This is a genomic window from Gardnerella vaginalis (genome assembly GCF_001563665.1).
In the GTDB taxonomy this organism is placed as follows: Bacteria; Actinomycetota; Actinomycetes; order Actinomycetales; family Bifidobacteriaceae; genus Bifidobacterium; species Bifidobacterium vaginale_A.
Window position 1 is genome coordinate 1 of the sequence record NZ_KQ961850.1, and the last position, 57,671, is coordinate 57,671.

45 protein-coding genes and 3 tRNA genes (1 of these 48 running past the window's edge) are annotated in these 57,671 nt (G+C 38.1%); 38 read left to right on the forward strand and 10 right to left on the reverse strand.

Annotated elements, in window-relative coordinates:
• Window positions 1-115: 115 nt before the first annotated feature.
• Window positions 116-1,366, reverse strand: a complete 1,251-nt coding sequence (locus HMPREF3230_RS00335; protein ID WP_075523022.1) for a glycosyltransferase — start codon at window positions 1,364-1,366, stop codon at window positions 116-118.
• A 112-nt stretch (window positions 1,367-1,478) separates the two neighbouring features.
• Window positions 1,479-1,898 carry an OsmC family protein gene (locus HMPREF3230_RS00340; RefSeq protein WP_075523023.1) on the reverse strand — a complete coding sequence of 140 codons (420 nt, stop codon included), beginning with the start codon at window positions 1,896-1,898 and terminating at the stop codon, window positions 1,479-1,481.
• 192 nt (window positions 1,899-2,090) lie between these two features.
• Here HMPREF3230_RS00340 and HMPREF3230_RS00345 point away from each other — a divergent pair, with 192 nt between their 5' ends.
• From HMPREF3230_RS00345 to HMPREF3230_RS00365, 5 genes are all read left to right on the forward strand, one after another.
• On the forward strand, window positions 2,091-4,061 hold the full coding sequence (locus HMPREF3230_RS00345) for a DEAD/DEAH box helicase (RefSeq protein WP_075523024.1): 1,971 nt from the start codon (window positions 2,091-2,093) through the stop codon (window positions 4,059-4,061).
• A 115-nt stretch (window positions 4,062-4,176) separates the two neighbouring features.
• Window positions 4,177-4,248: transfer RNA gene (locus HMPREF3230_RS00350), tRNA-Glu, on the forward strand.
• A 258-nt stretch (window positions 4,249-4,506) separates the two neighbouring features.
• Window positions 4,507-5,739 (forward strand): DUF4190 domain-containing protein, encoded by a 1,233-nt coding sequence (locus HMPREF3230_RS00355; RefSeq protein WP_075523025.1) that lies wholly within the window; start codon window positions 4,507-4,509, stop codon window positions 5,737-5,739.
• A gap of 227 nt (window positions 5,740-5,966) precedes the next feature.
• Window positions 5,967-6,040: transfer RNA gene (locus HMPREF3230_RS00360), tRNA-Asp, on the forward strand.
• A gap of 42 nt (window positions 6,041-6,082) precedes the next feature.
• Window positions 6,083-6,155: transfer RNA gene (locus tag HMPREF3230_RS00365), tRNA-Phe, on the forward strand.
• Window positions 6,156-6,385: 230 nt separating this feature from the next.
• Here HMPREF3230_RS00365 and galE read toward each other — a convergent pair.
• A complete protein-coding gene (gene galE, locus HMPREF3230_RS00370; RefSeq protein ID WP_075523026.1) occupies window positions 6,386-7,396 on the reverse strand; it encodes a UDP-glucose 4-epimerase GalE in 1,011 nt (336 codons plus the stop codon).
• A 173-nt stretch (window positions 7,397-7,569) separates the two neighbouring features.
• On the opposite strand from galE, the gene trmB reads away from it, so the two are divergent.
• Both trmB and rsmD read left to right on the forward strand, forming a co-directional pair.
• A complete protein-coding gene (gene trmB, locus HMPREF3230_RS06565; protein WP_075523103.1) occupies window positions 7,570-8,526 on the forward strand; it encodes a tRNA (guanine(46)-N(7))-methyltransferase TrmB in 957 nt (318 codons plus the stop codon).
• Window positions 8,527-8,653: 127 nt separating this feature from the next.
• Window positions 8,654-9,241 carry a 16S rRNA (guanine(966)-N(2))-methyltransferase RsmD gene (gene rsmD / locus HMPREF3230_RS00380; RefSeq protein WP_075523027.1) on the forward strand — a complete coding sequence of 196 codons (588 nt, stop codon included), beginning with the start codon at window positions 8,654-8,656 and terminating at the stop codon, window positions 9,239-9,241.
• 81 nt (window positions 9,242-9,322) lie between these two features.
• On the opposite strand, the gene trmD is transcribed toward rsmD, so the two are convergent.
• The 7 genes from trmD to HMPREF3230_RS00415 form a co-directional block, all read right to left on the reverse strand.
• A complete protein-coding gene (gene trmD / locus HMPREF3230_RS00385) occupies window positions 9,323-10,168 on the reverse strand; it encodes a tRNA (guanosine(37)-N1)-methyltransferase TrmD (RefSeq protein WP_075523104.1) in 846 nt (281 codons plus the stop codon).
• Window positions 10,169-10,386: 218 nt separating this feature from the next.
• The gene (gene rimM / locus HMPREF3230_RS00390; protein WP_075523028.1) at window positions 10,387-10,977 is read right to left on the reverse strand and encodes a ribosome maturation factor RimM; all 591 of its coding nucleotides are present in this window, start codon (window positions 10,975-10,977) and stop codon (window positions 10,387-10,389) included.
• Window positions 10,978-11,004: 27 nt separating this feature from the next.
• On the reverse strand, window positions 11,005-11,238 hold the full coding sequence (locus tag HMPREF3230_RS00395; protein ID WP_075523029.1) for an RNA-binding protein: 234 nt from the start codon (window positions 11,236-11,238) through the stop codon (window positions 11,005-11,007).
• A gap of 2 nt (window positions 11,239-11,240) precedes the next feature.
• A complete protein-coding gene (gene rpsP / locus HMPREF3230_RS00400) occupies window positions 11,241-11,687 on the reverse strand; it encodes a 30S ribosomal protein S16 (protein ID WP_075523030.1) in 447 nt (148 codons plus the stop codon).
• 124 nt (window positions 11,688-11,811) lie between these two features.
• Window positions 11,812-12,864 (reverse strand): endonuclease/exonuclease/phosphatase family protein, encoded by a 1,053-nt coding sequence (locus HMPREF3230_RS00405; RefSeq protein ID WP_082266200.1) that lies wholly within the window; start codon window positions 12,862-12,864, stop codon window positions 11,812-11,814.
• Between the two features lie 30 nt (window positions 12,865-12,894).
• The gene (locus HMPREF3230_RS00410; RefSeq protein ID WP_082266201.1) at window positions 12,895-13,284 is read right to left on the reverse strand and encodes a DUF3039 domain-containing protein; all 390 of its coding nucleotides are present in this window, start codon (window positions 13,282-13,284) and stop codon (window positions 12,895-12,897) included.
• A 122-nt stretch (window positions 13,285-13,406) separates the two neighbouring features.
• Complete coding sequence (locus HMPREF3230_RS00415) at window positions 13,407-14,744, reverse strand: nicotinate phosphoribosyltransferase (RefSeq protein WP_075523031.1); 1,338 nt, start codon at window positions 14,742-14,744, stop codon at window positions 13,407-13,409.
• Between the two features lie 198 nt (window positions 14,745-14,942).
• On the opposite strand from HMPREF3230_RS00415, the gene cysS reads away from it, so the two are divergent.
• The 31 genes from cysS to HMPREF3230_RS00570 form a co-directional block, all read left to right on the forward strand.
• On the forward strand, window positions 14,943-16,556 hold the full coding sequence (gene cysS / locus HMPREF3230_RS00420) for a cysteine--tRNA ligase (RefSeq protein WP_075523106.1): 1,614 nt from the start codon (window positions 14,943-14,945) through the stop codon (window positions 16,554-16,556).
• 18 nt (window positions 16,557-16,574) lie between these two features.
• A complete protein-coding gene (gene ffh / locus HMPREF3230_RS00425) occupies window positions 16,575-18,269 on the forward strand; it encodes a signal recognition particle protein (protein ID WP_075523032.1) in 1,695 nt (564 codons plus the stop codon).
• A 26-nt stretch (window positions 18,270-18,295) separates the two neighbouring features.
• The gene (gene sohB, locus HMPREF3230_RS00430) at window positions 18,296-19,429 is read left to right on the forward strand and encodes a protease SohB (RefSeq protein ID WP_075523033.1); all 1,134 of its coding nucleotides are present in this window, start codon (window positions 18,296-18,298) and stop codon (window positions 19,427-19,429) included.
• Between the two features lie 133 nt (window positions 19,430-19,562).
• Window positions 19,563-21,212, forward strand: coding sequence for a D-alanyl-D-alanine carboxypeptidase/D-alanyl-D-alanine-endopeptidase (locus tag HMPREF3230_RS00435; RefSeq protein ID WP_230955885.1), 1,650 nt, complete (start codon window positions 19,563-19,565; stop codon window positions 21,210-21,212).
• A gap of 46 nt (window positions 21,213-21,258) precedes the next feature.
• Entirely contained in the window at window positions 21,259-22,494 is a 1,236-nt protein-coding gene (gene tilS / locus HMPREF3230_RS00440) for a tRNA lysidine(34) synthetase TilS (protein WP_075523034.1), read from the forward strand.
• A 1-nt stretch (window position 22,495) separates the two neighbouring features.
• Window positions 22,496-23,050 (forward strand): hypoxanthine phosphoribosyltransferase, encoded by a 555-nt coding sequence (gene hpt, locus HMPREF3230_RS00445; RefSeq protein ID WP_075523035.1) that lies wholly within the window; start codon window positions 22,496-22,498, stop codon window positions 23,048-23,050.
• 81 nt (window positions 23,051-23,131) lie between these two features.
• The gene (gene ftsH / locus HMPREF3230_RS00450) at window positions 23,132-25,255 is read left to right on the forward strand and encodes an ATP-dependent zinc metalloprotease FtsH (RefSeq protein ID WP_075523036.1); all 2,124 of its coding nucleotides are present in this window, start codon (window positions 23,132-23,134) and stop codon (window positions 25,253-25,255) included.
• A gap of 177 nt (window positions 25,256-25,432) precedes the next feature.
• Window positions 25,433-27,013, forward strand: a complete 1,581-nt coding sequence (locus HMPREF3230_RS00455; protein ID WP_075523037.1) for a hypothetical protein — start codon at window positions 25,433-25,435, stop codon at window positions 27,011-27,013.
• Window positions 27,013-27,516: a DUF3180 domain-containing protein gene (locus HMPREF3230_RS00460; RefSeq protein ID WP_075523038.1), complete on the forward strand. Its 504-nt coding sequence runs from the start codon at window positions 27,013-27,015 to the stop codon at window positions 27,514-27,516. Before HMPREF3230_RS00455 ends, HMPREF3230_RS00460 begins: the two co-directional genes overlap by 1 nt.
• A gap of 66 nt (window positions 27,517-27,582) precedes the next feature.
• The gene (locus HMPREF3230_RS00465) at window positions 27,583-28,260 is read left to right on the forward strand and encodes a hypothetical protein (protein WP_155642858.1); all 678 of its coding nucleotides are present in this window, start codon (window positions 27,583-27,585) and stop codon (window positions 28,258-28,260) included.
• Window positions 28,250-30,835, forward strand: coding sequence for an HAD-IC family P-type ATPase (locus tag HMPREF3230_RS00470; RefSeq protein WP_075523040.1), 2,586 nt, complete (start codon window positions 28,250-28,252; stop codon window positions 30,833-30,835). The genes HMPREF3230_RS00465 and HMPREF3230_RS00470 overlap by 11 nt, the downstream gene beginning before the upstream one ends.
• A 52-nt stretch (window positions 30,836-30,887) precedes the next feature.
• Window positions 30,888-32,363 carry an L-serine ammonia-lyase gene (locus tag HMPREF3230_RS00475; RefSeq protein ID WP_269137038.1) on the forward strand — a complete coding sequence of 492 codons (1,476 nt, stop codon included), beginning with the start codon at window positions 30,888-30,890 and terminating at the stop codon, window positions 32,361-32,363.
• 205 nt (window positions 32,364-32,568) lie between these two features.
• Entirely contained in the window at window positions 32,569-32,976 is a 408-nt protein-coding gene (locus tag HMPREF3230_RS00480) for an FKBP-type peptidyl-prolyl cis-trans isomerase (RefSeq protein ID WP_075523041.1), read from the forward strand.
• Window positions 32,977-33,008: 32 nt separating this feature from the next.
• Window positions 33,009-33,488 carry a GreA/GreB family elongation factor gene (locus HMPREF3230_RS00485; protein WP_075523042.1) on the forward strand — a complete coding sequence of 160 codons (480 nt, stop codon included), beginning with the start codon at window positions 33,009-33,011 and terminating at the stop codon, window positions 33,486-33,488.
• 251 nt (window positions 33,489-33,739) lie between these two features.
• Window positions 33,740-34,561: a division/cell wall cluster transcriptional repressor MraZ gene (mraZ, locus tag HMPREF3230_RS00490; RefSeq protein WP_196489625.1), complete on the forward strand. Its 822-nt coding sequence runs from the start codon at window positions 33,740-33,742 to the stop codon at window positions 34,559-34,561.
• On the forward strand, window positions 34,561-35,622 hold the full coding sequence (rsmH, locus tag HMPREF3230_RS00495; protein WP_075523043.1) for a 16S rRNA (cytosine(1402)-N(4))-methyltransferase RsmH: 1,062 nt from the start codon (window positions 34,561-34,563) through the stop codon (window positions 35,620-35,622). The genes mraZ and rsmH overlap by 1 nt, the downstream gene beginning before the upstream one ends.
• Window positions 35,622-36,272: a hypothetical protein gene (locus HMPREF3230_RS00500; protein ID WP_075523044.1), complete on the forward strand. Its 651-nt coding sequence runs from the start codon at window positions 35,622-35,624 to the stop codon at window positions 36,270-36,272. The genes rsmH and HMPREF3230_RS00500 overlap by 1 nt, the downstream gene beginning before the upstream one ends.
• On the forward strand, window positions 36,272-38,116 hold the full coding sequence (locus tag HMPREF3230_RS00505) for a peptidoglycan D,D-transpeptidase FtsI family protein (protein ID WP_075523045.1): 1,845 nt from the start codon (window positions 36,272-36,274) through the stop codon (window positions 38,114-38,116). Before HMPREF3230_RS00500 ends, HMPREF3230_RS00505 begins: the two co-directional genes overlap by 1 nt.
• A 35-nt stretch (window positions 38,117-38,151) precedes the next feature.
• The gene (locus HMPREF3230_RS00510) at window positions 38,152-39,261 is read left to right on the forward strand and encodes a UDP-N-acetylmuramyl peptide synthase (RefSeq protein ID WP_075523046.1); all 1,110 of its coding nucleotides are present in this window, start codon (window positions 38,152-38,154) and stop codon (window positions 39,259-39,261) included.
• 166 nt (window positions 39,262-39,427) lie between these two features.
• Window positions 39,428-41,113 carry a UDP-N-acetylmuramoyl-tripeptide--D-alanyl-D-alanine ligase gene (locus HMPREF3230_RS00515; RefSeq protein ID WP_082266202.1) on the forward strand — a complete coding sequence of 562 codons (1,686 nt, stop codon included), beginning with the start codon at window positions 39,428-39,430 and terminating at the stop codon, window positions 41,111-41,113.
• Window positions 41,110-42,213, forward strand: coding sequence for a phospho-N-acetylmuramoyl-pentapeptide-transferase (gene mraY, locus HMPREF3230_RS00520; RefSeq protein WP_075523047.1), 1,104 nt, complete (start codon window positions 41,110-41,112; stop codon window positions 42,211-42,213). The genes HMPREF3230_RS00515 and mraY overlap by 4 nt, the downstream gene beginning before the upstream one ends.
• Before the next feature lie 87 nt (window positions 42,214-42,300).
• Complete coding sequence (gene murD / locus HMPREF3230_RS00525) at window positions 42,301-43,863, forward strand: UDP-N-acetylmuramoyl-L-alanine--D-glutamate ligase (protein ID WP_075523048.1); 1,563 nt, start codon at window positions 42,301-42,303, stop codon at window positions 43,861-43,863.
• Between the two features lie 106 nt (window positions 43,864-43,969).
• On the forward strand, window positions 43,970-45,436 hold the full coding sequence (locus HMPREF3230_RS00530; protein ID WP_082266211.1) for an FtsW/RodA/SpoVE family cell cycle protein: 1,467 nt from the start codon (window positions 43,970-43,972) through the stop codon (window positions 45,434-45,436).
• Between the two features lie 163 nt (window positions 45,437-45,599).
• Window positions 45,600-46,793: an undecaprenyldiphospho-muramoylpentapeptide beta-N-acetylglucosaminyltransferase gene (gene murG / locus HMPREF3230_RS00535; RefSeq protein ID WP_075523049.1), complete on the forward strand. Its 1,194-nt coding sequence runs from the start codon at window positions 45,600-45,602 to the stop codon at window positions 46,791-46,793.
• 104 nt (window positions 46,794-46,897) lie between these two features.
• Window positions 46,898-48,484 (forward strand): UDP-N-acetylmuramate--L-alanine ligase, encoded by a 1,587-nt coding sequence (locus HMPREF3230_RS00540; RefSeq protein ID WP_075523110.1) that lies wholly within the window; start codon window positions 46,898-46,900, stop codon window positions 48,482-48,484.
• A gap of 162 nt (window positions 48,485-48,646) precedes the next feature.
• Entirely contained in the window at window positions 48,647-49,936 is a 1,290-nt protein-coding gene (locus tag HMPREF3230_RS00545) for a cell division protein FtsQ/DivIB (protein WP_082266203.1), read from the forward strand.
• A 291-nt stretch (window positions 49,937-50,227) separates the two neighbouring features.
• Window positions 50,228-50,599 carry a 30S ribosomal protein S12 gene (gene rpsL, locus HMPREF3230_RS00550; protein WP_003813881.1) on the forward strand — a complete coding sequence of 124 codons (372 nt, stop codon included), beginning with the start codon at window positions 50,228-50,230 and terminating at the stop codon, window positions 50,597-50,599.
• A 3-nt stretch (window positions 50,600-50,602) separates the two neighbouring features.
• Window positions 50,603-51,073 (forward strand): 30S ribosomal protein S7, encoded by a 471-nt coding sequence (gene rpsG / locus HMPREF3230_RS00555; RefSeq protein ID WP_075523050.1) that lies wholly within the window; start codon window positions 50,603-50,605, stop codon window positions 51,071-51,073.
• Window positions 51,074-51,115: 42 nt separating this feature from the next.
• Complete coding sequence (gene fusA / locus HMPREF3230_RS00560) at window positions 51,116-53,245, forward strand: elongation factor G (RefSeq protein ID WP_075523051.1); 2,130 nt, start codon at window positions 51,116-51,118, stop codon at window positions 53,243-53,245.
• Between the two features lie 168 nt (window positions 53,246-53,413).
• Complete coding sequence (gene tuf, locus HMPREF3230_RS00565) at window positions 53,414-54,613, forward strand: elongation factor Tu (protein WP_075523052.1); 1,200 nt, start codon at window positions 53,414-53,416, stop codon at window positions 54,611-54,613.
• 476 nt (window positions 54,614-55,089) lie between these two features.
• Window positions 55,090-57,671 carry part of the coding region annotated (locus HMPREF3230_RS00570) for a S8 family serine peptidase (RefSeq protein WP_155642861.1) on the forward strand (this coding region is incomplete at its 3' end). The annotated region continues 3,303 nt past the right edge of the window, so 2,582 of the 5,885 annotated nt are shown.

The window sequence follows — 57,671 nt, forward strand, 5'->3', positions numbered from 1 at the left end:
TCCCACACCTCACTAGTACACAATCTATACTTAATCTACTTTTAGTGAATAAATTCATAGTTTATGCGTTTATTTTAAATTCAGCAGCAGTCTAGTTGCAAAGTTGTGAGAATTTTCAGCTGTTTTTGAGAATATTAGCTAATCCTAGATTTTTCAGTCGTTCTTCGCGCTTTAACTTTTTATTCTCGAGTTCAGCTTTGTTTATTTCAATAGCTTGCTTATATATTTTGATTAGCTCTTGAGCTTGTTTCTTAAAATCATTGTTTTTCGAATATTCAAGCACATTTGCTTTAAGCTGATCTTGCTCAACTTTATTCATATTTATGACTTTAGTGAAAACAGCTTTGAAATCCTCTTTAGAATCCCATTGATAGCCGTTTTTACCGCTAATAATTTGATTTTCATTAGGCGGATCATGTTTAACAAGTGCAAATAATCCAGAAGCCATTGCTTCAAGCATAGAAAGAGAATGCATTTCTGAAAGAGAAGCTGTTGTGTAATAATCCATTGCGTATAAATATTTAGTAATATCGTCATGCGCAATAGGTCCTAAAAGATAAATTCTATCTTCAAATCCTTTTTCTTTAACGTATTCTCGCAAATATTCCAAATCTGGTCCGCCGCCTATTACGAATAAGCGAGCTTTTTCGCGAGGAAAATCACAATAAATGAAATTATCAATAAGCTCTTGAATATTTTTCTCAGCGCCTATACGTCCAACAAATACAAACGATTTTGTAGAGTCTGAAATATCGTATTTTTTACGGAATTCTTCGCGGAAAGCAAGTCGTTCAGGTGTAGGTAGGAATTTTTTATATTCAACAGCATTGCTTAGAACGACCACTTTTTTATTCACTTTTTGGCGATCAATATAAGCTTGAGCTTTAGAAGACATGCTTGTAATAATTGTGGCATTCTTTGAGAATCGCATGAAATATTTTGAAGAAATATTTTTTGAAAACTCAGTAAAATGTTTTAGTCCAATATAAAACAAGAATTTATCGTATTCTGTGTGAAGAGTATAAACAACAGGTATATGCTCTTTTTTAGCAACTTCCAAACCGATTTCACCAATACCAAATTCATTTTGGATATGTATTACATCAGGTTTGAAATTGATAGGGAATTTTTTGCGCATGTATCCAATTGGGATTGCAACGCGATATTTATAAAGTTTTTTAAGCATAAAACCTGGAACATAAACTACGCCGTCAACTAGCTTAGTTTTATATTGCTTTTCAGATCCAACAGTTACTACTAGTACTTCATGTCCCATTTCTTCATACATTTTTTTCAACATGTATGATTGTGTTGCTACGCCATTTATGTATGGTGGATACGTTTCAGTAAAAATAGCTATTTTCAAAGTTTCCTCCAATTACATAAACAACATATCTAGTATATTATGTTTTTCCAAAATTTTTGTACGAATTTTTGATTTTTTAATAATAATCAATCTTTTTGTATTTTTTATTTTCCTAATGTTTGATTGTTACAGAAATTCTCACAGGAGAAGAGGATTCGAGAGTGTGCTTGACTGTGCATCCTTTGTTAATATGTTTTTCCATTCTATCTTTTAATGCGATAACTTCCTCTTCTGTAAGTTTATGATCCGCGCTTGTTGCATCAACTGTTATATCTTCGTTAAATTGGCTGTAAGCTCCTTCGTCTGCATCGTATGTGCCACTTACTACTACGCGTGCGGAGGAGTCTTCTCCAATAGCATGTTCTATTGCGTATTGAGTGCTTAATGCAGTGCACCCAGCTAATGCTATTTGCATAAGCTCAACCGGATTGAACATTCCTTGCCCTTTGCCAAAAGTTAATCTAGCTCCATCATCGCTTAATGCTTCCCACGTGCCATCGTCTTTACGTTCTACCCATAATCTTCTGGACATTTTATGCTCCTTTGCTTTAGATGTGCATTGTGATTTTTTGTTTGTTTGCAAAATAATTTGTATGTGTATATGTTATCACTTTAATGTTTAATGCGTATTGTGCTCACCGTATGCTAATCTCGTCTAGTTCAAGATTTGTAGTAATTACGTGTAATCACTGAATCACTGTATAAATAATTATGAAAGGCTATTGTGCCACACACTCATTATGCTGCGCATTCAATGCACAGCGGCGCTAAAAATACTAACAAAAGTCGCCGTAATAATAAAAAATATAATTCAAATAATTCTAGAAACTCATCTTTCAATAAGGTTAATGAGTTTGATGCTACTAGCAAAAACGTTGGTAGAAATGCTGCTAAGAATGTTGCTAAGAATGCTAATAGCATCGCAGTCAAGAATGTTAATAAGGAATCTAGAAAGAACGCTAAAAAGCGAAATCCTTTTGAATATAAGGCAAACAATAAGGCAAATAATAAAAATCACGAGCTGAATTCTCGTAAAAGTCGTAATCGTAAAGCAGATAAATTACGTGAAAGATTGCGTGAAAAAGCTTTACAATACGAACAGATGGCTATTCGTGAAGCAGAACAAGATTTTGCAAATAAGTCTTCATTAGAACCATTAGATAGCAGTAAGTCTTCATTGCATAATATTAAGTCTTCATCGGATAGAAATAAGTCTTTATCTCGTAAGTCTTTATCTCGTAAGTCTTCCGATTCAAGTAGGAGATCTTTCGATAACCATAATAATTCTTCTGTTAATCCCAAGAAAAATTCTGTAATAATTCCAGATTGTGCAATTGAATCTCGTGAAAGTTATAAAGATGATGTAACTTTCGAGCAACTTGGAGTTCCATCTTCTATTGTTGATGTTTTGCGTGCAGATGGGAAAATAAATGCGTTTCCAATTCAGCAAGCTACTTTACCTGATTCTTTAAAAGGCAAAAATATTCTCGGGCGTGGTAGAACTGGTAGTGGTAAAACTTTAGCATTTGCGATTCCGCTAGTTTCTCGTTTAGCAGAAAATTTTGTTGATTTAATTAACTCTGATAAAAAATCTAAGAATCGTAAAAATGAGGATTTGCCTTCTCCGCGTGCGCTTATTTTAGCTCCTACTCGTGAGCTTGTTCATCAAATTGACGATGTTGTTGCACCTCTTGCTGCAGCTTATGGTATGCGCACGGTTACTGTTTACGGTGGAGTTAGGTATCAGCGTCAAATATCTCAGCTTAAACAAGGAGCTCAAATTGTGCTTGCTTGCCCTGGGCGTTTGGAGGATTTATTGCGTCAAGGTGCTCTTAGCCTTGAAAAAGTAATAGTCAGTGTGCTTGATGAAGCGGATGAAATGGCAGATATGGGTTTCCTTCCTGCTGTTACTAGACTTTTAGAGCAGGTTAAACCAGATGGTCAGCGTATGTTGTTCTCTGCTACTTTAGATAAACAAGTTGCGACTCTTGTGAATAAATTCTTGCCGAATGCTGTTGTTCATGCGCTTGACGATGCTGATAGTCAAGTTGATACTATGACGCATCATGTTTTTGCAGTATCTTCAGGGGATAAGTATGAAGTTTTGCGAAAGCTTGCGTCTGGTAAAAAGCGCTCAATATTCTTTACTCGTACAAAGTGTCAAGCTAAGAATATGGCGAAGAAATTTGTGCAACAGGGTATTCCAGCAGTGGATTTGCAAGGTAATCTTTCGCAAAGTCAGCGTGATAGACATCTTGCTGTTTTCGCGCAAGGCTTAGTGCGAGTTTTAGTTGCAACTGATGTTGCTGCTAGAGGTATTGACATTAGTGATGTTGCACTTGTTGTACAAACAGAGCCTCCTGAAGATCCTAAATCATTCTTACATCGTTCTGGTCGTACTGCTCGTGCAGGCGAAGAAGGCGATGTTGTAACTCTTGTGCTTCCAAATCAGAAGCGTTCTGCGCATATAATGCTTCGCCGTGCAGGTATTCATGCTCAAACTCAAGATGTGAATCAATCTTCTCCAATTCTTGATGAGATTGTTGGAGATGCAGCGCAGTTGCAAGAAGGTTGGAGTATGCCTGAGCCTAGCCAAAACAAGCGAAAGTCAAGGGGAGGTAGATCTCGCGGACGCGGCAGATATCGCGGACGCATGCATGAGCGTTCGCACAGCAAGAGTGAAGGGAATGAATGATATTTATTAAGTTTACGGAAACTTATTAAAAGCTTTTAAAATTCTAAACTTTGCCGACACGCCGATATTTGCAGATGCATAGTCAAAGTGTTAATATCATATGGTTTGGTTAAAGGCCCCCTTCGTCTAACGGTTAGGACACCAGACTTTCAATCTGACAACAAGAGTTCGACTCTCTTAGGGGGTACAAATTAAAACGTCACTTTTGTAAGTGGCGTTTTTTCATATCTCGCATTATGTGATTTTTGGGGATAGTGCGATTTTCTGGGAAATAACCCGATTTTTGGGAATATAATGATTTGTCATATAGCTCTGATTTTTGTGTTATAACACGATTTTGTGGAATAACCCGAATAACCCGTATTTTACGTATGTTTTATATTGAAGTGTTAATTGTCCTATAAACACAATTAGAATGTAGTTAAAAGTGAGTAAGGAGGCTGAAATGTCTGTGAGAAATGATCAATACGAAAATTCTAGTAGTTCTGATAACAATAATTATCAAAATGCGAATAATGCTCAGAATTTAGCGAATAATGGCAATGCATCGTTTTCTGCAAATCAGAATTCTTATAATCAAAACTCTTATAATCAATCGCAATATAATCAAGGCTCTTATAATCAGCAGCAATACGGTTATGATCAGAATTCTTATAATCAAAACTCTTATAATCAATCGCAATATAATCGATCTTCTCAGCCTAGCCAATATAATCAGCCTTATTTTAGTCAACAAAATCCTCAATATAATCAAAATCAGCAGTATTCGTCTAATCAGACGCAAGCTAACAGGCAGCAATTAAATCAGCAGCAGGTTAATCAGCAGCAAACTAATCAGCAGCAAACTAATCAGCAGCAGGTTAATCAGCAGCAATACGGTTACAATCAATATAATCAGAATCAGCAGGCATGGCAGGCTCCTCAAGCTCAAAGATTCTCCAATCAGCCTTCCGCTACAGAAGCTAAATCTCCTTCTTATCCAAATCATAATCCTCAAGCTGTTTCTCCTGTTTCACGCGCTGTTCCAGGCAGCTATAATGCAAATAATGCGTCTCAATCTTCGTACGCATATAACAATTCTTATAATTCTCAAAAAACAGATGTAAAACAATGGCCTGATCTTTGGGGTGATTCATATTCTTCATCTGCAAGTGACGAAATTACGCATGATGATTCATCTGATAAGCCAGTCGAGAAAAGCGATGAACTTAATAAATGTGCTTTTTGGGGTCTTATTTTTGCATTCTTCTTCCCGGTTGTAGGATTTATTCTATCTGTGATTGCTTTAGTCGAAATAAGAAAGACTGGTGAGCGTGGAAGAGTAAGAGCTTGGATTGCAATTGTAGTTAGTATTTTAATTTTTATACTAGCAGGTACAAGTTTAGCTAATCATCTCGATGCTCAAACTTCAAAGTATTATTACCCTGAGCATGCGTATATTAAAGTTGGAGAAGATGGAAAAGATGATTATTATAACGATTTAGACGATGATGGATACACTGATTATGTTGATCCTGGTACATCGGATTCTTCGTCTGACTCTTCATCTTCGGATTCTTCGTCTTACTCTTCATCTTCGGATTCATCCTCTTCTGACTCCAGCTCGTCAGATAGTCAAGATAATTCCAATTCATCAGATGCTAATTCTGATGCTAATTCAGATAGTTCAAGTGATTAGAACAAAGATTTTTTATGCTGATGTCGATTGATTTTGGATTGACATTGATTGTGTCGATTTAGATCGTTTGATGTCGATATTGATATTATTTTTGACGCAAATAGTAGCTTTTCGACACGCCGTAAATCCTTTAATTGTCACTAAGACACGCCGATTTTCATTTTTGACTTGCATTTGTTCGTTATTCATGTAAGATAGTGACTCGGCTGTTCAAGCGAACAAGCCACGGCCCCGTAGCTCAGTTGGTTAGAGCGCCGCCCTGTCACGGCGGAGGTCACCGGTTCAAGTCCGGCCGGGGTCGCGATGGTGGAAGCCCGGTTATTCCGGGTTTTTTATTCATCATGGCTCTGTAGCTCAGTTGGTAGAGCGAACGACTGAAAATCGTTAGGTCAGCGGATCGATCCCGCTCGGAGCCACGACTTGTGATTTAGCGCAGAAACTTTGTTTCAGCGCTTTTTTTGTTTTATTTATCTGTCTAATTGTTTGTTGATAAGTTAAAAAATGATGTTATAGGCAAAATGGGGGTTATTTTGGGGGTTATTTCCCAAAATGGTTATAGGCAAAAAATTAAGCGATCACTAATTTAATTAGTAATCGCTTAATCGCTCAATTTAGTTAATTTAATTCATTTAGCGTATGAAGAAAATCAATCGGATTGCTTCCAAGATTCAACGTCAATATGATGTGCTGGATTTGCTTGCCAAGCTTTCCATGCAGACTCAACAATATCTTTAACGTTATACTGTGCGTGCCAATTCATCTCTTCGTTAATACGAGTTGGATTTCCAATCAATTGAGGAGGATCTCCAGCGCGGCGTGGCAATACTGCTTCTTTGAATGGTAGTTTTGTCACTCTACGGACTTCTTCAACGATTTCGCGCACTGAAGTTCCAGTTCCTGTTCCAACGTTGAATGCGTCATACTTTCTTTCATCTAGATCCAAATATCTTAATGCAGCAATATGAGCATCTGCTAAATCTGAAACGTGAATGTAATCGCGAATGCAAGTTCCATCTGGCGTTGGATAGTCATCGCCAAAAATAGCAGGTGCTTTGCCGCGCTGCAATCGCTCTAAAAGCATAGGAATAAGATTCAAAACTGCAGGATCTTCTAGTTCAACTGGTCCGCATCCAGCTACGTTGAAGTAACGCAATGCGCAGAAGCGTATTCCATAAGGCTTTTCACAAGCGCGAGCCATCCATTCGCCAATGAGTTTGGTTTGTCCATATGGATTGATTGGGACCATAGGAGATACGTCTTCAGGAACTACTTCTACAGGTGGTTCACCATATGTTGCTGCTGAAGAAGAAAATACGAGTTTTTTAGCATCGCTATGGCGCATTCCTTCTAGAACGTTTAACATGCCATTGAGATTTTGCTCGTAGTACCAAAGTGGCTTTTCCATTGATTCGCCAACTTGTTTGCGTGCTGCAAAGTGTATTACTGCATCTACATGCTCATTACGCATGATTTCTGCAAGTCGCTCTCCTGAACCTTGGGCTGCAATGTCCATTCCGTAAAGTCGAGCACCTTCAATGCGTGTTGGTTTGCCGTAGCTTAAATCGTCCACAACGACGACTTCTTGCTTGGCTTTATGAAGTGCGTGTACAACGTGTGCGCCGATGTATCCGCATCCTCCTGTAACGAGAACAGTCATGATTGACCTTTCTAGATATACTGATGAAACAAAAATGTTCGTTTTTGCTCACATCTGTTATGTTTTGCACTTTTAGTATACATCAATATGTAAAAATATTTTACATATTTTGTAATCTACAATAAAATACAAAAATGGCTAAACAGGTTTGAAGAATACGAGTCTGGATGATTATGAATAATGAAGATGCAGAACAAGAAAATAGTAGCATGATTTCAAAAGATCGTGCTGTGTTGTCTTTTGTTAGAAGATCTGCACGATTAGATGCTAGGTTGCAGCGCGCTAAAGATTCGTATTCTTCTAAATACTTACTAGATGTTTCTGAAGGTAATGGTTCTTTGCGCTTGACAAAGAATCTCATAATTGATCGAGAGTGGATTTCTAAAAATTGGGGGAATAGCAATCCACTTGTCGTAGAAATTGGCTCTGGGCAAGGTGAGAATATTGTTTCTGCAGCATCCGCTAATCCTAATACGAATTTTTTGGCGTTAGAAGTATATGATCCAGGTGTAGCGCATACTATGTTGCTTGCTTCTAAATGTGAAAGTTCGTGCGAATCTGAGTCTTCTAGCGAGTCTTCTAGTTCTTCTAGCGAGTCTTATAAATCATTAAAAGAATCTACTTATGATTCTTTTAACAATTCTTCTCATAACAATGAATCTAAAATCTCTAAAGGTCTAAAGAATTTAAGAATCGCACAAGTTAATGCTCCTGATTTTTTCAAGGCTTGTGACTCTAATGTGATTAGTGAAATATGGACTTTCTTTCCAGATCCTTGGCCGAAAATGAAGCATCATAAGCGTCGTATTGTTCAGAATGAACTAGCTCAAGATATTCACAAAGCATTATCAAAAGGCGGCTTTTGGAGGATTGCAACCGATATTGAAGATTATGCGTTGCATGTGCATGAAGTGATGGATAATAGGCTTGATTTCAAGAACATTGGACATAAATATGTTAGTTTGCCAATTGAACATGTAGGTAAAGGTAATGCAGATGAAGCTGAGGCACTTCCTCATGCTGATTTTTGCGAATCGGAGAGATTTGAAGGTAGAGTTCTTACGAATTTTGAGCGTAAAGGACTAGAAGCATGTCGAGTAATTCATGATATTACTTATATGAGTATTTAAGCTCTTATGAGTGTTGAAGCTCATATTATCGTTAAATGTGATAGTTGTTGAGATTACTGAGATTTCTGAGATTACTGAGATTTCTTATATTGCTGATATTGCTGAGATGTTGAGTAGGAAGTAAAGAATGCGTGTTATTTCTGGGCGATTCAAGTCTATGCCATTAGCGTCTGCTAAATCGTGTACAAGACCTACTACAGATCGTGCGAAAGAGGCTATATTTTCACGTCTTGATGCATGGAATGTGCTTGAAAATGCTACTGTTCTCGATTTGTTTGCAGGAACAGGAGCTTTAGGTATTGAAGCATTATCTCGCGGAAGTTGCAAATTAGTATCTGTAGAAGCAAATTCTGCTGCTGCATCTCTTATTAGTAAAACAGCTAAACTACTACGCGAATCTGCGTTTTGGGATGATTGTCTTTCAATGAAAGTTGACAGTCGAAATGCAGAGCAATTTGTGAGGGATTATAAAGGGGAAGCGTTCCAGCTTATATTTATAGATCCTCCTTATGCTTATGAAACTTCTGATTGCGAAAAATTGTTACAGTGCATAATTGACAATGGAGTAGCAAGTGTTAAATCTGATACTTTAATTGTTCTTGAACGTAGCACAAGAAGTGTTTTGCCTAAGCTTCCTCAAGGATGGGAAATTTTTGACAATCGACATTACGGTGAAACTGCTGTGCTTTTTATACAATCTAGTAGTGTTGAATAAAAGAGTGTTCTAACAGTCGTTAATAAAAGCGCGTTTACGAAAGTGTTGAATAAAAGCGTTTTGTTCAAGTTATAGTAAATCTTAGTCGTTTAACTTACGTGGATGCTTTCCAGATACTTCCCACCCAAGATTTATAAGTGTTTTCCTGTCTGCTTTATCTAAAGAAGTGCAATCTAATTTCTCAATTAAATCTGGACGAATTGCGTCAGTTCTTTCTAAAGCTTCATCTCTTCTAAATCTATCGACTTTCGCATGATTTCCAGATGTAAGAACTTCAGGCACGCTTAACCCTCTCCATGTAGTTGGACGAGTGTATTGACGATGTTCTAGAAGCGCGTCATCTCCCGTGTAGGATTCTTCTACAATTGATTCAGGATTGCCCATAAAACCAGGCATTAAGCGAGTAATAGCCTCAACCATTACACTTACAGCTACTTCGCCTCCGTTAAGTACGTAATCGCCAATAGAATATTCGCGAACGTCTATTCCGCATGACTTGTAATAATCAGGAATTCTTGCATCGTAGCCTTCGTACCTTCCACATCCAAAAATCAAATGATTTGCTCTGCTTAATTCTGTTGCATCTACTTGATTAAAAAGTGGTGCGCAAGGATTTGGGAATATTAGTATAGGATAATTATTTTCTTTAATTGATGTATTAGTAAAGTTTTCATTAGTAATTTTACTAGAGGAATCATTTAAACCTAATAACTCGTCTAAGCATTCAGACCATACTTCTGGTTTCATTACCATTCCAGCTCCGCCGCCAACAGGAGTATCGTCAACTGATTGATGAACATCATGCGTCCAATCGCGTAAGTTATATGCTTTTATGTTTAATAAGCCTTTATCTTGTGCTTTTCCGAGCAAGCTTAAATTGAGCATATTGAAATACTCTGGGAATACGGAAATAATGTCAATGTTCATCATAATTTGCTGTTTTAATTGAGCTTAAGAGTGCTTATATTAGTTTGATTAGAATTTACGGAATTTGTGCTAATTGCTTTGTTCTAATTGTTTTGTGCTGAGTTTGTTCTTACGAGCTTATGTTTAGTTTGTTCTTACGAGCTTTATATGTTGGACTCATTGTTTTGAGTGGTTCAGCTATGCTTTTTATTTGAAGGATTTTATTGGATTATTTTCCATTAAAATCCGGGAATTAGTCCTCCAGGAGGGTTGATAGTTAAGTATTGATCCTTAATATCAATTTCTGGTACAAGCGCTTCAACAAACGGCACAAGAGCAGTTTTATTGTCTTCATCAATAGGATTAACAAGTCGAATTTTTAGCAAAGATTGCGCACCATCTAGAACATCTACAACTTTTCCTATAACTTGTTCAGGTTGCCCTAGCTGGTTATTTTCGCATAATCTAGCTTCTAGTCCAACTAAATCCTTTATATACCAAGCGTTATGCTGTGCAAGATTTTCTGCGTTCTCAGCTGGAATATATAATTCCAACCCATTCAATGCTTCAGCGTCGTTCCTATTTAAGGATTCTTCAAATAGCAGAATCCATCTGTTTTTGAATGTTCTAGCATTTTCAACTACTAGTTCGCGCGATCCGTCTTGAGTATATAGGTGAGTTCCTGGTTTAAATCTTTCATATGGTTCATCTGTGAAAACTTGTACAGTTACTTCACCTTTAAGACCTTGAGCCTTACCAATACGACAAACCCTCAGCAGGTTATTGTAATCCTGTTGAGGGTCGTCATATGCGCGTTGGTTTTCTGCCACGTTCAATCTCACTTATGTATGATTAAATCACTTACGTACATCCATAATATCAACTCGCACATTATGATCGCTTAACGCTTGCATAACAGTACGAATTGCATTAGCTGTACGTCCTGCGCGACCTATTACACGACCGATGTCTTCTGGGTTCACTCGAACTCGCAATAATTCACCGCGAGAATTTTCTAGTGAGCGTACAGAAACATCGTCTGGAAAGTACACGATATTTTTAATGAGATGTTCCACAGCTTGAGCCAACATAACTACTCAGCCTTTTCCTCAGTATTGGCTTCTTCTGCTTCATTTGCAGCAGCTTCAATTGCAGCTTGAGCCTTAGCAGCTGCTTCAGACTTTGCAGCCTTAAGCTTTTGTGCTTCAGCTTCAACAGCTTCAACTCGAGCTTGCGCATCTGGGCCAGCTTCAGAGGTCTTTAATGTGCCTTCTGCACCTTCAAGACCTTTGAACTTCTGCCAGTCACCGGTAATCTTCAGAAGCTTTAATACTGGTTCGCTTGGTTGTGCGCCAACGCCAAGCCAGTACTGTGCGCGCTCAGAGTCAATCTGAATCAACGATGGCTGCTTATTTGGATCATATACGCCTATTTCTTCAATAGACTTGCCGTTACGCTTGTTGCGTGAATCGGAAATCACAATGCGGTAGTAGGCGTAGAATTTCTTGCCCAGTCGCTTAAGACGAATCTTGGTTGCCAAAATGGCTCTCCTTGTATCTAAAGTCGTGAAATTTCGTTAGGGTGTGGGGCACTCCTTACGAGAATTCACTATGTTCCTCACGTAGTTGTGAAGAGGGCTACAACATACGCAAATAACTTTTCTATTATGCATATCGGCTTGGACGATTTAACTTAAAACTTATGCAAGTAATATATGCCAAATGATCAGTGCCTTTTACAACAATAGACTTATGTGATAGCGCATGAGATGAACAATTATGAGCGTTAAAAAGAATATGATCAAGTGTAAAATTCGGCCATCGTAGCCATGTAGGCCATGTGCGAAGTCTGCAGCCAAGTTCAATTGCGCTGTCTTTTAGACCAGATGACAATAATTTTCTAAAACTAGGATGATCAATTGTTGAGTTGAAATCGCCTGCAATAATAGTAATAACTTTGCTATTTTCTAATCTAAAAGTTTTTAGAATTTTAGAAAGTATTCTTATCCCTTCGCTCCACGATACGCATCCTCTCATAGGGGATTTTGGATGAGCAGATGCAAAATTTAATGTAATATCGTCAATTTTTGTTGTTACTAAAGGTACGTTTGACGCGTCAATATTTACTGTTTTATCTAGTGTTCTTTGAGGAGAATATTTAGTAAAAATTGCGTTAAATCCGCCGTTGTCGTTTTCGCTTTCCTCGCCTAATTGTTGTGTTGAGAAGATATCTTCTATATGAAAATCATGTAATTTTTTTATGAGCTGCTTGTTCACTTCTTGCAATAGAAGTGTGTCAATATTATTTTCTTTTGCTATTTCAACTATTTGTTTTGCGTTTGCGCGACCATAACGACAATTTAACGTCATTATACGAATTTTTTTATTATAAGTTGATTCGTGATTATATGTATTTGATTTTGATTTAAAGAAGAAGTGAAAAATTTTTTTAATCTTTTTAAATACGTAAGGAGTATGTGAAGTAAAAGAAATAAGCAATATTATTATTGACGCTATACACTCATGCTTCATATTGAAAGCTGTGCTAATTATTGCTATTAGGAGCAACGGAATATACGAAAGTTGCAATAATGCAATCACGTATGGAAGTGGATTAAGTTTATCTGTGCCTGCTGGAATCCATCTGAGTAATTGCCATATAGCTAGTATTGCAAGTATTGCCCATGTTATTTGGCATAACAAGAGATGTGAGTCCATATTCCGCTGCTCCTGAATATTTTTGTTTTTCTATATGTTAAAAGGATTTATTGATCCTAGTTGTTCATAAATTTTTTTGCATTCAGGGCATACAGGATAATTTTCTGGATTTTGCTTAGGAACCCACACTTTTCCGCATAATGCTACGACTGGTCTTCCTGTAAGAAGTGATTTTTGTACTTGAAGTTTATCAACGTAGTGAGCGAAACGATCTGCATTTGAGCCATCGTCTAAACGTGCATCTTCTTTAGTATCTGGACGCTCTAGTATTGCAGTTGAAGTTCCAGATCCAGAATCTGGTGAAGACTCTGATTCACTCGAATTAAATACATTTGTTTTATATATTGATGACTTTAGATTTAAAGAGTCTGACTGTTCTTCATAAGACTGTTCTTCATAAGACTGTTCTGTGTAGGTCATGGTCTTCCTTTCTTAAAATATTTCAAGTAGATATATAAATCTAGTTTTACTTAAATTTTATTTAAAGATTGTGCTAAAGGTTTTATTTTTGCTCAAGATTTTATTTGTGTTAGAGGTTTTATTTAAAGCACATCAATTTCTGTAGGGATAGCAGGATCTCCTCGCATTAAGCTTTGAGCAGAGATTGGCAATCGGCTTAAAGCTTTAGAGCAATGCTCTTGAGCGTTCATAATTGCATCATGACCAATGTATTTGGTATTTTCTTTACCGTCTATCATATAGTCAACTAGCAAATTCTCCCAATTTTCTTTAGGTTTAAAGTTTTTAAGAGATTCTTCAGATCCAGAAATAATGTGCTCCGCGTCAGCTATACCATTTTTAGAAGTAGAAAAATCATAAGATCGATAAGCTAATTTACGACCTGGAACAGTTGCTTTGTTCTTAGACTTCTTAGCAACAGGATGCATAATTCCATTTTGTCCTTCGCGTTCAGTCAACTTGTAAACCATAGCGCAAGTTGGTGCGCCTGATCCTGTAACAAGCATTGTGCCAATTCCATAAGAATCAACTGGGGCATTTTGCAATGAAGCTAAAGCGTATTCGTCTAAATCATTTGTAACAGTTATTTTCGTTGTTGTTGCTCCTAATTTGTCAAGCTGTTTTCGCACACGCATTGCCAACTCGCCCAAATCTCCAGAATCAATACGAACTCCGCCTAATTGCGTTCCAGCAACTTCTACAGCAGTCTTTACAGCTTCTTCAATGTTATAAGTGTCAACAAGCAAAGTAGTTCCTGTGCCAAGAGTTGCAATCTGTGCTTTGAAAGCATCGCGTTCATTATCGTGAACTAAAGTAAAACAATGAGCTGCTGTTCCAATAGCTTTCAAATCGTAAATTTGAGCAGCTAACAAGTTTGCTGTTCCTTTGAATCCTCCAATAATTGCAGCTCTTGATGCAGCAATTGCTGAAAATTCGTTTGTTCGTCTTCCTCCCATATCCATGCAAGGTCTTCCAGCAGATGCGCAAACCATTCGTGCTGCTGCGGATGCAACAGCGCAATCATAATTCAATATAGAAAGAAGTAGTGTTTCTAGTAATGTACATTCACCGAAAGTGCCTTCAACTTGCAAAATTGGAGAATTAGGGAAGAACATTTCTCCTTCGCGATATCCTGAAATTTTTCCACTAAACTTGTAGTTTTCAAGCCAAGAAATAGTTTCTTTACTTACTATGTGACGATCTGAAAGGAATTTCAAATCTTCTTCACGAAGGTGGAAGTTCCTTAATTGCTCAAGTATGCGTCCAGTGCCTGCAACTACTCCATAGCGGCGTCCTTCAGGAAGATGTCTAGTAAAAATTTCAAATACGCATTTTCTATTAGCTGTGCCATCGTGCAATGCAGCATCAAGCATTGTATATTCATACATATCTGTCATAAGCGCAGATGAAAATTCAGACATAATGTTCCTTTCATAAAACTAATGAATCGTCAACTAACAAATGCAGTGCATTACTCGCGAACATTTTGTATAGCCAATGAACTTTTATGCTTTGAAATTATCATATATCTAAGTCTATGCACTCGCTTTTTAGTTATTTTTTGATTTCATATTATGAGCTTAAATATTCAGTATGAATGAACACTTATAATGGCAACTATGCTTAATAATATGGGACACAAATCTTTAACTAAAGCTGCATCTGGAATGCGACTTTATAACACTGCATCGCATACTATTTCTGATTTTAAGCCAATAAAACCAGGTCATATAGGTATGTATGTGTGTGGAGCAACTGTACAAAGTTCGCCGCATATTGGGCATATTCGTGCTGCAATTGCTTTTGATATAGTTCGTCGTTGGATGATTCGCTTGGGCTATGACGTAACTTTTGTGAGAAATGTGACTGATATTGACGATAAAATTATGAAAAAATCCACTCAAGCTGGTCAACACTGGTGGGAACGCGCATATATTTACGAAAGAGAATTTAGCGAAGCTTATAACATGTTAGGAGTATTACCTCCTACTGTAGAGCCTAGAGCTACTGGTCATATTACAGATATGATTGAGCTTATTGAGCGTTTGATTGAGCGCGGACATGCTTATGTAATTAAAGATGAGTCTGGAAAGCCTACTGGAAATGTTTATTTCGATGTTCCAAGTTGGGAACATTATGGTGAACTTACGCATCAAAATCAGAATCAAGATAAAACTTTTGCAAGTGATTATGCATCTCAGGTTGCTGATGCTCTTGGTCCTAGCGTAGATAATATTTCAGAAGATAAATATAATCCTGTTGATGCTGCTGATGCGTCTAAAGATAAACATGATTCTCGTGATTTTGCACTTTGGAAAGCTCCATGCGATTTTGATCAAAGTGATGCTAAATGGTCAACTCCTTTTGGTGTAGGTAGACCGGGATGGCATATTGAATGCTCTGCAATGAGTCACAGATATCTCGGAGATGAGTTCGATATTCATGGTGGTGGTTTGGATTTAAGATTCCCTCATCATGAGAATGAGATGGCTCAAACAACTGCAGCGGGTTGGAAGAGTGCTAATGTTTGGATGCATTCTGCTTGGGTTACAGCTAAAGGCGAGAAAATGTCTAAATCTTTAGGCAATGGACTTTCTGTTCCGTCTGTTTTAGCAAATAATAGCTCTTGGGTTGTTAGATACGCTTTGGGTTCTGTGCAATATCGTGCGATGTTAGAGTGGTCTGATCAAGCGCTAGTTGAAGCTAAATCTGCATATGATCGCATTATGAATTTCTTAGAGCGTGCTGGTCGTGCTATTGGTGAACAACCTTCTCGTGAAGAGATTACGTCAATTAACGCAGATTTGTTACCAGAAGAGTTTACGCAATCTATGAATGATGATATTAACGTTTCAGGTGCTCAAGCGGCTATTTTTAGCACGATTCGAAAAGGTAATTCTTTGCTTAATAATATTTCAGGAAGCGGAGATGATTTTAAAGAATCTCTTAGAAATGTAGTTGTAAGCGTTCGCGCGATGCTTGATACTTTAGGATTAGATCCTTATGCTCAGCCATGGGTTTCTAATTTTTCTAAAAATGACACTTGTGAAAATAATAGCGCTGAGCATAATGCGCTATCTTCGCTTATTTGCTCTCAGCTTGAAGCGCGCGCAAAAGCTCGTAGCGTTAAAGATTTTGCAACTTCAGATGCTATTCGCGATTCTTTAAGTGCTGCTGGAGTTGTAATAGAAGATACTCCTCAAGGTTGCTCGTGGCATTTGTTGAATAAGTAATGATAGGATAAAGAGATTATGGCAATATTTAGTTCTTTAACAGACCGACTTTCTTCTGCATTTAAAAATTTGCGTAGCAAAGGCAAACTTTCTGATGCTGATATTGATGGTACTGTTCGTGAGATTCGTCGTGCATTACTTGATGCAGATGTTGCTCTTGAAGTAGTTAGATCTTTTACAGCTCGTGTTCGCGAACGTGCTCTTGGTGAGGAAGTTTCGCGCGCGCTAAATCCTGCACAACAAGTAGTTCGTATTGTAAATGATGAATTGACGCAAGTTCTCGGTTCTGGTGTTGATAGACCTTTGAATTTTGCAAAATATCCTCCTACTGTAATAATGCTTGCAGGCTTACAAGGTGCTGGTAAAACTACTTTGGCTGGAAAGCTTGGATATTGGCTTAAAGATTCTGGTCATACTCCTTTGCTTGTTGCAGCTGATTTACAACGTCCTAACGCTGTTACACAGTTGCAAGTAGTAGCAGAGCGTGCAGGAGTTGCAGTGTATGCTCCGCAAAAAGGTGTGCAAACTGGTGGAGATAATTTAGCTGCCCCTGGAGTAACTGTTGGAGATCCTGTTAAAGTTGCTAGTGACGCAATCGAATTTGCTCGAAATAAAATGTATGACACTGTGATCATTGATACAGCAGGTCGTTTGGGCGTAGATGATGCGTTAATGCAGCAAGCTCGTAATATTCGCGATGCTGTTAATCCTCAAGAAGTGCTTTTTGTTATTGATGCAATGATTGGCCAAGATGCTGTTCGTACAGCTCAAGCGTTCAATGAAGGTGTTGATTTTACTGGAGTTGTGCTTTCTAAGCTTGATGGCGATGCTCGTGGTGGAGCTGCATTATCTGTAGCGAGTGTTACAGGTAAGCCAATTTTGTTTGCTTCAACTGGTGAAGGTTTGAAGGATTTTGAAATCTTCCATCCTGATCGCATGGCATCTCGCATACTTGATATGGGAGATATTCTCACTCTGATAGAGCATGCGCAAAAGCAATTTGATGAGGAAGAAGCTCGTAAAGCTGCATCTAAGATTTCTGAAGGTACTTTTGGATTTGATGACTTTTTAGATCAACTTCAGCAAGTTAGAAAACTTGGATCTATGAAACAATTGCTTTCAATGATTCCAGGTATGGCTCAACATCGTAAAGAGCTTGAGCAATTTGATGATCGTCAGATAGATAAAACTGAGGCGATTATACGTTCTATGACTCCGTTTGAACGTAGGAATCCTAAGATTATTGATGGTTCTCGTCGTGCTCGTATTGCTGCAGGCTCTGGTTGTACTGTGAGTGCTGTTAATTCATTATTGCAACGTTTTGAGCAAGCAGCAAAGTTTATGAAGCGTATGGGTGCAGGTGTTCCAGGAATGGGCGGTATGCCTGGTTTTGGTGGACCTAGCCAGAAATCAAAGCGTAAAGATAAGAAAAATTCTAAGAAGAAGGGTTCTAAGTCAGGGAATCCTATGCGCCGTGAAGCTGAACAAATTGCACTACGCGCGCGACTTAGTGGAGCTGGTTCGTATAATAATTCCACAAATTCTTACGATAATAACAATGTGGATTCTGAGCCTAATATGATGAATGTTCCTTCAAGTCTAAAAGATTTGCTTTCGTCACAAGGGCAGAATAATTTATCTGATTTGCCGCAAATGCCTGATTTGCCGCCAAACTTAGGCGAAGGATTATCTGGTCTTTTTGGATCGAAGTAAAAGATATTTAGTAGTGAGGTTTATTTATGTTTTGGAATATTTTATCTCAATATGGCTTATTCTTAATGAAAGTTATAACTGGAGTTATTGCTCTTGTATGTATTTTAGCTTCGTTTAAAAAGTCAAGTAAATCTGATGATGACGATAAAAAAGAGATTACTATCGTCAATTTGAATGAAAAATATGATGATCAAAAAGATAAGCTTGAAGATGTTATGATTCTTAGTGGTTCTAAAGAAGAACGTAAGGCATCTAAAGAAGCAGAAAAACGAAAGAAAAAAGAAGAGAAGGAAAAGAAAAAGGAAGAGAAAGCAAAGTCTAAACAAGAAGCTAAGAATGCTTCTAAAACTTCTAATGACACTAATTTGGAAGTTAAAGATTCAGATGCAAATTCTTCTAAAAAGTCGCGTCTTTTCGTTCTAAAATTCTCTGGAAGTGTTAGCGCTAATGAAGTGAACGATTTGCGCGAAGAAATTACAGCTATGCTTTCTTTAGCTAAAGATGGAGATGAAGCTTTACTTCAGCTTGAAAGCCCTGGAGGATCAGTAGACGGATACGGCTTAGGTGCATCGCAATTACAACGTATTCGAAATCATAATATTCCTCTTACTGTTGCAGTAGACAGAGTTGCAGCTAGTGGCGGATATATGATGGCTTGCATAGCAGATCGCATTGTTGCAGCGCCTTTTAGTGCTATTGGATCTATTGGAGTTGTGGCACAAATTCCTAATGTTCACAGATTCTTGAAGAATCATGATGTTGATGTTGATGTTGTAACTGCTGGTAAATATAAGCGCACTATGACTGTTTTTGGAGAAAATACTGAAGAAGGAAAGCAAAAGTTCAAAGAAGAATTGAATGAAGTTCATCAATTGTTCAAAGATTTTGTGAGTACGCATCGTCCGCAAGTAGATATCGATAAAATCGCAACAGGAGAGTATTGGTATGCTGCGCGCGCTATTGAGTTGAAACTGGTTGATGCTTTAGGAACTAGCGATGATTTAATAGTTGATGCTATGAAAGATAAAGATGTTTATCTTATAACTACTAAAAAGTCTAAGTCCTTAGTAGAAAAAGTTGGTTTGAGAGCTGAAGCTGCAGTAGAAAATATTATTACTAATGTGATATATAAGAATTCTACTAACGCACGTGTTATGTAATTAACATGTTTAGATATGTTTAGCTAGATTTAGCTAGTTGGTTATATTTAGATAGCTAGCTATATTTAACTAGATTTAGTAATTTTTGTAAGTATTTCAAGAAGACTTATTAAGAGATTTTGAAGGTATAGTAATGGTCAATTCAGAAGAGTCTATGCGCGATGTTAGCGAATTTTCTGATTCTGATATTGTAAAAAATATATCTTCTAGTGATTCTTCTAGTAGTAATTCTTTAAGTAGTGATACTTCTAGTGATTCTTCTAGTGAGTCTTCTGATAAGTCTTCTAGTGATACTTCAAGTAACAATACTTTAAGTAGTTCTTCTATCGGGCGTTCTCGTAATTATTCTTATAAATTACGCTGGTTTACAGTAATAGTTTCTTTTATCTTAAGCATTTCCGTGGCTTTTTCGTATATTTTATTTGATATTTACGATATTATTCCAGGTCCGCTAACTATCAAATCCGTAAATCGTGTAAATCCAATCGAACGAGAAGATAGTTTCTTAAGCGTTTCATCCGTTTCATCACAAGCTGAAGCTGGAAGTAGTATAGATAAGGATTCAGCACAATCTCTTATAAAATCTTTAGTTGAAGATGCCGGTGTTGGCAATGATGTTTCTGTTGTAATAGAAGACTTTCATGGTAATGTTGTTGCAACGCACAATCCAGACATACCTAGAGAGCCTGCTTCTACTCTTAAAACTCTAACTGCTGCTGTTGCGTCACACACATTAGATATGGGATCTACTTTAGACACATTCGTATATGCTCTTAACGCTAAAGCTTCGAAGATTGTGTTAAAAGGCAATGGAGATATGCTCTTAGGTGCAGGTGAAAACGATATCAACCATGTAAATGGCAGAGCTGGTTTAGCTACTCTAGCGAAGAATACTGCTATAGCTTTGAAGAATAGGGGAATTTCGTCTGTTCATCTTTCTGTTGATGATTCGTTATTTGGTGAAAAACGCTATCCACCTCTTGTTCATGAAAATAACGAAGGAAATTATTATTATGAGCCGACTTCATCTATGGCTATAGATTGCGGTCGTAAGCGTAATTTTAATTATTGGCTTAGCTTGGGTCATGATGCAGATGATTTAGATGATTACCCTCCTTTAGATCAAAATCAACCTAAAAAGGTAGCAGAAACTTTCGTTGATTTGTTATCAAAGCAAGGTATTAGCGTTGATTTTTCTGGTGAAATAAGTAAAAGCAAGTCTTTAATTACTCCGAATGCTTTTCCAATTGCGCATGTATCATCTGCAACTTTAAGCGAGATACTTGGATATATGCTTAGACGTTCTGACAATTCACTTGCAGAAGAATTTGGACGTTTAACAGCTTTAGCTAAAGGTGAAAGTAATTCTCCTGAAGGTGCTGTTAAAAGTGTTGTTGAAGGATTAAAAAAATTAGGTGTTAATACTGAAGGTTTGCATATGTCTGATTGTTCAGGACTTTCACCTAAGTCTTCATTGCGAGTGACTACTTTAGCTCAAGTGCAGTTACTTAATTTGAGAGCTGGAAAAGGTTCTGCTGCTGCACAAGGATTAGCTTTGCCTGGATTTATTGGTTCTGCTCGTAGATTGTTGAAAGATGAGTCTGCTCTTGGAATGATAAGAGTAAAAACTGGATCCTTAGATAAAGTTACTTCTTTGACTGGAAACGTAACTCGAAAAAAGGGTGGTACTCTTGTTTTTGCTGTTGTTGTAAATAATCCTAAGAGTCATGGAATGTCTTTTGCAGCAATTAGTAAATTTATGAGCGCTTTACCGAATTTATAAAGCGTAAAGTTTTAATTTATAAAGTGTAGCGTTTTATAATAAGAATATGGTTTATTCATCTCGTGTGCGTGCAGGAATTGGCGAAATTAGCCATTGTTTTGACGAATTAGATTTAACTGTTCAAGATAAACAATTTCTTCGCCATGGCTTTCATGCTCCGAAGTGTGATGCTCCATTGGTTCTTATAGCGTGTTCTGGCGGCAGGGATTCATTAGCTTTAGTTGCGTTAGCGTCAAAAGTTTGTGCAAGCAGAGGCTTGCGCTGTGGAGTTGTTATTGTTAATCATAATTTGCAAAGTTCTTCTGAAAAAGTTGCTATTGAAGCATCTAATCAATGTAAAAAATTGGGTATTAGCTCTGATTTAATTTATATCGAATCAATAAAAGTATTAGATAGCGGTATTGGTATAGAAGCTGCTGCTAGAGATGCTAGGTATGCTGCTATTATTCGCCGCGCTAAAATTTTAAATGCGTCAGTCGTATTATTAGCTCATACTGCTGATGATCAAGCTGAAACCGTTGTTATAGGTTTGCGCGATTCTTCAGGTTTGGAAGCGATTGCTGGTATGAATGCGATTATTTTTAGGGATGGTATTAGATTTGCTCGTCCACTTTTGCAAATTACTCGTGATGAAACTACAGGAATTTGTGAAGATTTTTCAATAAAGTGGTGGGATGATCCAACTAACGGCGATTGCGTACCTAAAAATCAAGAATTGCATAAGAATTACCCGTTGCGTTCTCGCGTAAGGCATACGCTTATTCCGTATATTTCTCATTTCTTTAATGCAAATATTGTTAATCTTTTATCTAGAGGTGCGAAGTTAGCACAAGACGATTTAGAATATATTAATTCTCAAGTTGATGATGTTGTTTCTAAAGTTATGACAGTTAATTTTTATAGTTCTACTTTTAACGATTCTGACTCTAAGCATTGTGATAATTGCGCTTGTGATAATTGTGCTGATTGCGCTTGCGCTTGCGATTGTGATAACTGTGCTAGTGATAATTGCGCTAGTAGCATAACTTCGGATAATAAAAATATTGAGATTACTTTAGATGTTAAAACTTTAAAGGATTTCCATATATCTATTAGAAGACGTGTTATTGCTCGCGCACTTAGTCTTATGAATCTCAGATTTTCTTCTAGCCATATAACTTCTATAGATGAACTAATTAGTAATTGGCATGGTCAAAAGCCAGTTTCTTTACCTTGCAATGTCAAAGCGTGTCGCGTAGGCGTAAAAAACGCTTCAGTCATTCGTTTATGCAATTATAGGTAGCATGCAGATTTCAGATATACGCGATGACATTGACTATGAATTGATTAGTCATGATGACCTTATGAAGAGAATCCGTGAGGTTGCATCTCAAGTTAGTGAGGATTATAAGAATAGTAATCTTTTGCTAGTTGCTGTTCTTAAAGGAGCTGTGAACACGCTTGCTGTATTCTCGCAAGAATTGAGTATCAATGCATCTATGGATTTCATGAGTCTTTCAAGTTATGGTTCTGGTACTAAAACAAGTGGTAATATTACTGTCCGCGAAGATTTGAGTACTGATGTTGCAGGTCGCGATATTCTTATCGTTGAAGATATTGTAGATTCTGGTCGTACTCTAGATTGGTTGGTAAAAGAGCTTAAAAGTCGCGGTGCTGCAAGTGTTAAAGTATTCGCGTTGCTCACTAAGCCAGCTCGTCGTGAAGTAGATGTAGAGATAAATTATAAAGGTTTTGAAATTCCTGATGCGTTTGTTGTAGGTTTTGGAATGGATTACGATGAACGATACAGGAATTTGAATTCTATAGCTGTTTTAAAGCCATCAATATATGAGTCTTAATATATCAGTTAAGTAATTTGTATTTGAAAATATTATCTGAATTTATGTGTATTTAATGGAGTTTGAAAGGAGCCTGATTGTATGGGCGCTTCTCCTATGACACCGCGTGGTCCAATGGGAAATCCTCTTGGTGGAGGGGATAACAATAATCCATTTATGAATCCACGATCCCCTCGTAAAGACGGCAAAAAAGGGAATGATAATCGCGATAATCGTCAAGATAATGACGATTCTCGTAAGCCATTTTGGAAATCGCCTTGGACTTGGATTATACTTTTAGTTCTACTTTCCATAGTCGGTTTCCAGATGTTTGCGCATAATGGAGCGCAAAATATAGACACAAATGATGGTATATCTTTGTTGAAATCGCATAAGGCGAATTACGTAGAAATCATTGATAATAAGCAATTAGTTAAGCTTACGTTAAATGAAAACTTCCGTAAATTAGATACTCGAAGTAAGCAAAAGCGAGATTATGGTAAGGAAGTGCAATTCTACTACGTTTATGCTCAATCTAAAGATATTGTTAAGCAAGTTAAAGATGCTAAGCCTGTAAATGGTTGGAATGTGAACATTCAGCAGTCTGGTATTCTTTCTTACTTGTTTACTTCACTTTTGCCTATTTTCATTTTCCTCGGCATGATTTGGCTCTTGTTTAGCAAAATGGGAGGCAATGCAAGTAGTTTTCTTGGAATGGGTGGACCTCGCGGACGAGGAAAACTTATTGAAGGTAAAACTCCTAATACTAAGTTTTCTGATGTTGCAGGTGAACAGTCTGCAGTTGAAGAAGTTGAAGAGATTAAGGACTTCTTAAAAGATCCATCTCGTTATAAAGCTTTGGGTGCTAGGATTCCGAGAGGTGTGTTACTTTATGGCCCTCCAGGAACTGGTAAGACTTTGTTAGCTCGCGCTATAGCTGGCGAAGCAGGAGTACCGTTCTATGCTATGGCTGGTTCTGACTTTGTTGAGATGTTTGTTGGTCTTGGTGCTTCTCGTGTGCGTGAGCTTTTCGATGAAGCAAAGAAGAATGCTCCTGCAATTATTTTTATTGATGAGATTGATGCAGTTGGACGTCGTCGTGGTAGCGGTATGAATGGTGGACACGATGAACGTGAGCAAACTTTGAACCAGCTTCTCGTTGAAATGGATGGCTTCGATAATGATACGAATTTGATTATTATTGCAGCGACTAATCGTCCAGACGTTCTAGATCCTGCATTACTCCGACCGGGTCGTTTTGATCGTCAAGTTGCTGTAGAAGCGCCTGATTTGGAAGGACGTGAGGCGATTCTGAAGGTACATGCTAAAGGTAAGCCTTTTGTTCCAGATGTTGATTTGCACATGGTTGCTGTTCGTACTCCTGGTTTCACTGGTGCTGATTTAGCTAATGTACTTAACGAAGCTGCACTTTTGTGTGCTCGTTCTGGCGCTCAATTGATTGATAATCGCGCTATTGATGAAGCTATAGATCGTGTTCAAGCAGGACCTCGTAGAAGGTCAAAGGGAATGGCTCTAGATGAGTTACGAAATACTGCTTATCATGAAGGCGGTCACGCGCTTGTTGCTGCTGCATTGCATCATACTGATCCAGTCACAAAAGTGACGATTTTGCCTCGTGGGCGCGCTCTTGGATACACAGCTGTTATGCCTACTGCAGATCGCTATTCTGAATCTAGAAATGAATTGCTTGATCAAATGGCTTATGCTATGGGTGGTAGAACTGCTGAAGAAGTTGTATTCCATGATCCAACTACAGGAGCTTCTAACGATATTGAGAAAGCTACTGCAATTGCAAGGAAGATGGTAGTTGAGTACGGTTTTTCATCTAAGCTTGGTTCTGTAAAGTGGATGGATGCGGATGATGATTCTTCTGGTTCTCTTGATTCTTTGCAGCCTAGAAAGTTCTCAAATCGTACTGCTGAAGTAATAGATGAGGAAGTTCATAATCTTATTGAAACTGCTCATAGCGAAGCATGGGAGATTATCAATAATAATCGCGATGTGTTAGATGAGTTAGTTCGTCAATTGCTTGTAAAAGAAACTTTGAACGAGAAAGAGCTAAAAGAAATATTTAGTAATATTCGTAAAGCTCCTGAACGTGATTTGTGGCTTTCGAACGAGCAACGACCAGATTCTGATATTCCTCCTGTTGAAATTCCAGAAGTTTTGAAGCGTAATGTTTCTGATAAACAAAACGCTGATTAGTATTTCTAGTAGATAAGGTTATTTTGTAAATCATTGTAAATAAATATCTTTATAACTAAGTGAATATTTGGAAATAAAATCTTTTAAGTATTGTTGCTTAGTTATTTAAGTTGTATAAAGATATAAATAAATGATTATTATTAAGTAATCGCTCGAGAGTGAAAAAAGGGGGTCAATATGGATGCCATCAAATTTACAGGGATTAGGCCTAAAGGTGGGAACGTTCTTATTGGCCCCTATTGTATTACTGGAGTTGATGTAGCATTACGTCTTTTTCTTCATGCTGCTGTAAAAGGTGAAGTTTCTCAAACAATTGATATAGCTCAAGTTACTCAACGTCTTGCTAGAGATTTACGTGCGTGCGAGAGTGAAGATTATATTCTTAGCAATCCTTCTATTACTCTTGAGCTTGTAGCTGGTAGATTGATTGATTCCGCTTTGCGCTCATGGCAAGTCAATGAAGCTGAAATTACTGTTCATGCAGCTTTTCGCGCGAATAAAGAAAATGATAATACTGCTGAGAGTGATATAAAGGTTTGCGAAGTTAAAGAAAATAGTGATTCTAATCATGTTTCTTCTTCTCATGAGTCGACTGAGTCTTCTAAGTCAACTGATTCTTCAAATGGTTTGAATGTTGAATTAGATGATATTTCTGTGACTCTTCGAAGAGTTGCAGATGATGTTGATAATTCTCTTGAAAATCCAATGAAATCTTTGTCTGCTCCTTCTTATCCTAATTATGATTTGAATTATGATGATTTCGACTATGACGATGAGAGATATATTCCTGACTCTTACAAACCTTATGAAAATGATGATAGTAAAGAGTCTGATTTAAATAACAATCAAGATTCAAATAATAGCTTGAGCAAATCTTATGATGATTCAGGTGATGATTCAGAAGAAGATTCATTCGATAATTCAGTAGAAGATTCATTAAACGATAATGAAGATTCTCACGCTCGTCATGCAAATAAAAACGTATTTTCTTCTAAAAATGATGCTGAAAACTTAAGTGAAGATGATTATATTAACCTGGAAAATGGTGTTCCTTCACTAAAGAATTTAGGATTTACTAATCATAAATCATTCTTGTCATATGACTGCGAAGATGACACTAGGCTTGATGATTACTTTAGCGGTATGCAATATGACGATAATGTTGTAGATTGTGGAAGCGATGCTGTCAGTTATGAGTGTGAAGACACTGATTCGGAATATAAGCCTCGTCCTTCTCAATATTTCCCTATGAAAACTACTACGATTGTAGCTATGCGTGGTCCTGCTAAAGATGTTACTCGTTTAGCAATGTTCGATAGCATGGTAGCTTGTGAGCAAAGCAAAAAAGTAGTGATGCGAATTGACGGAATTTCCGCTCTTTATATTGTAAGTAGTGATTCTTCAGACGAATATTCTGCTGTATTTGTTGTTTCTTCAAATGTTGATGAATACGATACTATTCAACGATTGTTACAAATTTCTCGTGCTCATTCTAAAGATATACAAATTCATATTATTGGAATGCGTTTGTATAGTGCTCCAGAAAACTCTACTAAATCAGTTGATACAAGTATTTTGGAAGCTAAAGATGCAAGTATTGTTTTGTCTAAGCTTTCAGCTGCTGAGTTACTTCCATGGGATCAAGTTGAGAAAGATGCTTTTATTGATGGCAATCCTCTAGGGTATTTGATGGCGTTTACGCCTGATTCTTCTAATGTTGGTATTTATTCAGAACGTTGGATTATGGGGAATTGCTAATGAAAGCTTATCGTACTCCTTGGTGGTATTTTGTACTTGGTTGTATAGGCGGATTTGTGCTTGGTGCAATGTCTGTTTCTATGACTGAATCCAGTGCAATTATGGTTGCTGGAGCGCCATGGATTGTGATTCTAGTCATGATTATTTTAGGCATTACGACTTTTGTACTTGCTTGGCAAACTCATCAATATGCAACAGCGAAACCTGAAGATCGCAAGGTGCCGAATCATCGCAAATTCGTTATTGCACTCATGCTTTCTAAGTCATTGGGTATGGCGTGTGCAATTTTAATAGGCTGGTACATTGGGCAAATTGTTATGAGTGTTTCTCATAGTGAAGTTCCTATTTATGCATCTGTTGTTCGTGAATGTTCTATAGCAGCGTTAGTTTGCTTTATTGACATGATTATTGGAATTGTTGGTGAATGGTTGTGTCAATTACCGCCTGAAGATAAAAATGAGAGAACTGAGGATTCTCAGCGTGCGTCTGCTCCAGTCGCATAGTTTGACCTTAATTTAATCAATATGCGTGTTGTTTTTAGATTTTTTACACTAGTTTCAGTAGCTGTAATGATTGTCTCTCTTACAGCATGCGAGCCACAAGGTGAAGCTGTTGGTGATTCTGGTAAATCTAACGATATAGTTCATGATGGAATTGATGTGAACGATATTCGTATTGTTGTTATAGGTTCATCTTCTTTCTCTCTTGATACCTCAGTTCTTGATTCTTGTGCTAATTCTGGAATGAAAGCATCTTATGTTTCTATTTCAGATATTAAAAATCCTGCTAGTGCAGCTTATGATGCTATTAGAGATGCTTCTAACAGTCGGTCTTCTTTAGTGATTATTAACGAGATTAACGTTAATTCGCATGACGATAGTGATTCGTCTGATTCCTCTAAGTCTTCTTATGAAAATAGCTCATCTAAGCAATCTAATAAATCGAAGTCTAATAAATCGAAGTTAAAAAGTAGAGAAAACATGTCATCGTTAAGAAAATGGGAATCTGCTTTGCTTGATGTTAGGCGTGCAGGAATTCCTGTTTTGTTAGTTAATCCTATAAAACCTCCTAGCGATACTACGCTTTATGCAGCTAAAGCTTATTTCCCAACGTATTTAAAAGATAAAGAAAAAATAACAAAAACGATTAAAAATAGAAATATTAAAAAAACGTCTTTATCTAAAATTGTTCGTGCAATAATTGACAATATTCCACATGAAAAGGAAGTGATTGTTGATGAAAGATAAATTATCAAATAGTAATAATGATATTAAATCTTCTAAGGAATCCAATTCTTTGAGAGCCTATTCGCATTCTGAAGCATCACTTCCGTATGTTGAAGAGAATGGTTTATCGGATTCGCAAGTTGAACAAGCTGTGTTAAAAGGTGATGTAAACATTACGTCTAAAAGAACTTCACGTTCTATTGTAGATATAGTTAGATCCAATGTTTTCACGCTTTTTAATGCGATTATTTTTATTGCAATGCTTGTAGTTTTGTCTACTGGCTCATGGAAAGATGCTGTTTTTGGGGCAGTAATTTTAGTTAATACTGGTATTGGTATTGTTACAGAACTTAAAGCAAAGCATACTTTAGATAAACTTTCTATTCTTATAGCATCGCATTCAATAGTTAGACGAAATAATGAAAATGTAGAAGTTGAGCATAAAAATATAGTACTTGGCGATTTGCTATGGGTGCGTTCTGGCGAACAAGTTCCAGCAGATGTAGAAGTTTTAGATTCGTGGGGTCTTGAGATGGATGAATCCATGCTTACAGGCGAATCTGCTACAGTGCGTAAAATTACTGGCGATTGCGTATATTCTGGCTCTACAGCAGTTTCTGGAGTAGCTTTAACTCGAGTGATTGCAGTAGGGGAGAATAGTTATGCTTCTAAGTTAGCTTGCCAAGCAAAAGTTTATACAAAGACTATTTCGGATTTAAGTCGCGGAATAAATAAGATTTTAAAATATATGACTTTTGTAGTTGTGCCTTTATGTGTATTGCTCGTATGGTCGCAAATGCATAAAGTTGGAGGATTTGTATACGCTTTAAACACTGGAGAGTGGAGAGGTGCTGTAGTTTCAGCTGTGGCTGGAGTTGTTGGAATGATTCCTGAAGGTCTTGTATTGCTAACATCTCTTAATTTTGCTGTTGCTGCTATGCGTCTTGCGCGTAAGAATACATTAGTTCAAGAGCTAGAATCTGTTGAAACTTTAGCTAGAGTTGATTGCTTGAATTTAGATAAAACGGGAACTATTACAGATGGCGGTATTGCTTTTGTTGGAATAAAAAATCTTAATAATTTTGAATCTAGTTTAAGTGATTTAAATAAGTTAAGCGACACAGCTTATCCAAGTGATTTAAGTGACATAAGTGATTTAAGTATTTCTCAAGCTCTTTACGATTTGTCTAATGAAGAAAATCCAAATGCTACTGGAAAAGCTATTATAGATGGTTTAATGCAAAGTGGTATTAAGCCTAGTGAAAATATTTCTGTAAGACTTCCATTCTCATCTTCAAGAAAATGGAGTGCAATATGCTATGAATTTTCAAATTCTGAATTTGCTACTTGGTATATGGGTGCTCCAGAAGTATTAACAAGTTCTTTTGAGTGCGAAGAAGATTATTCTTCAATTTTGAATCTTGTTAATTCGTATGCTGAACAAGGTGAACGCGTGCTTATGCTTGCGTGTGTAAAAAATAATTACAAACAAAGTTTTTCAGATAATCCTACTATTTGCTCTAAAGCTAAGCCGATTGCTTTAGTTCGTTGTTCTGAAAGAGTGCGTGCTGATGCGTATAAGACTCTTGAATGGTTCCGCAATCAAGGTGTTAGATGTAGAGTGATTTCAGGAGATAATCCAACAACTGTTGCTTCTGTTGCGCGCAAAGTTGGTTTAACTGGAGATGTGAAACCAATAGCAATGGATGCTCGTAAACTTCCTGATGATATTCATGAATTAGCTAAAGTTATTGAAAACGTTGATGTTTTAGGAAGAGTCCTTCCTGAGCAAAAGAAAGCTATTGTTGAGGCTCTTCATATTAACGGTCATGTTGTTGCTATGACTGGTGATGGAGTAAACGATACTCTTGCTTTGAAGGAAGCTGATCTTGGAATTGCAATGGGTAATGCTGCTCCTGCTGCTAAGGCTGTAGCGCAAGTAGTATTAGTTGATTCTCAATTCTCACATCTTCCGGATGTCGTAGCTCGTGGGCGTCAAGTAATGGCAAATATGGAGCGTGTTGCTGGACTTTTCCTAGTAAAAACTGTGTATTCTGCATTGATTTCTGCAGGTGTTGTGTTACTTGGGTTGCATTTCCCTTATTTGCCTAGACACATAACTTATATTGGCTCATTGACGATTGGAATTCCGGCTTTCTTGCTTGCTCTAGCTCCTAATACACGCAGATATTTGCCAGGATTCTTGAATAGGGTTGTAAGATTTGCTTTGCCTAGCGGTTTTGCTATAGCAGTATCTGTACTTTTAACAGCTTTTATTGGTAGTATTCAAGGTATTACTACTACGCGCAGCATATGCGCTGTTATTGTTTTCGTAATTGGCATTCTAGTCTTGTCTAGAGTTTCACGTCCTCTATTTTCATGGCGAGCAATTATGGTATTGCTTTTTGCTTTGATTGGCGTTTTAGGTGCTTTTATACCATTTGTATCTAAATTCTTTGAAATTCATATACCGACTTACGGATTTGAACTCATATTTATGATTAGCGCTGTTATTTGTGCTGTAATACTTTGGTTTGTATGCGTTACGATATCTTTTAACATTCGTAAAGTGTTGAATAATATCGTTAAGCGCTGAATAATATTCGTAAAGTGTCGAAGTGCATTACTTTTATGCTTACAATAGAATTGTGTTCAGTATTTTAGAAATGTTTTCTGTTGGTGTTGGTCCTAGCTCTTCGCACACAGTAGGGCCTATGCGTGCTGCTTATGCTTTTGTTACTTCTCTCAAAGACAAAGGAATATTGCGTAATGTAAAACACGTATCAGTAACACTTTATGGCTCGTTATCTCTTACAGGTTTAGGTCATGGTACTGATCGTGCTTGTGTTGCTGGTCTTGAAGGTAATCTTCCAGATGATGTTGACACTGAGCACATGATGACTATTAGGCAAGATTGTAAAGCAAGTGGTACTTTAACTCTTGCTCATGAGCATACTATTGATTTTGATTATGACAATGATGTGATTTTTGAAAAATGGAAACGTATGGTTGCTCATCCAAATGGTATGCGATTTGTTTGTACTGATTCAAATGGTGATTTAGTTGATGAGCAAGTATGGTATTCAATTGGCGGAGGATTCATACGTAAAGGTTTTGCTGATGATGCAATGGTTGGATTGCATGATCGCACTGATGCAGAAAGTGATGAATCGAATAAATTAGATAATCCTAAAAATAACGACTCTATTAAAGATTCAACAGTTCCATATCCATTTATTTCGTGTGATGAGCTAATTTCTATTTGCAATAAAGAGCATATGTCTATAAGTGATGTTGTGTGGCAAAATGAATTAGCTTTGCATGAAGGCGATTCTTGCTATGTGCGCAACTATTTATTACATGTTTGGAATGTGATGAGTAAATGCGTTGAAAATGGTTGCAAATCGACTCAGAATATTTTGCCTGGAGGATTAGATGTTCCTCGTCGTGCTCCACGAATGTATAAAAGACTTTCTGCTAATTCAGATATGTTGCGAAATGATAGGCGCCGCGCTGATTGCGCTTTAGAAAGTTCTGATTCTGCTTGGGTGAATCTTTTTGCGCTCGCTGTAAGTGAAGAAAATGCTGGTGGTGGGCGTATTGTAACTGCTCCTACTAACGGCTCTGCTGGCATTATTCCTGCGGTATTGCAATATTATTGGCGTTTTGTTGATTCTGCTGATGAAGATGGTATTGTGCGATTTTTGCTGGCTGCTGGAGCTGTTGGTTATTTGTTTAAGAGGAATGCTTCTATTTCTGGTGCAGAAGTTGGTTGTCAAGGAGAAGTTGGTTCTGCTTGTTCTATGGCTGCTGCTGGATTGTGTGAGGTTTTAGGTGGAACTCCTGAGCAAGTTGAAAATGCTGCAGAAATAGGAATTGAGCATCATTTAGGTTTAACTTGCGATCCTGTTGGCGGTCTTGTGCAAATACCGTGTATTGAACGTAATGCTATGGCTGCAAATACTGCTATCAATGCTGTTAGAATGGCTATGCTTGGAGATGGTTCTCATATAGTAAGTTTAGATAAAGCAATTAAAACTATGAAAGAAACTGGTCACGACATGATGTCGAAGTATCGTGAAACTTCTAAAGGCGGTTTAGCTGTAAATGTCGTTGAGTGCTAGTTTTTAATGTGAACTTTAGTACTGGTTTTTAATGTGAACTTGAGTGTTAGCTTTTAAGTATGTATAAGTATGTAAATATGTACTAGTTTATTAGCGTTGCAAGTGTATAGTAAACGTAATACTTGAGTGCTAATCTAAAACACGTCATAATACTGTATAATTGTGTAACCTATAGCATGTTTCAAAAGTTTATAAAGGAGGTAAAATGTCAAAGGATATGCCGCAAGTGCTTGCAGAGTTTGGTACTACGCCAACGGTGACGTTCCCAACGGCCACGCCGCCAGCAGGTCTTAAGATTGTTGAATTGGTTGAGGGAGATGGTCCTCTTGTTCGTTCAGGAGATACTGTAACTGTTAATTATCATGGAGTTGTTTGGGGTTCAGATAAGCCGTTTGATTCTAGTTTTACTCGTCATACTCCTGCAAGTTTTGCAATTGGCGTAGGTCAGGTAATTCAGGGTTGGGATCGTACTGTTCCAGGTCATAATGTTGGATCTCGTTTGTTGGTTTCAATTCCTCCTGAGTGTGGATATGGTTCTCGTGGAGTTCCTCAAGCTGGAATTCCTGGTGGAGCTACGCTTGTATTCGTGATTGATATTATTTCGACTCGCTGAATTGCGTGTTGCGTCGAGTAAAGGAGATTGCTATGGAAGAAGAAAAAACAATTTTGTTGACGCAAGAAGCGTATGACAAATTAAAAGAAGAGTTAGAGCATAGAGAAGGCGAATATCGCGAAGAAATTACTGAGCGTATTGCAGCTGCACGAGCTGAAGGTGATTTGTCTGAAAATGGAGGATATCAGGCTGCTCGTGAGGAGCAAGGTAAGAATGAAGGGCGTATCAATGAGCTTATTGTTAAGCTTCGTAACGCTAAGATTCTTGAAGCTCCAGAAGATGGTTTAGTTGGCAATGGCTCGTTAGTTGTTCTTGAATTAGCTGGAACAGAGATGACTTATGTAGTTGGTTCTAGAGATATTGCTGTTGCAACTGAATATGATGTAGTTAGCCCTGAATCTCCAATTGGCGCAGCTATTATGGGAGCGCATACTGGAGATACAGTTACTTACTTCACTCCTAATGGTCGTCAAATGTCTGTAACTATTAAGAGTGCTCATCCAATGTCTTGAGTATAACTCGTTTAGATATTAAGAAACGGCATCCGTTATATCGGGTGTCGTTTTTTTTTATGGTTTTTTGCCTATAGCTTTGATTTTTAGCTGAAAAATCATTCAATTGAATTTTTAAAAATCAAAATAGTGGAAAATCCTTATTAAAAAAATATATTTTTTGTAAAAAGTGGGGATTTTTGGTGATGGGTGGAGTAAAATGGGGAGCATTGTGCACGTGGCATAGCGCATATTGTTAAGGAGGTGGTAGTATGGTACGTTCTTCACATAGCAAAGAATCGCACAATATTGCCAATTCTTCCTCTGAAGCTGTGCCTAATGATGTTAATAATTCTCAGAAAATGCATATGCCAGTGCAAAAGTATGATCAATCTAAAGCATCAAATAATAGTGCGAATGCGCAAACATCTGCAGTTTATTCACAAAACTATTCAGATTCTTCTGCATGTTACTATGCTCAGCAAGCTCCTCAGCCGGTGTTTAACTCTCCTTTGCCGCCTAATTGCCAGCCTGCAATGCCTATGTATTATGCTCAAGCACCTCAAGCTCCTCAGGTGACTCCTCAGCAAGTCCCTCAGCAAGCTCAATTGTGCACCATGCCTGTGCAATCTCCGATGCAAGTATCTCAGCCTACATCTGTCATACTTTTAGGAACGTATACTCCGAAGATTGATTCTAAGGGTCGCGTTGCTTTGCCTGCTAAGTTTCGTGCGCAATTGGGAACTGGTTTTGTTATGGCTAGAGGTCAAGAGAGATGTGTTTATGTGCTCCCAATGCAAGAATTCCAGCGTATAACTTCTCAAATTCAGCATACTTCAATGAGCAATAAATCTGCTCGCGATTATTTACGAGTATTTCTTTCTGGGGCAGTTGATCAAGAACCAGATAAACAAGGTCGTATCGTTGTTCCTCCTATGCTTCGCGAATATGCAAATCTCGAAGATGAAATTGTCGTTATAGGCGTTGGAACTCGTGCTGAAATTTGGAATAAGACAGCTTGGAATGAATATCTTGCGGATCGCGAACAGGGATACGCTGATATTGCGGATGATGTACTTCCGGTGGTGATGTGATGACAGATATTACAACTATTCACCAGCCTGTACTTCTACAAGAATGTGTTAATCTTGTTTCTCCTGCACTAAATCATGAAGGAGCAATAGTTGTTGATTGCACTTTAGGACTTGCAGGTCATGCTAGTGCATTTTTGAAAGCTGCTCCTCTTGCAACATTAGTCGGAATAGATAGAGATAGTGAAGCACTTTCATTAGCTACAGCCAGAATGCGTAATGAAGGTCTTGAAAACCGTTTTATTCCAGCACATGCAGCATTTGATGAAGTAAGTGATGTGCTTGAATCTCATGGAATTGATTTCATTGATGCTGCTTTTATGGATCTTGGATTATCAAGCTTGCAAATTGATGAAACAAATCGTGGATTTTCATATTCTCATGATGCTGCTTTAGATATGCGCATGGATGTATCTCAATCAACTACTGCTGCAACTATTCTTGCAACTTATGATGAGAAAAGTCTTATAAGAATTTTCCGTGAATACGGTGAAGAGCGTTTTGCTGCTCCTATTGCTCGTAAAATTGTTAAAACTCGTGAATCTAATCCTTTGACTACTTCTAGCCAACTTGTTGATTTAGTAGATAATGTTATTCCAAAAGCACATAGAGCACCTGGAAATCCTGCTAAGCGTGTATTCCAAGCTTTAAGAATCGAAGTTAATGGAGAATTAGATAAGCTTTCTAGAACTTTACCTCAACTTGCTTTGCGCTTACGTAAAAATGGGCGTCTTGTTGTTGAGTCTTATCATTCTTTGGAAGATATAACAGTTAAGCGTTTTATGAATCAAGGTTTAACTGTTGATGTTCCGTCTTCAATGCCTGTAATTCCAGATGATGCGCAACCTTTCTTTGAGTCTTTGACTCGTGGAGCAATTAAAGCTTCTAGTGAAGAAATAGCTCATAATACTCGTTCTGCATCCGTTCGTTTGCGTGCAATTGAGTTGAAGCGTGATTTGCCTGCTCATTTCCGTAAGCGTTTTGAAGATGAAGCTTTAGGTGTGTTAAGTGTAGATGGCAAGTCTGCTTTTAATCGTATTTCTCGCGCTAAAGGAGGTAGATAATGAAATTGCCTTCTTTAAAAAATCGTTTGCCAAGAGTATCTTCGTCTACTTCTTCTGCTCCAGCTGGCAGATCAAGTGTTAAAGATACGCACACTCGTAATGAGTATTCAGGTAGCGTGAATAAATCTCGCTCATATTCAGAATCTGTTAAATCGCCTATTTTAGAGCATTTTAATAAGGTTGTTGCGTGGAGTAATACGAGTATGGTTCCTGTTTTTAACATTATTATCATCGTGTTATTCCTAGTTATTGCGCTAACTGTTTCATTAGCTATTCGTACGCAAATGGCTGCTCTTTCTTTTGAACAAACAAGATTACAAATAGCTATTTCTAAAGAGCGTCAAGATCTTGAAAGTAAGCAAGCTCAATTGGATGCGTTAGAAGCTCAGTTGCCTGCTAAAGCTCAAGAAATGGGTATGATTCCTCAACAAGGTGCAATCACTATTGATTTAAGTGATTATGCGAAAAAGCATGATGATAAAAAAGATTCTAAATCCAGCTCTAAGAATGATAAGTCTGGATCTAATTTTGTTGAGAAATCTGACTCTAATTCTGGTTCTAATAAAAAGTCAGAAACAAGAGAACAAAAAGATAAAACTTCTAAATCAAAAATTAAGACTAATAAAACAGCAACACAGGAGAAACGATAATGTTCAACGCTATAAAGAGATTCATTTCTCAATACAGTGTATTTACACGTAAATGTATGACTATCGTATTCCTTTTTATGTTCTTAGCTACAGTAGCTATAGTTAAACTCAGTTCCGCGCAGATTATAAATTCTCGCCAAACTGCTGAAGCTGCACAATTAGAACGTAGTAGAGTGCGTAAGATTGTTGCTCGTCGTGGACGAATACTTGATGCTAATGGAACTGTGTTAGCGCAAAGTATTGAAAGATACAACATTATTGGCGATCCTTTGAATGCGCAAACATTTATTCCTACTGCTTGTAGTGCCAAAACGAAGAATAATTGCCATTCAATTAACGGAAAACCTGTTGAAGCAACTGGTGCTTTAGCGGTTGCACGTTTGCTTGCTCCTGTTTTACATATGACATCTATGGAAATTGGCGGTAAATTAGCTACTTCTGGACGTTATACTGTTATTAAGCGTGATGTAAGTCCTGAAGAAAAGCAAAAAATTGATAAATTAAATCTTTCTGGATGTATTTACGCTGAGAAAAGTAGTAAGCGTGTGTACTCTAGCGGTAATATTTTAGGATCTTTTATTGGCGCTGTTGTTGATGCTGGAGAAACTGATTCTAAAGTAGCTAAAGGCCGTAAAGGTGATGTTGGAATCTCGGGAATTGAATTAAGTGAAGATAAACAATTGACTGGAGTTGACGGTTATCAGCGTTATCAGGGGAATGGAACTGGTTCTCAGCGCATTCCTGGAACTGTTTTAGAAACAAAGCCTGCTGTAAATGGTAACGATGTGAAATTAACTATTGACAGCGATGTTGATTGGTATGTTAAAAAAGCTTTAATGGATGGTAAAAATACTTATAAAGCTGAATGGGGTATCGCTGTTGTGCAAGATATTCACACTGGTCAAATACTAGCAATTGAAGATACAGATACTATTGATGCTGGCAGCGTAGAAGCTAAGCGCAATATTTCTCGTGCTGTTAGCCAAGTTTTTGAGCCAGGTTCTGTTGGAAAAGCATTGTCTATGGCTGGAATGTTGCAAAGTGGAGCTCATAAGCTTACAGATCAATTCGCTGTTCCAGGATCTATTAACAAGAATGGTCAAGTTTTCCACGATGCTCACAGCCATGGTGTTGAGCGTTTGACTTTGGCTGGAATTTTAAGAAAATCTTCTAATGTTGGCATGATTCTAGCAGGCGAAAAGTATCCTAATAACAAGCGTTATGAGTTTCTTTCAAAATTTGGTATTGGACAATATACTGGCTTAGATTTGCAAGGTGAATCTAAAGGAATCTTATCTAGTCCACAATCTTGGGATGGACGAAAACAATATACTGTTTTGTTTGGTCAAGGATATGCTACTAATGCTTTGCAAATAACTAATGCAATCGCGACTATTGCAAATAAAGGTGTAAAGCTAAAGCAATCTGTTATTAAGTCTGTAATCGATCCTAGTGGAAGAGTGAGTGAAAATAAGCGTCCTGAAGCTACGCGAGTTTTGGATGAAAATGTTGCATCTCAAATGATGGATGCTATGGAAAGTACTGCTGAATCTTATAAGAAATTCTTGCGTATTGATGGCTATCGTATTGCTGCTAAAAGTGGTACTGCACAGGTTGCTGGTTCAACTGGTAAAAGTCTTACTTCTATTATTGCTGATTGTGCTGCAGTTATGCCTGCAGACAATCCTAAATTTGCAATAACAGTTGTTTTGAGAAATCCTCGAGGAACGTATGGTGTTGTTACTGCAGCGCCTATAGTTAAAACAATTGGTGAGTTCTTGATGCAAAAGTATGATATTCCTCTGTCTGCTCCTCGTGGAAACGCAACTGCTGTAGAATGGTAATGCATTACAAGTTAGAGCGAGTGTGAATATTGAATATGAATGCTGTTGATGAGTTTTCAAGAACTCGTGTTACGTTAGGTTATGCTGCTGAAAATTACGGTTTTGAAGTAGTTCCAGAATTTTGTTCTGGTGTTACTGTGACTTCTGTTGCTTCAGATGTGCGTAAAGTGCGTCCTGGTGCATTATTTGCGCCGACATGTCATGTTGATCGTCGTCAATTGGAAGCTGCTCGTGATGCAGGTGCTTATGCTGCTCTTGTTCCTCCTGAGTTTAAGTCAGAAGCGAATAATATTGGCATGCCTTTACTTATTTCTTCTTTCAATCCAATTTCACTTGGCAAGCTTGTTTGTGATGTAAATAACGATCCATCTTCTTGTGTAGCTACTTTTGCTGTTGCTGGAGATGACGATGATGATATACACGCTAATGTATTGCGTTTAGCTGATTTTCTTCATATGCTTGGTAATCCTGTTGGTGTTATAAGTGATGCTGGATCTTCATCTTTGCAACGGGAATTGCAATTAGATTATCCTTTAGGAATTGCTGATTTACAACATAATCTTTCTGTTTGTGTAGAAGATGGTGCTGCTGCTGTTGTTATCGCTTTGAATTCTCAAACGTTAGAAAAAGATGCTTTGCAATCTGTAAATATTGATGTTTTAGGTGTAGAGAGCGAAGAGAAGCGTACGATTTCACTGATTCCTCCAACTCCTCCTGAAGAATCAATTAAGAATTTCTTAAGTAGAAATAGCTATAAAGATTCTTCTAAAAATGAGAATAGTGAGAATAGTAATAGTAGTGAAAATAGTTTTAATGCTAATACTATTCATTCTGAGAGCTCTAAAGATTTCGATTCTGATTCTAAGTTGGATTCTAAGGATTCTAATGTACTTGTACAAAAGGTTGATGTTAAGCCTGTTGTAAGTTTTTATTCTTTGCAACAGCGTTACGGCTTTTATTGTCGTGAGCGTTCGTATTGCATCACTAGAACTAAAGAATCAGATGAATTAGCTGATTTAGTAGATAGCATTGGTGGAAAAGATGTGAATCGTCATCTTTCTCTTTCTATTGCTATGGTTCTCGCTGCTGGCGTGCGCCGCGGAACAATAAAAAGTGCATTGCGAGTATCTCGTGAATTACATTGATAGCCGTGTTATACATTGATAGCCGTGTTATAAGTTAAAATTTAAGATTTTGTTGCTATTATATATTTCGGTCGTTTGTATTTTGTTGCATGAACAAGTTATGAACATGAAATGAATAATGCTGATGTATGCCGATACGATGCAAAATCGTTATTAGGAGGATTTGATGAGCTGCACTGAAAGCGCTGATAGTTACAAATCTCATATTGGCATGATGCCTATGAGTGTTAGCGAAATTGCGCAAGCAGTGAACGGTGATGTTCATGTTGATGCGTCTTATGATTGTAATAAAGTTTGCGCTTTTTATACGTGTAGTGATTCTCGGCAAGTACGCGAAGGTTCTGTATTTGTAGCTATTCAAGGCGAGCGTGTAGATGGACATGATTATGTAGATAGAGCTGCAACTGTGGGCGCTTCAGTTGCAATTGTCAACCATTTAGTTTCTGGTGTTTCTTCTTGTTTTCCTCAAATTGTTGTTAAAGATACTGTTAAAGCTTTAGGTTCTCTTGCAAAGCATAATATTGACCGCCGCCGTGAAAGTAGCTCTCCTTTTACGATTATTGGAATTACAGGTTCTGTTGGTAAAACGACTACAAAAGATATGCTTAGAACATTGTTAATGAAGATGGGTGAAACTGTTGCGCCTATTGGTTCATTTAACAATGAAATCGGTCTTCCTTTAACAGCTTTGCGTGTTGGAGAAAACACTAGATTCTTAGTAGCAGAAATGGGAGCTAATCACGTTGGTGAAATCACGTATTTAACTAATATTGCTCCTCCTGATATTGCTATTGTGTTAAAAGTTGGTGTTGCTCATTTAGGTGAATTTGGTTCTGTTGAGCGCATAGCTCAAGCAAAGAGTGAAATTGTAAAAGGCTTAGTTCCTCACGGCGTTGCTGTTTTGAATGCGGATGATATTCGTGTAGCTGCTATGCAATCTTTAGCTGATGAAGATAAAATACGTTGGTTTGGAATTAAAAATAAAAAATCGCAGTATTGCATTATTGCTGAAGATGTGAGTTTAGATAGCTACGGTTGTGCTTCAGCTGTATTTAAAGAGTTTAATGCATGTGAATCTGGAGTTAGTGAATCTAAGACTACGGAATCTGGAGTTAGCGAATCTAAATCGCATGAATCTAGCCAAAATATCCATCTTTCGTTGCAAGGTGAGCATAATATTATGAACGCTCTTGCTGCTGCTAATGTCGCTAGATATTTTGGAATGAAGTTAAAAGATATTGCTGAAGTTTTGCATAACGTTTCGCATATAAGCCCTCATCGTATGCAAGTTTCAACTGTTTGCAATAATAATCAGTCTTTCACTCTTATTGATGATTCTTTCAATGCTAATCCAGATTCTATGAAAGCTGGAATTGATGGATTATGTGCTTATGAACGTTGTGATAATAATTCGCTATTTCGTATTGCTGTTCTTGGTTCCATGTTGGAACTTGGAAAAGATGAAGATTTTCTTCATGAAAATATTGGCGCTTATGCAGTTTCGCATAAAGTAAACGCTATTATTGCAGTCGGCTCTAAGGATTCTAAAGATTTAGATCATTTAGCTGAGTGTATTGTAAATGGAGCATTAAGCTCTTCAAAAAATAATTCGGTTGAAAAATTAGATGATTCTGAATCAGAAACAGAAGTTTTTTTGGTGCATGATACGATTGAAGCAGATAAAAAAGTTTGGTCGCTTGTTGCGCAGCATTCGCGTAGTGTAGTGTTGTTAAAAGGATCTCATGCGTCTGGTTTAAGCGCGTTGGCTGAGAAATGGGATTGTTTGCAATCTTCTAAACAGCAAGAGGTTACTTGCGTTGAATCTTGTAGTCAAATGGAGGTTAAGCGTTGATTGCTCTTATTGTAGGAATCTTAGTGGCTCTGCTTGTAACTATTATCGGAACGCCTCTTTTGATTCGTTTAGTAAATCATTTGCATTACGGTCAATATATACGTCAAGATGGTCCTCAATCTCATAAAGTTAAGCGTGGAACGCCTACTATGGGTGGAGTAGTCATAAACTTGGCTGTTGTTGCAGGATGGTCTGCATCTGCTTTATACCGCTATTTCTCGTCTAATCGTGCTCCTTCGTGGTCCGCAGTGCTCGTGTTATTTGCAATGCTTTCCATGGGTTTGCTTGGATTTATTGATGATTTTGCTAAAGTTCGTAAAAAGCGTAATTTAGGTCTTTCTGTTGGCGCTAAGCTTACTGGTCAAATCATTTTTGCAAGTTTATATGCTTTACTTTCTCTTATTCTTCCAACTCCTTCTGGATTCTCAAGTGCTCAAATGGGCGTGAGTTTTATTGAGAAGCCATTTTTTGATTTCTCTATTTTTGGAACTTTTATAGGCACAATATTATTTATTGTTTGGGTTAATTTCTTAATGGCTGCTTGGTCTAATGCTGTTAATTTGGCTGATGGCTTAGATGGATTAGCTTCTGGATCTTCAATGATTGCGTTTACTGGTTATGCGCTAATCGCTTTTTGGGAATCGTATCACGTTAAAGGTTCAGTTAGACCAGGATTTTCTTACGCTGTTTCCGATCCGCTTGATTTAACTATTATTGCTGTTTGTGCAGGAGTCGCATGTTTCGGATTCTTATGGTTTAATTCGAATCCTGCTCAAGTCTTTATGGGAGATACTGGCTCTTTGGCTTTGGGTGGATTATTTGCATCACTATCAATTGCTACACATACAGAATTTTTGGCTGTTATTTTAGGCGGATTATTTGTGATTGAAACTATGAGTGATGTTATTCAAGTCGGTTTCTTTAAGCTTACTCATAAAAGAGTGTTTAAGATGGCTCCGATTCATCACCATTTTGAGCTTCTCGGTTGGACTGAAACAAAAGTAGTTGTTCGTTTCTGGATGATTGAGTTTATGTTTGTGCTTTCTGCATTGATGATATTCTATGCAGATTGGGCTGGTCGTACTGGATTATTGATTTGATTGAATCCAAGATTGTCTTTTAAATCGGAAGATAATAATTGGATTGTTGCAATTAGATTGTGTTAGTTAAATGGTTGCAATTTAAGGATGGCAAATATGACATGCGATTTTAGTGATAATTGCAAAGAATTTCCATTTCGCAGAGTTCTTGTTGCAGGTTTGGGCATTTCTGGTCGTGGAGCTGTAGAAGTATTGCATAAAATCGGTGCAAGTCCTATTAGCGTAGATGAAAATAAGCCTGAAGCAGACCTTCATGATTTTAATGCGATAGATTGGTCGAATATAGACGCTGTTGTGACATCTCCTGTATTTAATCCTCGTACTAAGTTTTTGTTAGATGCAAAGAAACACAATATTCCAGTCATGAGCGAAGTAGATCTTGCGTGGCGTATTCGCGTAAAATCTCAAAAAACTAATTCTCCTGCTTTATGGGTTGGTATTACTGGTACTAACGGTAAAACTTCAACTACTGAAATGACTTCATCTATGCTTAGTGCATGCGGTTTTGATGCACCAGCAGTTGGAAACATTGGTCATTCTTTATCTCATGCTGCTTTAGATAAAAGTCATGATGTGCTTTGCGTAGAATTGAGCTCTTTCCAATTGCATTTTACTAATTGTTTGAATCTTGATTGTGCAGCTATAACTAATATTGCTGCAGATCATTTAGATTGGCATGGCTCGATTCAAGCATATGCTGCAGATAAATCTAAAGTTTTTAACGGTGTTAAAAAAGTATTAGTATACAATGCTCAAGATTCTAGGGTTTGTGCTTTAGCTAAGTGCGCGAAGGTTGAATCTGGGTGTAAGCGTGTAGGTTTTACGCTTGAAGCTCCTAAAGATGGAGAAATTGGCGTAGAAAATGGTTGGATTGTAGATAAAAGTGGTATTTCAGGTGCTAAGTACGGAGAACCTAAAAACATTGTTCTTATTAAAGATTTGAAACATTTATGTGAGCCAGATGGAACAGTTTATCCTCATTTATTAGCAGATGCTTTAACTGCTTTGGCTTTAACTTTTGGAGTAACAGATAATGTGAGTAAAGCTGTTCAAGCATTGTGTGATTTTACTCCAGGCGGACATAGGATTCAAACTGTTGCAAGTTTTAAGCCAAGTAATTTACGTGCAGAAGATTCGATTCGTTTTGTTGATGATTCTAAAGCAACTAATGCTCATGCTGCATCTGCATCGATATCTAGTTTTTCTAAGAAATCAGTAATATGGATTGCTGGTGGATTAGCTAAAGGCTCTCATTTTGAAGATTTGGTTGCTTCTTCTAAAGAAATCATTAAGGCTGTAGTTGTTATTGGAACAGATCAAAGACCTATTATTGAAGCTTTACGTAAATCTGATTCAAATATACCTGTAACAATAATTGCTCCTGATGCTTCATATTCTCACTCTTATAAAAATGTTGATGATTCTCTTGTAAATGAGATAGAAAATGAGAATATTATTTCTCCTGATTCTTCTTTAGGTCAGGAAGTTATGCACAAAGCTGTTGAGGCTGCTGGAAATTATGCTGAACCTGGAGATGTAGTTCTTATGGCTCCTGCTTGTGCTTCAATGGATCAATTTGTTTCTTATGCGGATCGTGGTAATCGCTTTGCTCAAGAAGCTCAACGATGGGTACAAAATCATGTCAAATAAACGATTTTCTTGCAAGCGTTCTGATAAGAAGAGTTCTAGCGTTGTTCATAGCATAATTAGAAGTATTGTTCGCAATATTGTTTATGCTCTAACGCATGTAATCTCAATGTCTGATTACGTTGAAAGCGATTCTAAAAATTCTAAGTCTTCTAATAAGTCTTCTAATAAGTCTTCTCGTTCAGTTAGTAGTGGTTCGTCTTCTACTAATTCTTTTAGTTTGTTCGATAATTCTAATTATCGTAATGGCGGTAATGGTGGCAATGACGCGCAAGAATCATTGAATGACGCGAAGAGCGCGAATGAATCTGAATCTCAAACTTCATTCAATAATAAAAAATTACAAAAATCAGCTTTTCGTAAATATATAGGAGTTCGTAGTATTTTCAATCCTTTGTGGTGTTTGTATGGATTGAGATTATCTGTTGTACTTCTTTCTGTTTTTGGCGTTTTTATGGTGATTTCTAGTTCATCTATAACGCTTATAAGTAGGAATAATTCACCTTGGGGTAAAGGACTTTGGCAAGCTGGATTTTGCATTGCTGGGTTTATTGCTTATTTTCTTTTATCGCGTGTTGTTCCAACTAATTTCTATAGAAAGAAGATTGGACTTATATATATTTTTGCAATCGCAATGCAAATTTTGACGTGGATTCCAGGTATTCGTCACGAAGCTAACGGTAATGCTGGTTGGATTAAAATAGGCTATATTTCGTTGCAGCCTGCAGAGATAACAAAGCTTGCATTATGTATGTGGCTTCCTATGGCGTTGTTGATTGCTGCGAAACGTTATAAGAGTATTGGATTTAAAGCTTATTTTCCTGTTCTTATTGGTTTAGCTTTCCCTGTTCTTCTTATTGTTGCTGGTAAGGATTTAGGTACGGCATTGATAGTAATTTTTATTGCTTTCGTGTCTTTCTACATTGGCGGTTTCCCTACTAAATGGTTATTTGTTATTGCTGGATTAGCTATTGCAGGCGTGTTGTTGATGATTGTTACAAGTCAAAATCGTATGCGAAGAATTTTTGCTACTTTCTATGGATGTGATGCAAAAGATATTCGTGGCGTTTGTTTCCAGTCTATTCACGCTCAATATGCTATTGCATCTGGCGGTTTTCTTGGTGTTGGTATAGGTAATTCTCGTGAAAAATGGAACTATTTGCCTTATGCTCATAATGACTTTATTTTTGCGATTATTGGCGAAGAGATGGGCTTTTTAGGAGCTTCTATCGTTATTGCATTGTATATAGTTATTGGTTGGTGTTTGATTGCTTCTGCACTGAAAGCTCGTAGTAGGTTTATATCTATAGTTCTTGTGTGTATTGCATCTTGGATTGTTGGGCAAGGCTTAGTTAATATTCTTGTTGTTGTTCAAGTATTGCCTGTTATGGGTGTTCCTATGCCGTTTGTTTCTGCAGGTGGTTCATCGCTTGTGATGTGTCTTGCTGCTATAGGTGTAGCTGATTCTTTGATGAGAGAAAATCTAAGAACGTTGATTGTTTATAATGTTCCGATTTCTGGATTAAAAAAATCTTCTTTAAGTAAAGTTGGAAGTTCTAAAGATTCTGTGCGCTAATGTTGTTAAGTTATTTTACTAATGCTTAGGAATTGCAATACTTAGGAATCGCAATGCTTAGGAATAGTAATGCTTAGGAATCGCAAGTAGAATTATTTTAGTGTAAAATATATGCAGTTTTGTTTAGTGTTTCATCGAATTTTAATGTGGATTAGGGGTGTCAATGAAGTCAGATAATGAAAAGCATTTACATATTGTTCTTGCTGGTGGGGGCACTGCTGGGCATGTGAATCCTCTATTAGCTGTAGCAGATGCTATAAAAAATCGCGAAGCTGATGCTTGCATCAGTGTTATTGGTACTTCTGTTGGTTTAGAGAAAGATTTAGTTCCTTCAGCAGGCTATGAACTTGATGTTATTGAAAAAGTTCCTTTTCCTAGAAAACCTAATTTAGATGCTCTTAGTTTTCCTTTCAAATGGATACGTGAAAGTCGCAAAGTTCATGATATTTTAACTTCGCGTAAAGCAGACATAGTAGTAGGGTTTGGTGGATATGCGTCTGCTCCTGTTTATGCTCAAGCGCATGCTATGCATATTCCGATTGTAGTTCACGAACAAAATGCTAGAGCAGGTATGGCGAATCGTCTTGGCGCTCGTTGGGCATCTATGGTTGGTTCCGTTTATGAATCAACTGGATTGCGAACTCAAAAAGGTGTTAGTGTTGAACGTGTTGGATTGCCTTTGCGTCCAGCTATTTCACAACTTTGTACACAGCTTTCTGCTGATTGTGATGTTGCTAGAGAGCAAGGAGCTCATAATTTAGGATTAGATCCGAATCGTCCAATTATATTGGTTACTGGAGGTTCTTTAGGAGCTGCAAGTATAAATCGCGCTGTTGCGAATGCGTCAGATGATTTGCTTAAAGTAGCGCAAATAATTCATTTAACTGGTCGTGGTAAAGCTGAATCAGTTCGAGCATTGGTATCTGTTCATGCTGGTTCTTCAAATATAAATGATATTAAGCCTGAACATGCAGGTCTTGGCGATTATCATATAGCTGAATATTTAGAGCGAATAGATTGGGCTTTTGCTTGTGCTGATTTAGTTATATGCCGTTCTGGTGCAGGAACAGTTGCAGAAATTTCTGCTTTAGGTTTGCCTGCAATATATGTACCTTTGCCTATTGGTAATGGTGAGCAGCGTTTTAATGCTGAGCCTGTTGTTGATGCAAATGGTGCAATCATGGTTAATGACGATGATTTTACAGATCAATGGTTAAGAAGTGAGTGCTTAGATTTATTGAACGATAGTAAGCGTCTAGAAGATATGAGAGATAAATCATGGAGATATGGCATTCGCGATGCTGCGGATGTTATGGCGAATAGGATTCTTAAAATAGTTTTAGAAAGTGGAAGATAATTATGAATATTCATGCAAATTCTACTGATAGTGTATGCGAGAATTCAGATAAGAATTCAGATAAGAATTCATACGAAAATATAGTTAAAAATGTAGCAAAAAATATGAATCCTCAATGTGCAGCTTTTGATCATAATAAAACTGTGTCTTCTCTAGGTCGAGTGCATTTTATCGGTATAGGCGGATCTGGAATGAGCGTACTTGCTCAAATGCTTCATGAAGATGGTGTGGAAGTAACAGGATGTGATCGTGAAGAAAATGATCATACTAAGCATCTTCGTAATTTGGGCATGGAAATATATATAGGTCAATCACCTTCTCATATTCATGAGTCGGATGTAGTTGTGTATTCAAGTGCTATTAAGCCTACGAATAGTGAAATTGTAGAGGCTTTTAATGAATGTGTGCAAATTGTGCATCGAAGTGATATTTTATCTTTGCTACTTAATGATAAGCGAGGTGTTACTGTTGCTGGAGCACATGGAAAAACAACTACTAGCTCACTGATATCGCATATTCTTTCTAGTAAAGGATTGGGCGATTTAGCAGATCCGAGCTATGCGATTGGTGGCTCTCTTCAAACAGTTAATGGCGCTCCCGCAGATGGTGGTCATGCTGGTTCTGGTTCGATTATGGTAGCTGAAGCAGATGAATCTGATGGTAGTTTTGAAAAGTATCATCCGTATATTGCTGTTGTTACAAATGTAGAAGCTGATCATCTTGATCATTATGGGAATGAAAGAAATTACAGAAAGGCTTTCGTTGAGCATCTTTGCCACGCTGAAGGTCATATAGTTATATGTGCTGATGATGAAGGTGCTAGATCGGTGTTAGAAGAATTACCTGATTCTTCTCTTTCTAAAACAATTGCTTATGGATTGGCAGAAAATTGGCATAATAAAGTGAGCAAGCGTGTGCTAGAAAATGTTTCGTTTGTGAGTATTGAACAAGAGCGTGAGCAAGCTGGTAGTGGTAGAGAAGTATTCTCTTTGATTTTACCGTGTAATCTTTCTAAGCTTTGTGCTTACTCAAATAATGATGAAGCTCTCGAAAATTGTGCTGTTTCAAATAGCGATTCTTACGATAAAACTAGTGTATTTGTTTTACAAGTGAGCTTAATGATTCCTGGATTGCATAATGCGAGAAATGCTACTGCTGCTATTATTTCAGCGATACTTTTAGGCATGGATCCGCACCTTGCAGCACAAGGTGCTTCTGATTTTCGTGGAGCTTCTAGAAGATTTGATATTCGTGGTTGTGTAAATGGTGTTACAGTCGTGGATGATTATGCTCATCATCCTACTGAAATCGAAGCTTTATTGCGAGCTGCTAGAAGAAGATATCCTGATTCTAATATTCGCGTTTTGTTCCAACCTCATCTATTTTCTCGCACTCGCTGTTTTGCGCATGAGTTTGCACATGCATTAAGTATTGCAGATGATGTGATTGTTACAGGAATTTTCCCAGCACGTGAAAAGCAAGAAGATTTTCCAGATATCCATGCAGAAACTATTGTTCGCGTAGCTAGAGAAGATGGTTTGAAGACTTCTATGCAAGCAGTAGAAGATATGTTTGAAGCTGCAAAGATTTTGAGTGCTCGTGCACAGGCAGGAGATGTACTTTTTACTGTTGGTGCAGGAAGTATTACTAATATGACTTCTGTAATACTTAAATCTTTAGAAAACAGGTGAAGAAATTATAGTTGGTATACTTGTAGGTAGACTTATAAGTAATGTATGAGTGTAAATATCGGTAGTTATTTAAGAATTGCGATTAGACTAAAAAGCAATTAAGTCTGTGAGTGACTCTATAGGTAATTATGTAAACAACACGTATAGATACGTAGGTAAGGTATGGCGCGCAGTATTTTTGGCACATCTAACGATGATTCGCATAAGCGTAAGTCTTCACCTCGCATAGCTGTTTCTCATGAATATGAAGATGAGCTTATTGACGATGAAGATTTGAGTCATAAAAATGTGCGTTCCGTTAAGTCAGCTTCTTCTAAGGTGCGTTCTGCAAAGTCCGCATCCTCTAAGGTGCGTTCCGTTAAGTCTTCGAAATCTTCCAAGTTAAAATCTTCTAGCTCTTCTAGAGAATTACGTTTTGCAGAATCTTCATATAAAACACAAGAAAATCTTGATTCTAAAAAGGTTAGTTCTGCTAAGTCAGCCTCTACTAAGGTGCGTTCTGCAAAGTCCGCCTCGACTCAATCTATTTCGACTCAATCTATTTCGACTCAATCTATTCCTGTTAAATCTGATTTGGATGATCTTAGAACTGAAGAATCTCATTTCGTGGATGCTAGAAAATTAAGTGTAGCTGATTTTGTATCTAAAATACTCTCTAGTACAGCTGGATCGTTGGGAGTTATTTCTCGACCTAAAGTGATTGATTTTAGCGCGCGTAAAAAAGAGAAAAATACAGTCCGTGTTCGTACTTTTGTTATTAGACTGTTTTTAGCACTTCTTTCAATAGGTATAGCAGGATTTTTAATTTGGTTATTGCTATTTTCTCCAGTCTTTTGTTTGGAAAAAGATAATATAACTATTGTTGGCGCTAACGAATGGGTTAGCAAAGAAAAGATTGCAAATATAGCTTCCGGACAAGTAAATAAGTCGCTATTTTTAGTATCTTCACAAGATGTGATTAAGCAACTTAATGACATTCCTGGTGTAACTGAAGCAAAAGTTGAAAAAGATTTTCCTAAAAGCTTACATATTACTGTATTGTCGCAAAAACCTGCCGCAATGTTAAAGAATAAAGCTAATGGTAATTTAACAGCAGTTGATGTTAAAGGGCGTGTTTTGAACGTTGTAAGTCATGCGTCAATTAGTGGAATACCGGTTATTGAAGTTGACGATGTTGACCATAGTTTAAGCACTAGAGCGATTTTAGAAGCTATTAAAGTTGTAAGTTCAATGCCTGAGTCTTTAAGAATGCAGATTACGAAAGTTAGTGCTAAAACTCAAGATTCAGTTGAAACTGAGCTAGGCGCTTCTCATAGAAATATTGTATGGGGAGATGCGTCTGATTTGAAATTAAAGAATGCTATTGTAGATAAGCTTATAAATGATCCTAGTAAGATTGGCAATAAAACTCAGATTGACGTTTCTGCTCCTACTAGGCCGATTTTAAAGTAAGACTTAAAGTAAGAGTATAAAGTAAGAGTATAAAGTAAGACTAAAGATTTTGTCTTAACTTGTTGTATAATAGTAATTCGTGTGTGCCAACGGCGTGCCTTATGTTATAGGTGTGCCTGTTGGGATATCCCAAGCGTTGAAGATAGAGCGCAGTAATGTGTTTCTGGAGATGCGAGGGCCATCGGGCCGGTGGACTGTGGCTTTTACTCTTTAACTGATTCATGCGTTAAGGTGTGCTGCAGTGTGGCGGTTTCACCAAATATAAGATATTAATGAATCGGAGAACTTAAGTTGCCTACGATTGAACAACTCGTCCGTAAGGGACGTCAGGCCAAGCCGAAGAAGTCAAAGACTTTGGCCTTGAAAGGTAGCCCGTTGCGTCGTGGCGTGTGCACTCGTGTGTACACAACCACTCCTAAGAAGCCAAATTCCGCGCTTCGTAAGGTTGCTCGTGTGCGCCTCAGCTCGGGTATTGAAGTAACCGCCTATATTCCAGGCGAAGGTCATAACTTGCAGGAGCACTCCATTGTGCTTGTGCGTGGTGGCCGTGTGAAGGATCTCCCAGGTGTGCGTTACCACATCGTGCGTGGCGCACTCGATACCCAGGGTGTCAAGGACCGCAAGCAGGGTCGTTCCCTGTATGGAGCAAAGAAGGCGAAGTAAAACATGTCACGTAAAGGACCTGCAAAAAAGCATCAGCTGCTTCCTGATCCAATCTACGGCTCGACCGTCGTGGCTCAGTTGATTAACAAAATTCTTCTCGATGGCAAGAAGTCTATCGCAGAAAACATCGTCTACACCGCTCTTGAGCAGGTGAAGGCTAAGACCGAGCAGGAGCCAGTTTCCGTGTTGAAGCGCGCTCTTGATAACATTCGTCCAAGTCTTGAAGTTCGTTCACGCCGCGTTGGTGGCGCAACTTACCAAGTGCCAGTCGAAGTTAAGCCTGCTCGTGCAAATACTTTGTCCCTTCGTTGGCTTACAGACTTCTCACGCGCTCGCCGCGAGAAGACAATGGCTGAGCGTTTGGCTAACGAAATTCTCGATGCTTCTAATGGCTTAGGTGCTTCTGTGAAGCGTCGTGAAGATACCCACAAGATGGCAGAAGCTAATAAGGCTTTTGCTCACTATCGCTGGTAATCCGCAAGATATTCGGTATCGTAAAGAGCTAAGGATAAAATTATGGCACAAGATGTGCTTAACGACCTGAATATGGTTCGTAACATCGGCATCATGGCGCACATTGATGCTGGTAAGACTACTACAACCGAACGTATTCTCTACTACACTGGTAAGAACTACAAAATCGGTGAAACCCATGATGGCGCTTCTACTATGGACTTCATGGCACAGGAGCAGGAACGCGGTATTACTATTCAGTCTGCTGCAACTACATGCTTCTGGAAGCGTCAAACTCATGACATAGATGATCGTTACCAGATCAACATCATTGATACCCCAGGACACGTAGATTTCACTGCTGAAGTGGAGCGTTCTTTGCGTGTTCTCGATGGTGCTGTTGCTGTCTTCGATGGTAAGGAAGGCGTGGAGCCACAGTCTGAAACTGTTTGGCGTCAGGCAGATAAGTACAGCGTTCCACGTATTTGCTTCATCAATAAGATGGATAAACTTGGTGCTGATTTCTACTACTCTGTTAAGACCATTAAGGAAAAGCTTGGCGCTAAGCCACTTGTTATTCAGCTCCCAATTGGCGCTGAGAACGATTTTCTTGGTGTTGTTGATTTGATTCGTATGAAGGCTTACGTCTGGAATGACGTTAAGGACGATATGGGTGCTCACTATGACACCGTTGACATTCCTGCAGATTTGCAAGAACGTGCAGAAGAGTATCGTGCTGAACTTATGGATCAAGTTGCTGAAGCTGATGAAGAGTTGCTTGAGAAGTATCTAGAATCTGGAGAACTTTCTGAAGAAGAAATTCGTTCTGGTATTCGTAAGCTTACTATTGCTCGTGAAGCATTCCCAGTAACTTGTGGTTCTGCATTCAAAGATAAGGGTGTTCAGCCAATGCTGGATGCTGTTGTTGATTTCCTTCCAAGCCCAGAAGATGTTCCATCTATTAAGGGCTTCAAGCCAGGCGATGAATCTGTTGAAATTGACCGTAAGCCAGTTAATACTGATCCATTCGCAGCTTTGGTCTTCAAGATTTCAACTCATCCATTCTACGGCAAGCTCGTGTTCGTACGTGTTTATTCTGGTGAAATTAAGCCAGGCGATTCTGTGTACGATTCCACGAAGTCTAAGAAGGAACGCGTTGGTAAGATCTTCCAGATGCATGCAGATAAGGAAAATCCTGTAGATTCTGCAGAAGCTGGTAACATCTACACATTCGTTGGTTTGAAGAATGTCAGCACTGGTGACACATTGTGTGACGAGAAGAATCCAATCTCATTGGAATCTATGACATTCCCAGATCCTGTTATTGAGGTTGCCGTTGAGCCAAAGACAAAGGCTGATCAGGAAAAGATGAGCTTGGCGTTGGCTAAGCTTTCTGACGAAGATCCTACGTTCCAGGTTAAGACTGACGAAGAATCTGGTCAGACTTTGATTTCTGGTATGGGCGAACTTCAGCTCGACATTATCGTTGATCGTATGCGCCGTGAGTTCAAGGTTGAAGCGAATGTTGGTAAGCCACAGGTTGCTTATCGTGAGACGATTCGCAAGGCTGTTATGAACCAGGAATACACTCATAAGAAGCAAACTGGTGGTTCTGGTCAGTTCGCAAAGGTTTTGATGAACTTCGAACCTCTCGATACAGAATCTGGCGAAACCTATCAGTTCGTAAATGAAGTCACTGGTGGTCACATCACCAAGGAGTTCATTCCTTCAATTGATGCAGGTGTTCAAGAAGCTATGGAATCCGGCGTCTTGGCAGGCTTCCCAGTGGTTGGCGTTAAAGCAACAGTCACTGATGGTCAGACACACGATGTTGATTCTTCTGAAATGGCATTCAAGATTGCAGGTTCTATGTGCTTCAAGGAAGCTGCACCAAAGGCTCATCCAGTAATTCTTGAGCCAATTATGGCTGTTGAAGTGCGTACTCCAGAAGAATACATGGGTGACGTTATGGGCGATTTGAACTCTCGCCGTGGAAACATTCAGTCTATGACTGACGCTACTGGCGTTAAGGTTATTGATGCGAAAGTTCCTTTGAGTGAGATGTTCGGATACATTGGTGATCTTCGTTCTAAGACTCAAGGTCGCGCAATGTTCACCATGCAAATGGATTCTTACGCAGAAGTTCCGAAGGCTGTTTCGGACGAGATTATTAAAGCACAGCGCGGCGAGTGACGCGCACGCTACTTCGGTGTTTTGTGTCCCCGGTCAACGCTAGAATTCTGTTCGTTGACTGGGTTCTGGCACCGAAGTGGCACCTAACCCAGAAACCCAGTAATATGTAGCGAGATGCTTCACATAAGATTGTGATGCAAACTACTAGACGTCCAGGAGGACAAACACATGGCAAAGGAAAAGTACGAGCGTACTAAGCCGCATGTCAACATTGGTACCATTGGTCACGTTGATCACGGCAAGACTACCCTGACCGCGGCTATCTCCAAGGTGCTGCACAGCGAATATCCTGATTTGAACCCTCAGTATGACTTCGATCAGATTGATGCCGCTCCAGAAGAGAAGGAACGCGGTATTACTATCAACATCGCACACATCGAGTATCAGACTGATGCTCGTCACTACGCTCACGTTGATGCTCCAGGCCACGCCGATTATGTTAAGAACATGATTACCGGTGCTGCTCAGATGGATGGCGCAATCCTCGTGGTTGCTGCTACTGATGGTCCAATGGCTCAGACTCGCGAGCACGTTTTGCTTGCTAAGCAGGTTGGTGTCCCGAAGATTCTCGTAGCTTTGAACAAGTGCGATATGGTTGATGACCCAGAGCTTATCGATCTCGTTGAAGAAGAGGTACGTGACCTCCTCGAAGAAAACGGCTTCGATCGCGATTGCCCAGTCATCCGCACTTCTGCTTACGGTGCTTTGCACGATGAAGCTCCAGATCATGACAAGTGGGTTGAAACCGTTAAGGAGCTTATGAAGGCTGTTGACGAGTATGTTCCAACTCCAGTTCACGATCTTGACAAGCCATTCTTGATGCCAATCGAAGACGTATTCACCATCTCCGGTCGTGGTACCGTTGTTACCGGTCGTGTTGAGCGTGGTAAGCTCCCAATCAACACCCCAGTTGAGATTGTTGGTTTGCGTCCAACTCAGACCACTACTGTTACCTCCATTGAAACCTTCCACAAGCAGATGGATGAGGCTGAAGCTGGCGATAACACTGGTCTTCTTCTCCGCGGTATCAACCGTACAGATGTTGAGCGTGGTCAGGTTGTGGCTGCTCCAGGTTCTGTAACACCACACACCAAGTTTGAAGGCGAAGTTTACGTCTTGACTAAGGATGAAGGTGGCCGTCACTCGCCGTTCTTCACCAACTACCGTCCACAGTTCTACTTCCGTACCACCGATGTCACTGGCGTTATCACCTTGCCAGAAGGCGTTGAAATGGTTCAGCCTGGCGATCACGCAACCTTCACTGTTGAGTTGATTCAGCCAATCGCTATGGAAGAGGGCTTGACCTTCGCTGTTCGTGAAGGTGGTCGTACCGTTGGTTCCGGTCGTGTGACCAAGATTCTTGCCTGATTTTCTTCTTTTATGAATTATCAAGCATAATCGTTAAAGCGATAGCTTAATAAAGACCTCGTGAGTGAGTATTTCACTCGCGAGGTCTTTTTGTATTTTTGTACTGTATTTTTCGGGAAATAATTGCTCAAATAACACGGGAAAATCATGAGAATGACATGCAAATAAGGCGAGTGCTAGTTTATGAAGTTAATGCATATTTATCTTTTTAGGAATTTTTACGAATTATGTATGTAAATTAAATGTTAAATAAAAATATTTTCGATGTTAATTAAGTTTATTCAATGGGGGGGGGTATTGGCTTTATTATGCCATTTTTTAGTATGGTAGATAATTTTTTTCTGTTTTAATACTGCTTTTATGCTGTTAAATCAAAGATTTTTATTACATAAATAGTGATAAAGTTTCCAACAATATTTCTTCTGCGCTTTAGTCGTTTGGGGGATATGTTCATATTCATTCGAGAGGAGATTGTTGTGAAGTTCACTAGAACGTCATATCTAACTCGGTTAGCTGCATTAGGCATTGCTGCAGCAACATTGCTCGTGCCGTTTTCTGCAGTTCCTGCTTTTGCGCAAACAGTTGCTGATGTAAACAATAACGAAAAATCTGCTTCTGTTGACGCAAATAAATTGCTTAGTGACGCTGCGCAAAAAGGTCACGTACCAACAGAAGCTGAGATTAAAAAAGCTATTAAGGCTTTTTCTGAAAATCATAAGAATTCTGATGATGTTCCTAAAGGTTCAATACTTGAAAAAGCAATAGAAGATTATAAAAAAGCATATAAAAATGAATTCGACTTCAATTCTAAAAAAGAAGTGAATGTTATAGTTACACTTAAGGGTAAAAGTGGCATAGGGAAGGGTGTTGCTTCTGCTCGTATGGCTCAGCAAAATAAGCTACTATCTAAATGGTGTGAAAAGTATCAAATGAAAGTTCGTCGCCAGCTTGGATATTTGGTGAACGCATTTGAAGTTACAATGCCTCAGAATCTCGTTTTAGAGCTTAGAAAAGAGCCAGAAGTCGAATCTGCTCATAAAGCACGTAAATTCCATACTATGGAAAATAATGCGCGTGTTCTTCAAGGAGTGTCTGAAGCGTTTAAGAAATATAAGCTTGATGGTACTGGTATGTTAGTTTCAATTATCGATACAGGTATTGATATGAATCAGCCAGATATGAAGCTTGATTTAAGCGCAAAAGCTCATATTAAAATGCAACCAAAGCCAGGTTTTACAGATAAAGTGCCTGACGGTTATAATTTTGCAGATCAAAACAATAACGTTAGAGATGACATTAGTGAAGAACAGCATGGCATGCACGTAGCTGGAATTGTTGCTGCTAATGGAGATGAAGGAAATAAATTAGCTAAAGATAATTGGCGTGTTGATGGTGTTGCTCCAAACGCACAGCTGCTTGCTATGAAAGTGTTTTCTAATGAAGCTAGTAGAGCTGGCGGTGCGGATGACGCTGATATAGCTGCTGCTGTTGAAAAATCCGTTGAGCTTGGTGCTGATATTATAAACATGTCTCTTGGTTCAACCAATGGTTTTAGTGGAGCTTCAAATATTACAGGTCTAGCGTTGAAGAAAGCTAGAGATGCTGGAGTTCTTCCAGTTGTTTCAGCTGGAAACTCTGGTTTGAATTTCTCATCTAACGGTGAAATAGATGATGTTTTAGGAAAGTTAGATGATGCAACTCTTGGAACTCCTTCTGCGTTCCCTGAAGCTTTTAGCGTAGCATCTGTTGAAAATTCCATTATGACAGAGAAAAAAGCTACTTATAAAGCAGATGGTTCCGATAAAGGTACAGATATACTTTATAGGTTAGCGACTGGTAAACCTGATGGACAGGAGCGCGAAGTTGTTTCTGTAGGATACGGAAGATCGTACGATGATGATTCTGACGATCCTGATATAGATGAGTATGATGGCGTAAACGTTCACGGTAAATACGTATTAGTTGAGCGCGGTAAAATCAATTTTGCTACAAAATTTAAGCATGCTTTTGAAGCTGGTGCAGCAGGCATACTTGTTTACAATAATGATAAAGGTACAGAACAATTCCTTGGTATGGCTGGTATTGAAGGATTTGGTAAAAAATTTGGAGTATCGATTAGACGTTCTGACGCGTTGAAAATGCTTGATGAGCTTAAACAAAATAAGAAAGTTAAGATTTCTTTCAGCAATAATTATGTAAGTGCTCCAAATCCTGATAGCATGCATCCTTCAGAATTCACTTCTTGGGGTCCAACGCCAGAACTTGATTTTAAGCCTCATATTGCTGGAATTGGTGGAAATGTATTCTCTACTCAGAACGGTACAGGCAATTATGTGAACATGTCTGGTACTTCCATGGCTGCTCCAAATATTTCTGGTCTTTCTGCTCTTATGGTGCAATATTATAAGAATCGTTTCCCTGCTCTTTCTGCAAAAGATCGAGTAAAAAGAGCAACTCAAGCGTTGATGAATACAGCTAAGATTCTTACATCTAATGGTAAAGATGATGGTGTTCCATATGCTCCTCGTCAAATTGGTGCTGGTTTAGCGCAAGTTGACAAAGCTATGGATACTAATGTTATTGCAACTGTAAATGATGAATCTTACGTACCTCTTCGTGAAGTTAATGGTGAACGAACTATTACAGTCAATTTGCATAATTATGGAAGCAAAGATTTAACTTTCAACGTTCCAACTGAAAAAGTATTAAATGAATCTAATGAAGCTAATAAAGATACTGTTACAAATATAAGTAATAATGAGAATTTAACTCCTCAAAATTGCAATGGCAATATTCTAGTAAAAGCTAATAGTGTTGCAACAGTTGAATTCAAGCTTAAACCAGATACTAGTAAAGATCATTATATTGAAGGTTATATTCGATTTGAATCGAAAGATTCTAATCAGCCAAGTCTTTCAGTGCCATATCTTGGTTTTGTGGGAGATTGGAATAAAGAACCGATTCTTGTTGATCCAAACAATGAGTACTCTTCCGATGTTAAGGCAAGTACAACTCTTGTTTCTGCAGTAAGCAATACTAATAAAGTAAAAGTGAATCG

Excerpts from the sequence above, each read along its gene's own strand:
- HMPREF3230_RS00340 (WP_075523023.1), bottom strand. The coding sequence starts at position 1,898 with ATGTCCAGAAGATTATGGGTAGAACGTAAAGACGATGGCACGTGGGAA.
- HMPREF3230_RS00355 (WP_075523025.1), top strand. The coding sequence starts at position 4,507 with ATGTCTGTGAGAAATGATCAATACGAAAATTCTAGTAGTTCTGATAAC.
- galE (WP_075523026.1), bottom strand. The coding sequence starts at position 7,396 with ATGACTGTTCTCGTTACAGGAGGATGCGGATACATCGGCGCACACGTT.
- trmB (WP_075523103.1), top strand. The coding sequence starts at position 7,570 with ATGAATAATGAAGATGCAGAACAAGAAAATAGTAGCATGATTTCAAAA.
- rsmD (WP_075523027.1), top strand. The coding sequence starts at position 8,654 with ATGCGTGTTATTTCTGGGCGATTCAAGTCTATGCCATTAGCGTCTGCT.
- trmD (WP_075523104.1), bottom strand. The coding sequence starts at position 10,168 with ATGAACATTGACATTATTTCCGTATTCCCAGAGTATTTCAATATGCTC.
- HMPREF3230_RS00395 (WP_075523029.1), bottom strand. The coding sequence starts at position 11,238 with ATGTTGGCTCAAGCTGTGGAACATCTCATTAAAAATATCGTGTACTTT.
- HMPREF3230_RS00405 (WP_082266200.1), bottom strand. The coding sequence starts at position 12,864 with ATGGACTCACATCTCTTGTTATGCCAAATAACATGGGCAATACTTGCA.
- HMPREF3230_RS00410 (WP_082266201.1), bottom strand. The coding sequence starts at position 13,284 with ATGACCTACACAGAACAGTCTTATGAAGAACAGTCTTATGAAGAACAG.
- HMPREF3230_RS00415 (WP_075523031.1), bottom strand. The coding sequence starts at position 14,744 with ATGTCTGAATTTTCATCTGCGCTTATGACAGATATGTATGAATATACA.
- cysS (WP_075523106.1), top strand. The coding sequence starts at position 14,943 with ATGCTTAATAATATGGGACACAAATCTTTAACTAAAGCTGCATCTGGA.
- ffh (WP_075523032.1), top strand. The coding sequence starts at position 16,575 with ATGGCAATATTTAGTTCTTTAACAGACCGACTTTCTTCTGCATTTAAA.
- sohB (WP_075523033.1), top strand. The coding sequence starts at position 18,296 with ATGTTTTGGAATATTTTATCTCAATATGGCTTATTCTTAATGAAAGTT.
- HMPREF3230_RS00435 (WP_230955885.1), top strand. The coding sequence starts at position 19,563 with ATGGTCAATTCAGAAGAGTCTATGCGCGATGTTAGCGAATTTTCTGAT.
- tilS (WP_075523034.1), top strand. The coding sequence starts at position 21,259 with ATGGTTTATTCATCTCGTGTGCGTGCAGGAATTGGCGAAATTAGCCAT.
- hpt (WP_075523035.1), top strand. The coding sequence starts at position 22,496 with ATGCAGATTTCAGATATACGCGATGACATTGACTATGAATTGATTAGT.
- ftsH (WP_075523036.1), top strand. The coding sequence starts at position 23,132 with ATGGGCGCTTCTCCTATGACACCGCGTGGTCCAATGGGAAATCCTCTT.
- HMPREF3230_RS00455 (WP_075523037.1), top strand. The coding sequence starts at position 25,433 with ATGGATGCCATCAAATTTACAGGGATTAGGCCTAAAGGTGGGAACGTT.
- HMPREF3230_RS00460 (WP_075523038.1), top strand. The coding sequence starts at position 27,013 with ATGAAAGCTTATCGTACTCCTTGGTGGTATTTTGTACTTGGTTGTATA.
- HMPREF3230_RS00465 (WP_155642858.1), top strand. The coding sequence starts at position 27,583 with ATGATTGTCTCTCTTACAGCATGCGAGCCACAAGGTGAAGCTGTTGGT.
- HMPREF3230_RS00470 (WP_075523040.1), top strand. The coding sequence starts at position 28,250 with ATGAAAGATAAATTATCAAATAGTAATAATGATATTAAATCTTCTAAG.
- HMPREF3230_RS00480 (WP_075523041.1), top strand. The coding sequence starts at position 32,569 with ATGTCAAAGGATATGCCGCAAGTGCTTGCAGAGTTTGGTACTACGCCA.
- HMPREF3230_RS00485 (WP_075523042.1), top strand. The coding sequence starts at position 33,009 with ATGGAAGAAGAAAAAACAATTTTGTTGACGCAAGAAGCGTATGACAAA.
- mraZ (WP_196489625.1), top strand. The coding sequence starts at position 33,740 with ATGGTACGTTCTTCACATAGCAAAGAATCGCACAATATTGCCAATTCT.
- rsmH (WP_075523043.1), top strand. The coding sequence starts at position 34,561 with ATGACAGATATTACAACTATTCACCAGCCTGTACTTCTACAAGAATGT.
- HMPREF3230_RS00500 (WP_075523044.1), top strand. The coding sequence starts at position 35,622 with ATGAAATTGCCTTCTTTAAAAAATCGTTTGCCAAGAGTATCTTCGTCT.
- HMPREF3230_RS00505 (WP_075523045.1), top strand. The coding sequence starts at position 36,272 with ATGTTCAACGCTATAAAGAGATTCATTTCTCAATACAGTGTATTTACA.
- HMPREF3230_RS00510 (WP_075523046.1), top strand. The coding sequence starts at position 38,152 with ATGAATGCTGTTGATGAGTTTTCAAGAACTCGTGTTACGTTAGGTTAT.
- HMPREF3230_RS00515 (WP_082266202.1), top strand. The coding sequence starts at position 39,428 with ATGAGCTGCACTGAAAGCGCTGATAGTTACAAATCTCATATTGGCATG.
- murD (WP_075523048.1), top strand. The coding sequence starts at position 42,301 with ATGGCAAATATGACATGCGATTTTAGTGATAATTGCAAAGAATTTCCA.
- HMPREF3230_RS00530 (WP_082266211.1), top strand. The coding sequence starts at position 43,970 with ATGTCTGATTACGTTGAAAGCGATTCTAAAAATTCTAAGTCTTCTAAT.
- murG (WP_075523049.1), top strand. The coding sequence starts at position 45,600 with ATGAAGTCAGATAATGAAAAGCATTTACATATTGTTCTTGCTGGTGGG.
- HMPREF3230_RS00540 (WP_075523110.1), top strand. The coding sequence starts at position 46,898 with ATGAATCCTCAATGTGCAGCTTTTGATCATAATAAAACTGTGTCTTCT.
- HMPREF3230_RS00545 (WP_082266203.1), top strand. The coding sequence starts at position 48,647 with ATGGCGCGCAGTATTTTTGGCACATCTAACGATGATTCGCATAAGCGT.
- rpsG (WP_075523050.1), top strand. The coding sequence starts at position 50,603 with ATGTCACGTAAAGGACCTGCAAAAAAGCATCAGCTGCTTCCTGATCCA.
- fusA (WP_075523051.1), top strand. The coding sequence starts at position 51,116 with ATGGCACAAGATGTGCTTAACGACCTGAATATGGTTCGTAACATCGGC.
- tuf (WP_075523052.1), top strand. The coding sequence starts at position 53,414 with ATGGCAAAGGAAAAGTACGAGCGTACTAAGCCGCATGTCAACATTGGT.